This is a genomic window from Anoxybacillus sp. P3H1B, from assembly GCF_001560855.1.
GTDB lineage: Bacteria > Bacillota > Bacilli > Bacillales > Anoxybacillaceae > Anoxybacteroides > Anoxybacteroides rupiense.
The window spans coordinates 576,065-633,735 of sequence record NZ_LPUG01000009.1 but is presented as its reverse complement, the minus strand read 5'-3'; the positions used below and the strand labels follow the sequence as shown (position 1 = coordinate 633,735).

53 protein-coding genes, 1 pseudogene and 2 other annotated features (2 of these 56 running past the window's edge) are annotated in these 57,671 nt (G+C 43.1%); of the genes and pseudogenes, 48 read left to right on the top strand and 6 right to left on the bottom strand.

Features of this window, described 5'->3' with window-relative positions:
• On the top strand, nt 1-285 hold the 3' portion of the coding sequence (locus AT864_RS03405; RefSeq protein WP_066146433.1) for a CBS domain-containing protein. 1,032 nt of this gene lie to the left of the window's left edge; 285 of the gene's 1,317 nt are visible here — the last part of the coding sequence; its start codon lies beyond the left edge, outside the window; its stop codon occupies nt 283-285.
• 17 nt (nt 286-302) lie between these two features.
• Here the strand turns inward: AT864_RS03405 and AT864_RS03400 are convergent, their stop codons facing one another.
• Entirely contained in the window at nt 303-617 is a 315-nt protein-coding gene (locus AT864_RS03400) for a YtpI family protein (protein ID WP_066146430.1), read from the bottom strand.
• A gap of 89 nt (nt 618-706) precedes the next feature.
• On the opposite strand from AT864_RS03400, the gene AT864_RS03395 reads away from it, so the two are divergent.
• A complete protein-coding gene (locus tag AT864_RS03395; protein ID WP_066146426.1) occupies nt 707-1,654 on the top strand; it encodes a bifunctional oligoribonuclease/PAP phosphatase NrnA in 948 nt (315 codons plus the stop codon).
• Between the two features lie 469 nt (nt 1,655-2,123).
• Here the strand turns inward: AT864_RS03395 and ytrI are convergent, their stop codons facing one another.
• Nucleotides 2,124-2,630, bottom strand: a complete 507-nt coding sequence (gene ytrI, locus AT864_RS03390) for a sporulation membrane protein YtrI (protein ID WP_044745941.1) — start codon at nt 2,628-2,630, stop codon at nt 2,124-2,126.
• On the bottom strand, nt 2,627-2,968 hold the full coding sequence (locus tag AT864_RS03385) for a YtrH family sporulation protein (protein WP_044745942.1): 342 nt from the start codon (nt 2,966-2,968) through the stop codon (nt 2,627-2,629). Before AT864_RS03385 ends, ytrI begins: the two co-directional genes overlap by 4 nt.
• Nucleotides 2,969-3,076: 108 nt before the next feature.
• Between AT864_RS03385 and dnaE the strand changes: the two genes are divergently transcribed.
• The 8 genes and pseudogenes from dnaE (at nt 3,077) to AT864_RS03345 (ending at nt 12,927) form a co-directional block, all read left to right on the top strand.
• Nucleotides 3,077-6,418, top strand: coding sequence for a DNA polymerase III subunit alpha (gene dnaE / locus AT864_RS03380; protein WP_066146423.1), 3,342 nt, complete (start codon nt 3,077-3,079; stop codon nt 6,416-6,418).
• A 156-nt stretch (nt 6,419-6,574) separates the two neighbouring features.
• Nucleotides 6,575-6,982 (top strand): annotated as a pseudogene (locus tag AT864_RS18235) (malic enzyme-like NAD(P)-binding protein); the annotation flags it as partial.
• Between the two features lie 23 nt (nt 6,983-7,005).
• Nucleotides 7,006-7,641, top strand: coding sequence for a FadR/GntR family transcriptional regulator (locus tag AT864_RS03370; protein WP_066146418.1), 636 nt, complete (start codon nt 7,006-7,008; stop codon nt 7,639-7,641).
• On the top strand, nt 7,634-8,506 hold the full coding sequence (gene accD, locus AT864_RS03365; RefSeq protein WP_044745946.1) for an acetyl-CoA carboxylase, carboxyltransferase subunit beta: 873 nt from the start codon (nt 7,634-7,636) through the stop codon (nt 8,504-8,506). Before AT864_RS03370 ends, accD begins: the two co-directional genes overlap by 8 nt.
• On the top strand, nt 8,491-9,468 hold the full coding sequence (gene accA, locus AT864_RS03360; RefSeq protein WP_044745947.1) for an acetyl-CoA carboxylase carboxyl transferase subunit alpha: 978 nt from the start codon (nt 8,491-8,493) through the stop codon (nt 9,466-9,468). The genes accD and accA overlap by 16 nt, the downstream gene beginning before the upstream one ends.
• Nucleotides 9,469-9,700: 232 nt before the next feature.
• Nucleotides 9,701-10,660 carry a 6-phosphofructokinase gene (gene pfkA / locus AT864_RS03355; protein ID WP_044745982.1) on the top strand — a complete coding sequence of 320 codons (960 nt, stop codon included), beginning with the start codon at nt 9,701-9,703 and terminating at the stop codon, nt 10,658-10,660.
• Between the two features lie 49 nt (nt 10,661-10,709).
• Nucleotides 10,710-12,470, top strand: coding sequence for a pyruvate kinase (pyk, locus tag AT864_RS03350; RefSeq protein ID WP_066146415.1), 1,761 nt, complete (start codon nt 10,710-10,712; stop codon nt 12,468-12,470).
• Nucleotides 12,471-12,537: 67 nt separating this feature from the next.
• On the top strand, nt 12,538-12,927 hold the full coding sequence (locus AT864_RS03345; protein WP_044745949.1) for an FxsA family protein: 390 nt from the start codon (nt 12,538-12,540) through the stop codon (nt 12,925-12,927).
• 124 nt (nt 12,928-13,051) lie between these two features.
• Here the strand turns inward: AT864_RS03345 and ytvI are convergent, their stop codons facing one another.
• Nucleotides 13,052-14,170: a sporulation integral membrane protein YtvI gene (gene ytvI, locus AT864_RS03340; protein ID WP_066146410.1), complete on the bottom strand. Its 1,119-nt coding sequence runs from the start codon at nt 14,168-14,170 to the stop codon at nt 13,052-13,054.
• A gap of 280 nt (nt 14,171-14,450) precedes the next feature.
• On the opposite strand from ytvI, the gene AT864_RS03335 reads away from it, so the two are divergent.
• From AT864_RS03335 to AT864_RS03210, 26 genes are all read left to right on the top strand, one after another.
• Nucleotides 14,451-14,906, top strand: a complete 456-nt coding sequence (locus tag AT864_RS03335) for a DUF441 domain-containing protein (RefSeq protein WP_044745983.1) — start codon at nt 14,451-14,453, stop codon at nt 14,904-14,906.
• A gap of 297 nt (nt 14,907-15,203) precedes the next feature.
• Entirely contained in the window at nt 15,204-16,322 is a 1,119-nt protein-coding gene (gene citZ / locus AT864_RS03330) for a citrate synthase (protein WP_066146408.1), read from the top strand.
• Between the two features lie 75 nt (nt 16,323-16,397).
• Nucleotides 16,398-17,672 carry an NADP-dependent isocitrate dehydrogenase gene (gene icd / locus AT864_RS03325; RefSeq protein ID WP_044745952.1) on the top strand — a complete coding sequence of 425 codons (1,275 nt, stop codon included), beginning with the start codon at nt 16,398-16,400 and terminating at the stop codon, nt 17,670-17,672.
• A 20-nt stretch (nt 17,673-17,692) separates the two neighbouring features.
• On the top strand, nt 17,693-18,631 hold the full coding sequence (gene mdh, locus AT864_RS03320; RefSeq protein WP_044745953.1) for a malate dehydrogenase: 939 nt from the start codon (nt 17,693-17,695) through the stop codon (nt 18,629-18,631).
• A gap of 87 nt (nt 18,632-18,718) precedes the next feature.
• Nucleotides 18,719-19,189 carry a MaoC/PaaZ C-terminal domain-containing protein gene (locus AT864_RS03315; RefSeq protein ID WP_044745954.1) on the top strand — a complete coding sequence of 157 codons (471 nt, stop codon included), beginning with the start codon at nt 18,719-18,721 and terminating at the stop codon, nt 19,187-19,189.
• A gap of 248 nt (nt 19,190-19,437) precedes the next feature.
• Nucleotides 19,438-20,151, top strand: a complete 714-nt coding sequence (locus tag AT864_RS03310; protein ID WP_044745984.1) for a response regulator transcription factor — start codon at nt 19,438-19,440, stop codon at nt 20,149-20,151.
• Nucleotides 20,144-21,898: a two-component system histidine kinase PnpS gene (gene pnpS / locus AT864_RS03305; protein ID WP_044745955.1), complete on the top strand. Its 1,755-nt coding sequence runs from the start codon at nt 20,144-20,146 to the stop codon at nt 21,896-21,898. Before AT864_RS03310 ends, pnpS begins: the two co-directional genes overlap by 8 nt.
• Nucleotides 21,899-22,562: 664 nt before the next feature.
• Entirely contained in the window at nt 22,563-25,196 is a 2,634-nt protein-coding gene (gene polA / locus AT864_RS03300) for a DNA polymerase I (RefSeq protein ID WP_156450485.1), read from the top strand.
• Between the two features lie 15 nt (nt 25,197-25,211).
• On the top strand, nt 25,212-26,036 hold the full coding sequence (gene mutM / locus AT864_RS03295; protein ID WP_066146405.1) for a DNA-formamidopyrimidine glycosylase: 825 nt from the start codon (nt 25,212-25,214) through the stop codon (nt 26,034-26,036).
• An 18-nt stretch (nt 26,037-26,054) separates the two neighbouring features.
• On the top strand, nt 26,055-26,654 hold the full coding sequence (coaE, locus tag AT864_RS03290) for a dephospho-CoA kinase (protein WP_066146403.1): 600 nt from the start codon (nt 26,055-26,057) through the stop codon (nt 26,652-26,654).
• Between the two features lie 121 nt (nt 26,655-26,775).
• Nucleotides 26,776-27,804 (top strand): glyceraldehyde-3-phosphate dehydrogenase, encoded by a 1,029-nt coding sequence (locus tag AT864_RS03285; RefSeq protein ID WP_044745959.1) that lies wholly within the window; start codon nt 26,776-26,778, stop codon nt 27,802-27,804.
• Between the two features lie 522 nt (nt 27,805-28,326).
• Nucleotides 28,327-28,701 carry an adenosylmethionine decarboxylase gene (gene speD, locus AT864_RS03280; protein ID WP_044745960.1) on the top strand — a complete coding sequence of 125 codons (375 nt, stop codon included), beginning with the start codon at nt 28,327-28,329 and terminating at the stop codon, nt 28,699-28,701.
• Between the two features lie 113 nt (nt 28,702-28,814).
• Nucleotides 28,815-29,213, top strand: a complete 399-nt coding sequence (locus AT864_RS03275; protein ID WP_066146400.1) for a cytosolic protein — start codon at nt 28,815-28,817, stop codon at nt 29,211-29,213.
• A gap of 36 nt (nt 29,214-29,249) precedes the next feature.
• A complete protein-coding gene (nrdR, locus tag AT864_RS03270) occupies nt 29,250-29,711 on the top strand; it encodes a transcriptional regulator NrdR (RefSeq protein WP_044745962.1) in 462 nt (153 codons plus the stop codon).
• Nucleotides 29,712-29,770: 59 nt separating this feature from the next.
• The gene (locus AT864_RS03265; protein WP_044745963.1) at nt 29,771-31,159 is read left to right on the top strand and encodes a replication initiation and membrane attachment family protein; all 1,389 of its coding nucleotides are present in this window, start codon (nt 29,771-29,773) and stop codon (nt 31,157-31,159) included.
• Between the two features lie 31 nt (nt 31,160-31,190).
• On the top strand, nt 31,191-32,117 hold the full coding sequence (gene dnaI / locus AT864_RS03260; protein ID WP_369815483.1) for a primosomal protein DnaI: 927 nt from the start codon (nt 31,191-31,193) through the stop codon (nt 32,115-32,117).
• A 94-nt stretch (nt 32,118-32,211) separates the two neighbouring features.
• Nucleotides 32,212-33,090, top strand: coding sequence for a putative sporulation protein YtxC (ytxC, locus tag AT864_RS03255; RefSeq protein ID WP_066146394.1), 879 nt, complete (start codon nt 32,212-32,214; stop codon nt 33,088-33,090).
• Between the two features lie 517 nt (nt 33,091-33,607).
• Nucleotides 33,608-35,539, top strand: coding sequence for a threonine--tRNA ligase (thrS, locus tag AT864_RS03250; RefSeq protein ID WP_066146391.1), 1,932 nt, complete (start codon nt 33,608-33,610; stop codon nt 35,537-35,539).
• A 123-nt stretch (nt 35,540-35,662) separates the two neighbouring features.
• Nucleotides 35,663-35,794 (top strand) — a sequence feature (ribosomal protein L20 leader region).
• Nucleotides 35,795-35,934: 140 nt separating this feature from the next.
• A complete protein-coding gene (infC, locus tag AT864_RS03245) occupies nt 35,935-36,480 on the top strand; it encodes a translation initiation factor IF-3 (protein ID WP_080862150.1) in 546 nt (181 codons plus the stop codon).
• 22 nt (nt 36,481-36,502) lie between these two features.
• Nucleotides 36,503-36,703, top strand: a complete 201-nt coding sequence (gene rpmI / locus AT864_RS03240) for a 50S ribosomal protein L35 (protein WP_044745967.1) — start codon at nt 36,503-36,505, stop codon at nt 36,701-36,703.
• Nucleotides 36,704-36,741: 38 nt separating this feature from the next.
• Complete coding sequence (rplT, locus tag AT864_RS03235) at nt 36,742-37,101, top strand: 50S ribosomal protein L20 (protein WP_044745968.1); 360 nt, start codon at nt 36,742-36,744, stop codon at nt 37,099-37,101.
• Nucleotides 37,102-37,222: 121 nt separating this feature from the next.
• Nucleotides 37,223-37,642, top strand: coding sequence for a DUF1294 domain-containing protein (locus tag AT864_RS18620; RefSeq protein ID WP_369815477.1), 420 nt, complete (start codon nt 37,223-37,225; stop codon nt 37,640-37,642).
• A 14-nt stretch (nt 37,643-37,656) separates the two neighbouring features.
• Nucleotides 37,657-38,142, top strand: a complete 486-nt coding sequence (locus AT864_RS03225) for a dUTP diphosphatase (protein WP_044745970.1) — start codon at nt 37,657-37,659, stop codon at nt 38,140-38,142.
• 68 nt (nt 38,143-38,210) lie between these two features.
• On the top strand, nt 38,211-39,296 hold the full coding sequence (locus tag AT864_RS03220) for a M42 family metallopeptidase (RefSeq protein WP_044745971.1): 1,086 nt from the start codon (nt 38,211-38,213) through the stop codon (nt 39,294-39,296).
• Nucleotides 39,297-39,427: 131 nt separating this feature from the next.
• Nucleotides 39,428-40,204, top strand: a complete 777-nt coding sequence (locus tag AT864_RS03215; RefSeq protein WP_172798664.1) for a class I SAM-dependent methyltransferase — start codon at nt 39,428-39,430, stop codon at nt 40,202-40,204.
• A complete protein-coding gene (locus AT864_RS03210; protein ID WP_231734578.1) occupies nt 40,144-40,656 on the top strand; it encodes a hypothetical protein in 513 nt (170 codons plus the stop codon). The genes AT864_RS03215 and AT864_RS03210 overlap by 61 nt, the downstream gene beginning before the upstream one ends.
• A 239-nt stretch (nt 40,657-40,895) precedes the next feature.
• Here the strand turns inward: AT864_RS03210 and sspI are convergent, their stop codons facing one another.
• The gene (sspI, locus tag AT864_RS03205) at nt 40,896-41,105 is read right to left on the bottom strand and encodes a small acid-soluble spore protein SspI (RefSeq protein ID WP_044742995.1); all 210 of its coding nucleotides are present in this window, start codon (nt 41,103-41,105) and stop codon (nt 40,896-40,898) included.
• Between the two features lie 96 nt (nt 41,106-41,201).
• Here sspI and AT864_RS03200 point away from each other — a divergent pair, with 96 nt between their 5' ends.
• The 8 genes from AT864_RS03200 (at nt 41,202) to AT864_RS03160 (ending at nt 52,675) form a co-directional block, all read left to right on the top strand.
• Entirely contained in the window at nt 41,202-41,957 is a 756-nt protein-coding gene (locus AT864_RS03200; protein WP_066146382.1) for an RNA methyltransferase, read from the top strand.
• A 47-nt stretch (nt 41,958-42,004) separates the two neighbouring features.
• Nucleotides 42,005-42,325 (top strand): hypothetical protein, encoded by a 321-nt coding sequence (locus tag AT864_RS03195; RefSeq protein WP_044742993.1) that lies wholly within the window; start codon nt 42,005-42,007, stop codon nt 42,323-42,325.
• Between the two features lie 84 nt (nt 42,326-42,409).
• Nucleotides 42,410-42,644, top strand: a binding site (T-box leader).
• A gap of 43 nt (nt 42,645-42,687) precedes the next feature.
• Nucleotides 42,688-43,722, top strand: a complete 1,035-nt coding sequence (gene pheS / locus AT864_RS03190) for a phenylalanine--tRNA ligase subunit alpha (protein ID WP_044742992.1) — start codon at nt 42,688-42,690, stop codon at nt 43,720-43,722.
• A gap of 15 nt (nt 43,723-43,737) precedes the next feature.
• On the top strand, nt 43,738-46,152 hold the full coding sequence (gene pheT / locus AT864_RS03185; protein ID WP_066146380.1) for a phenylalanine--tRNA ligase subunit beta: 2,415 nt from the start codon (nt 43,738-43,740) through the stop codon (nt 46,150-46,152).
• Between the two features lie 561 nt (nt 46,153-46,713).
• Nucleotides 46,714-47,628, top strand: coding sequence for an ABC transporter ATP-binding protein (locus AT864_RS03175; protein WP_066146374.1), 915 nt, complete (start codon nt 46,714-46,716; stop codon nt 47,626-47,628).
• A complete protein-coding gene (locus AT864_RS03170; protein ID WP_066146372.1) occupies nt 47,621-48,568 on the top strand; it encodes an ABC transporter permease in 948 nt (315 codons plus the stop codon). Before AT864_RS03175 ends, AT864_RS03170 begins: the two co-directional genes overlap by 8 nt.
• Before the next feature lie 532 nt (nt 48,569-49,100).
• On the top strand, nt 49,101-49,553 hold the full coding sequence (locus AT864_RS03165) for a MarR family winged helix-turn-helix transcriptional regulator (RefSeq protein ID WP_066146369.1): 453 nt from the start codon (nt 49,101-49,103) through the stop codon (nt 49,551-49,553).
• Nucleotides 49,550-52,675, top strand: coding sequence for an MMPL family transporter (locus tag AT864_RS03160; RefSeq protein WP_066146366.1), 3,126 nt, complete (start codon nt 49,550-49,552; stop codon nt 52,673-52,675). Before AT864_RS03165 ends, AT864_RS03160 begins: the two co-directional genes overlap by 4 nt.
• Before the next feature lie 224 nt (nt 52,676-52,899).
• On the opposite strand, the gene rnhC is transcribed toward AT864_RS03160, so the two are convergent.
• On the bottom strand, nt 52,900-53,823 hold the full coding sequence (rnhC, locus tag AT864_RS03155; RefSeq protein WP_066146362.1) for a ribonuclease HIII: 924 nt from the start codon (nt 53,821-53,823) through the stop codon (nt 52,900-52,902).
• A gap of 489 nt (nt 53,824-54,312) precedes the next feature.
• Between rnhC and zapA the strand changes: the two genes are divergently transcribed.
• From zapA to AT864_RS03135, 4 genes are all read left to right on the top strand, one after another.
• Complete coding sequence (zapA, locus tag AT864_RS03150) at nt 54,313-54,579, top strand: cell division protein ZapA (RefSeq protein ID WP_044742986.1); 267 nt, start codon at nt 54,313-54,315, stop codon at nt 54,577-54,579.
• A gap of 4 nt (nt 54,580-54,583) precedes the next feature.
• Nucleotides 54,584-55,123: a CvpA family protein gene (locus AT864_RS03145; RefSeq protein WP_066146359.1), complete on the top strand. Its 540-nt coding sequence runs from the start codon at nt 54,584-54,586 to the stop codon at nt 55,121-55,123.
• Nucleotides 55,124-55,217: 94 nt separating this feature from the next.
• On the top strand, nt 55,218-56,954 hold the full coding sequence (gene polX / locus AT864_RS03140) for a DNA polymerase/3'-5' exonuclease PolX (protein ID WP_066146355.1): 1,737 nt from the start codon (nt 55,218-55,220) through the stop codon (nt 56,952-56,954).
• A 5-nt stretch (nt 56,955-56,959) separates the two neighbouring features.
• Nucleotides 56,960-57,671, top strand: the 5' end (the start) of a protein-coding gene (locus AT864_RS03135) for an endonuclease MutS2 (protein ID WP_156450484.1). Its footprint extends 1,643 nt past the window's final position; only the first 712 of its 2,355 coding nucleotides appear in the window; it begins with the start codon at nt 56,960-56,962; its stop codon lies off the right edge, out of view.

Sequence of the window (57,671 nt, the reverse complement as noted above, 5' to 3'; positions counted from 1 at the left end):
ACGCCGCAAATGACGAACTATTTAGGAACGTTGTCTTATGGAGTGTTTACAACGATTGTGACGGAAGCGGCGACGCGGGTATTGCGGCTATATAAACGCGGAGATTTAGTGATCGAAAATATTACGATTTATTTTATTAAACCAGTGCAAATTGACAGTATTATTGATATTAAAGCAAGGCTGCTAGAAATTGGACGGAAATTCGGAAAGGTTGATGTTGAAGTATATCATGACGGAGTGGTTGTAGGAAAAGCATTAATGATGTGCCAGTTAATGGACAGGTAGTTTTTATGGACGGGGGATCATGATCCCCCGTTTTTAGCTGTTCCCTGTGCCTCTTCTATCACCAGCGGCAAATAATGCTTATAGGACCGATATCCAGCCCATGCGCTTCCGCCACCCACCAATAAAAAAATGATTCCGACAATATAGGTGACGGTTGAAGAATGTAAAAAGAATTGGTTGATGCCGAAGAAAAAGACAAATAGGCCGAGAGCTATGCTTGATTTTGCAGAAAGCCATCGCCGTTCGAGCGGGCGCTGGCTACGAAAATATTTCATTTTATAATAGGCGTAGAAGGAAAGAGAAAAAATGATGAGAATGACTAGTGCAGGCATGAACGCACCCCTCCATCTTTTGTTTCTCTACCATTGTACATGTTTTTCCCTTATAATGAAAGAAAACTATCGTAAAAGAGGGAACGAATATGAACGAGAAGGCATTGGAAATTTTACAGGTGATTCAGCAATTTGAAACGATCATTATTCACCGCCACGTCCGTCCTGATCCAGATGCATACGGCTCCCAAGGAGGATTGGCGGAAATTCTGAAGGCCTCATTTCCACAAAAAAATGTTTATACAGTAGGAAGAGAAGAAGAATCGCTTAATTTTTTAAGACGGTTGGATCAAATCGATGATCATGTATATAAAAACGCGCTTGTGATTGTATGTGACACGGCGAACCAGGAGCGGATCTGTGATGGGCGCTATCGGTTAGGAAAAAAACTGATTAAAATTGATCATCATCCGAACGAAGATCCGTACGGAGATTTATTGTGGGTCGATACGAACGCCAGCTCGACAAGTGAAATGATTTATGAGTTTTACTTAGCAGGCAAAGAGAAAGGCTTGGTCATGACGAAAGAAGCAGCTCGTTTGATTTACGCTGGGATTGTCGGGGACACGGGACGTTTTCTTTTTTCAAGAACAAGCTCTAAAACATTCCAATATGCAAGCGAACTAGTTGAATACGGCTTTTCATTGACCGATCTATATGATGAGCTATATCGCACAAAAGTGAATATTGCTCATTTAAGCGGATATGTGCTACAAAATTTTCAGCTTTCTCCAAGCGGAGTCGCGTTTGTAAAAATGACAAAAGAACTGCTTGGAAAATATAACGCTTCTCCGTCCGAAGCGTCGCAGCTTGTAAGTCTTCTTGGCAACGTTGATGGAATACAGGCATGGGTCTTTTTTATTGAGGAGGACAAAGAAATTCGTGTTCGCCTCCGTTCAAAAGGAACGATTGTCAATGAAGTAGCAAAAAAATACGGGGGCGGCGGACATCCTTTCGCTGCAGGTGCGTCGATTTATTCTTGGGAGGATGCGGATCGGGTGATTGCTGATTTAGAATTGGCGTGCCAAGCCCATTAATAACTCAAACCGATCTAGAGAAGGTCCGTTTTTTATGTGGTCGGAGATTTTGTCCCCGGCTATAATCCAGCAGTTATCACTTGTTCGTTGTTCGGTGACTTCTTTCTGTTTGTTGAAAGATTTTTTGGTTTCCATTTATATTTATGTTGCTGTTTTGATAGATCGATGTTGCAAGTACTGCTATTAAGGAAAATGACCAAATACAACCAAACGTAATTTTTGTTTAAAAAATATGTCAAGCGTGTTGATGATCCAATAAAAATCAATCGACATTGCTTGATTCCTTACTTTTCTGCCGTAGTCGGCAAGCCACTCGCTTGCCGACTGGACATGCAGAAAAGCGTGTGTCTAGCTCAATCATTCCATATTTTTAGTAAAATAATGGATCATCAACACTAGTGAAAAGATATCATCTTTTTTGAAATCCCCTTCATCCTATTTTTATATGGTCATTCTCGATGATATCCTGCTAGCGGTGAACGGGCTTTAGCTTTAATTCAATTGATAATGTAGTGAATAAAAACAGCTCCGTTATTTCAAGTCGATACGTTTGCTCATTGATGGTATAGGTTTTGTTTTCAATCGTCTTTTTTAATAAATCCTTGCTTTGATAGACGGTTTCGATATCTTTGGCGACTAGGTGGGATACATCTTCTTTGACGCTTTCTTCAATATGAAATTTCATATAGGAATCGAGTTTATACTCATTTGCGTTGACAAGCTGGATGCGAATTTCTTGGACGGTCAACTTTTTTTTGTTCAGTTTGTTTAGTTTAATATAGTCTTCCTGCCAAATTTGAATATCGCTGTTTAAATCAGCAATTTTGTCTTGAAGTTCAGTGATCTGGCGCACCTGCTTTTCTTGCAATACACCAAATAAATGTAAAAATATGAACCAGCTTAGGACCGCACCGATCGCGGCGCCGGCAAAAAAACGCTGCCAAGTTTTGTCGCGATAGTATGGAGGAATTCTCATGAAGAAATATGCTCCTGTGTCAGCCATGTAATAATGGTAACACCTGTTTGTGCGCCACCGATCGCGGAAATAATGAGCAGAAACTGCTTGACAATGTCACGTGTTTCTCCTGAAAATAAGCCGCGCTCGACTGTATAAAACGTGTCAAATGTCCCGCCAATTGCGGCTACGACCGCCCAAATTTTTAAATCCATCGCAAAACGATACATGGACGTCAGCGGTGGCTGTCCCATCAGAAATGCCCCGATTCCGCCAATGCCTGCTCCTCCTAAAAGAACTCCAAGAGCAATAAAGTAGCTTTGAATAAACGCCGGTAAAAACGCAAGTTTCGTTCCCATCATCGCCTCATTCCTTTCTTTAAACATATATATGGACGAACAGATATAAGTATGTTTTGCGTTGCCAAAGTTTTGTCGACTATAATGAAGGAAAAGGAGGGAGGAGCATTGTCGTTTGTCCACCTTCATGTACGGAGCGGCTATAGCTTGTTAAAGAGTGCAGTAAAAATTCATGATTTAGTGAAAAAAGCGAGTGAACTGGGTTTTAGGTCGTTAGCTTTAACAGATGAAAACGTACTATACGGGGCGGTGACTTTCTATCAAGAATGCCAAAAATATCAGATTAAACCGATCATCGGTATGATTACACATATTAAAGTGGGAGAGAGGGAAGCGTATCCGCTGGTGCTTTTAGCAAAAAACAATATAGGTTATCGCCATTTAATGAAAATTAGCAGCATCATTCAAACAAGTGAACCTGATGGAATCCCAGAAGAACGGCTTCAGCGTTATAGCAATGAGCTGATCGCCATTTCTCCAGGAAGGGATGGTTATGTTGAGTCATTAGTGAGAAGAAATGAGTTCGAAAAAGCGATCAAGTGTATGGCCTCATATAAACAACTATTTGGAGATGATGCTTTTTATCTGGCGGTTCAACGGCATGGTGTGGAAGAAAAATGGCAGCATGAGCTTGTACAGCTGAGCAAGGCAACGAATACGCCGCTTGTTGCTACCAACGATGTGCGTTACATCGAGAAGGAAGATGCTTTCGTTCACGATTGCTTGCTTGCAATTCAGCAGGGGATGAAACTTCATGATGAAGGAAGGAGAACGCTTGGAAGTGACGAATACTATTTAAAATCAACCGATGAAATGGCGAGCCTGTTTGCTGATTTACCTGAAGCAGTAAGCAATACAGAAAAAATTGCTTCCCTGTGCCAAGTTGACATTGAATTAGGCAGATTGCGGCTTCCTAAATATCCTGTACCAGCAAACGAAAATGTTCATCAGCATTTGGAGCGTCTTTGTTTGAAAGGATTATATGAACGCATCCCGTCTCCATCATCGGAATATCTTGAGCGCCTTCGTTATGAGTTAAAAACGATTGAGGAGATGAATTTTAGCGATTATTTTTTAATTGTCGCTGATTTTATCAGCTTTGCGCGAGAACAAGGAATCACAATGGGACCGGGACGCGGTTCAGCTGCGGGATCGCTTGTGGCCTTTACTCTGTATATTACCCATGTCGACCCTGTTCAGTATGGTTTATTATTTGAGCGTTTTTTGAATCCTGAGCGCGTTTCTCTTCCTGATATTGATATCGATTTTCCAGATGAGCGGCGCGATGAAGTGATTCAGTATGTGGCACGCAAATACGGAACGCAACATGTTGCTCAAATTATTACATTTGGTACATTTGGAGCGCGAGCCGCTATTCGCGATGTCGCTAAGGCCATGGGAGTGCGTCCGGAAGAAATAGAGCAAATCGCAAAGCATATCCCTAACAAAATGGGGATCACACTGCAAGAAGCATATGACCAGGTCCCTTTGTTAAAAAAAGCTGTTCAGACATCGCCAGAGCTGCGAAAAGTCTTTGCTACAGCATTGCGATTGGAAGGGCTTCCAAGGCATTCATCCACTCATGCGGCCGGGGTGGTGATAAGCGAACAGCCGCTGTCGGACATCGTACCGTTGCAGCAAGGACATGTCGACATTTACTTAACTCAATATCCAATGGACGTATTAGAACAGCTTGGTTTGTTGAAAATGGATTTTCTTGGCCTGCGCACTTTAACCTTCATTAGCAATGTGTGCAAGCTGATTTATCAAAAAACAGGGAAATTTGTTGATGTACAAAATGTTCCGCTCCACGATGAACGAACGTTTGCCTTGCTAAGCAGAGGAGATACAACAGGAATTTTTCAATTGGAATCAGAAGGGATCAAAAACGTACTGAAGCAGCTAAGACCGTCGCAATTTGAGGATATTGTCGCCGTCAATGCTTTATATCGTCCGGGACCGATAGACTTTATTCCAATATATATCAAAAGAAAGCATGGGCATGAAGCCGCTGTCTTTCTTCATCCGGACCTTGCACCTATTTTACAGTCAACATACGGGGTCTTGATTTATCAAGAGCAGATTATGCAAATAGCAGCAAAAATGGCTGGCTTTTCATTAGGTCAAGCTGATTTATTGCGGCGAGCGATAGGGAAAAAGAACAAGGAGATTCTTGATCAAGAGCGATCCCGCTTTGTCAAAGGATGTATGGAGAAAGGATATGACAAAACGCTTGCTCATGAACTATACGATTTGATTGTCCGCTTTGCCAATTATGGATTTAACCGAAGCCATGCGGTTGCTTACAGTATGATTTCCTATCAATTGGCCTATTTAAAAGCGCATTATCCGCTATATTTTTATGCGGCTTTATTGACTGTTTCCATTGGAGACGAAGAAAAAGTGAGCTCATGCATACAAGAGATGAGACAACGGAAGATTGTGCTGCTTCCGCCTTCGATTAATCGAAGCTATTATTCATTTTCCATTGAAAACGGATCAATCCGTTATAGTCTTGCAGCGATTAAGCATGTTGGTGCTCAAGCGGTCAACGCGATTATTCAAGAAAGAAAAAAACGTCCGTTTTCCGATTTATTCGATTTTTGTCTTCGCCTATCCAAAAAAACGGTGAATCGGAAAATGATCGAATCTCTCATATTGGCAGGTTGTTTTGATGAATTTGGCATTGAGCGTGCAACATTGCTGGCAAGTGTCGAAGTAGCGATGGAGCATGCTGAACTGATGGGACCATATTATGAGTATGATGAAAGCGATCAATCAAACATAGCCGGACTATCTTTTAAACCAAAATATGTAGAAGCCTCTCCGTTTTCTTTTGACGAAAAGCTTCAATATGAAAAGGATTTGCTTGGTGTGTATGTCTCGCCTCATCCCGTTTTAGCGCATCTTGATCAATTTCAAGCGGCAGGAGCAGTGCCGGTCAGTTCGATCAAAAAAGAGCAAAACGGCTCCTATTTACGGATTGGCGCCTATATTCTTTTGGAGCGCAAGACGAGAACCAAAAAAGGCGAAGAAATGTCGTTTTTGACAGTAAGCGATGAAAGCGGCGAATTGTCCGCTATTGCTTTTCCTGAAGTGTATCATCGCTATCATTCTTCCTTAAAAAAAGGCGAGATTTTGTTGCTGGAAGGAAAAATAGAAGTCCGGCAAGCGGCGATTCATTTCATTATCAAAAAGGTGATTCCGCTCGATGAGCTGGACAAGCCAACGCTTTATTTAAAAATTTGCCCTGATCATATTCACAGCGGAAAAATGGCAAAGCTCAAAACGATTTTGGAGCATCATCACGGTTATGTACCTGTCGTTCTCTATTATGAAAAAGAGCGCAAAACGGTGAAGCTGTCTGACGAATACCAAGTGAACGCTTCTGCTGACTGCCTAGCAGAATTAAAAGCATTGTTAGGAGGCACATATGTTGTGCTAAAATAATGTTTTCTTTACTAATGCTTCATTTTATTATATTGTATAAACGTTAGGTGGTCAGACCAGTTATGGCCGTTTCATAATTATAAGGAATGAATGTATGTGTCTTTGCGTAAAGAGGCCTTATATATTCATAAAGCGCATGAAGGAAAGCGAGAAATGATAGCAGGAGCTTGGATAGCGGAAATGATTCGTTCGCTGAACGGCCGGCCAATGATTTTTGCAATGGCCAATCCGGTTCTGGAAATGATGCCGGAAGAAGCACTTCAAGCAGGAGCTGTTGTCGTTGGAACAGGATGATCAGATGATCCGAATCAAGTCGATCATGTTCTGGCGTTTCCAGGCATCTTCCGAGGTGCTTTAGAGGTTCGGCGCGATAAATGAATGAAAAAATGAAAATCGCTGCTGTGGAAGCAGCCGCTTCACTTGTTTCAGAAGATGAATGGCGTACCAGTTGATCCGCGGGTCGCATCGGTTGTTGCAGCTAAGCCAGCGGTGAAGACAGGAGCTGCCCGCATTCGTATGAGTTCTGAAGGAATGGAGAGTAAAACAAGACAAATGCAGCGATGATGTAGGCGAGTGATCATGAAAGGATGACGGAAAAAGTATACGTTGAAATTTTGCAAAGTATTTATCATATTATTGAAGAAGACGGGCTTGTCGCAGGAGATAAAATTCCTTCTGAGCGGGAATTGTCCGAAAGGCTGAAGGTGGGGCGTTCCTCTGTAAGGGAAGCGCTCCGCTCCCTTGAATTTCTTGGGCTTATTGAAACGAGACGCGGAGAAGGAACCTATTTAAAGAAATTTGGTGAGCATCAGTTCATTCAATTGCTAGGCATGTTTATTTTACAAGAAAAAAAAGCCAATGCTGACCTCGTGGAAACAAAGCAGCTGATCGAACAGCTTGGCTTGACGCTAGCATGTGAGCGCAGGACGAAAGAACAGCTGAATGAGCTTAAAGCGATGATTGATCAACATTCCATTGACTATGAAACATTTTTTCAGTGGGTATTTCAAGTAGGAAATAATTATTTGCTTGAACGGATTTGGCGAGTTCTAAGCGATTTTTTCCAGCTTCATCATGATACACGATTGTTTCCGCTTGCTTTTTACCAGCAAATGCACATCGTTTTAGAAAAGCAACAGCTTCCTGATGCTCTCAAATTGTTGACCGAGAATACGGCCACACCATTATACCGATTGCCAAAGGAGGGAACACCCTTTGCTTAAAGAGCTATTTACAAAAAAGAAAAAATATGCTTCTGTTCCTTCAGAGCAAGTAAAACAAGACGTTCCTGAAGGAATTATGACAAAATGTCCAAAATGCAAAAAAATTATGTATACAAAAGAGCTAATGAAAAATTTGCGTGTTTGCATGAGCTGCGGCTACCATCATCCTCTGCCAGCGCGCGAACGCATTGATAGCTTGCTTGATGAAGGAAGCTTTCAGGAATACGATTCAGAAATGATTTCCGAAAATCCGCTCCAGTTCCCTGATTATCTTGAAAAATTGGAGGCAGATCGCCGCAAATCGCAATTAAACGAAGCAGTTGTGACAGGAACGGGAACATTAAATGAACGCCCTCTTGTCATTGCTGTTATGGACTCAGCGTTTCGTATGGGAAGTATGGGATCCGTTGTCGGTGAAAAAATTGCGCGAGCGGTCGAAAAAGCAAGGGAGCTTCAGGTGCCATTTGTCATTTTTACCGCTTCCGGGGGAGCACGTATGCAAGAGGGAGTGCTGAGCCTGATGCAAATGGCGAAAACGAGCGCGGCATTAAAGCGGTTTAGCGATGACGGCGGGCTGATCATTTCGATTATGACCCATCCAACAACGGGAGGAGTATCGGCAAGCTTTGCTTCACTTGGCGATTATAATTTTGCTGAGCCTGGCGCATTAATTGGATTTGCCGGCCGCCGGGTCATTGAGCAAACCGTGCGTGAGGAGCTGCCGGAAGACTTTCAAACAGCGGAATTTTTACTTAAGCATGGACAGCTTGATGCGGTGATCCATCGGCACGAATTAAAGGAGACGTTAGCGAATGTGCTTGATATTCATCAGACAGGAGGCGATGGCGAATGGTGGGCGAATTAGAATTTGAAAAACCGCTGATTGAATTGCGCAAGAAAATTAGTGAATTAAAAGAGTTCACTCAAACAGCCGATGTAGATTTATCGGCGGAAATTGAAAAGCTCGAGGCGAGACTTGAAAAGCTAGAAAATGAAACATACGCAAATTTAACGCCATGGGATCGCGTACAAATTGCTCGTCATCCGAATCGGCCAACGACGCTTGATTATATTGAACGGCTGTTTACCAATTTTTTAGAATGCCATGGAGATCGCTTGTTTGGCGATGACGAAGCGATCGTTGGAGGAATTGCGAAATATCATGGCCTTCCTGTAACTGTAATTGGTCATCAGCGCGGCAAAGATACGAAGGAAAACATTCGCCGCAATTTTGGGATGCCTCATCCGGAAGGATATCGCAAAGCCTTACGTCTGATGAAACAAGCGGAAAAATTTAATCGTCCGATTATTTGTTTTATTGATACAAAAGGTGCCTATCCAGGAAAAGCCGCAGAAGAACGCGGACAGAGTGAGGCAATTGCAAGAAATTTATTTGAAATGGCAGGATTGACGGTGCCGGTGGTTTGCATTGTGATCGGTGAGGGGGGAAGCGGCGGCGCTTTGGCGCTTGGTGTCGGCAACCATATTCATATGTTGGAGAATTCAACGTACTCAGTCATTTCTCCAGAAGGAGCCGCCGCGATTTTATGGAAGGATGCGTCGCTTGCAAAACGGGCTGCTGAAACGATGAAGATTACTGCTGCTGACCTGCAAAAGCTTGGAGTCATCGATGAAATTATTCCTGAAGTTCGCGGTGGCGCTCATCGCAACTTAGATGAGCAAGCCCAATCGATTGATGCGGTGCTGAAGCAATCTTTGCAGGAGCTCCTTCCATTAGACGGCCTGGCTCTTGTCGAACAGCGCTATCGAAAATTTAGACAAATCGGTCAAATTGCTTTTTCAGAAGATTATTTAGAAGTAAAATAAAAATAGAAACGAAGCTGTCTCATCGATTGGGACAGCTTTTTGCCTATCAAAATTGAACGATATCCATCGAGCAGCCTCTCCCTTCGAAACCACGTGTAGGTGAGAGAGGTTCATTCAGGGCAAACTAAGAGTTTTCTATTGTTTTCAGCTACTCTTCATGGTATTTTATACAATGTATGAGGTCGGACATCTTAAGGGGTATGGAAAGATCGATGAACATGAGGTGAGCAAAATGAAGAGAATAGGTGTGTTAACAAGCGGCGGCGATTCACCAGGAATGAATGCGGCGATTCGTGCAGTTGTGCGTAAAGCCATTTATCACGGATTAGAGGTTTTTGGTATTTACCACGGGTACGCAGGACTCATTGAAGGAAAAATTAAGAAACTAGAAATCGGCGATGTAGGGGATATTATTCATCGCGGAGGAACGATGCTTTATACAGCACGCTGCCCGGAATTTAAAACACTTGAGGGACAACTAAAAGGAATTGAACAGTTGCAAAAGCATGGAATCGAAGGGCTGGTTGTTATTGGCGGAGACGGTTCCTATCAAGGGGCAAAAAAGCTTACCGAACACGGATACCCATGTGTAGGGGTGCCGGGAACAATCGATAATGATATACCTGGAACGGATTTTACAATCGGTTTTGATACAGCATTAAATACCGTGATTGATGCAATCGACAAAATTCGTGATACAGCTACCTCTCATGAACGCACATATGTGATTGAAGTCATGGGACGTCATGCTGGCGATATCGCTCTTTGGGCGGGGCTGGCAGGCGGTGCTGAATCGATTTTAATCCCAGAAGCAGACTATGATATGAATGATATCGTCGCCCGTTTAAAACGAGGACATGAACGCGGGAAAAAACATAGTATTATTATTGTCGCAGAAGGTGTCGGAAGCGGAGTCGAATTCGGCAGCAAAATTCAAGAGGCGACCGGGTTTGAAACGCGTGTAACGGTATTGGGACATGTACAGAGAGGCGGTTCTCCGACCGCATTCGATCGCGTATTAGCAAGCCGTTTAGGAGCGCGCGCAGTCGAGCTGCTGCTTGAAGGACAAGGGGGCCGCTGTGTCGGCATTCAAAATAATCAGCTAGTGGATCACGATATCATCGAAGCATTATCGCACAAGCATACGATTGAGCCAAAAATGTACCAATTGTCAAAAGAACTTTCCATCTAGAAAGCGTGGTATCGTTACCATAAAGATGGATGAAAGGGAGAATGCAAAAATGCGGAAAACGAAAATTGTTTGTACGATAGGTCCCGCAAGCGAAAGTGTTGAAACGCTTATTGAGCTTATTGAAGCAGGAATGAATGTGGCGCGTTTGAATTTTTCGCACGGAGATTATGTAGAGCACGGACAACGAATAAAAAATATTCGTGAAGCAGCTAAGCAGACAAGAAAAACAGTAGCGATTCTTCTTGATACAAAAGGCCCGGAAATCCGTACGCACAATATGAAAAATGGAGCGATTGAATTAAAAGAAAACTCGCAAATTATCATCTCGATGGATGAAGTGCTAGGAACAGAGGAAAAATTCTCTGTCACGTATGAAGGGCTCATGAACGATGTTGATTTGGGCGATAAGATTTTGCTTGATGACGGTTTAATTGCTCTTGAAGTAATCGCTGTTCATAAACAGGAACGAGAAATTGTCGCGAAAGTATTAAACAGCGGCATCCTGAAAAATAAAAAAGGGGTCAATGTTCCAGGAGTTCGCGTCAATTTGCCTGGCATTACCGATAAAGACCGCCAAGATATTTTGTTCGGCATCGAAGAAGGAATTGACTTTATTGCTGCTTCTTTTGTGCGCCGCGCTTCAGATGTGCTTGAGATTCGTGAATTGCTTGAGGCGCAAAATGCGCTGGATATAAAAATCATTGCCAAAATTGAAAATCAAGAGGGCGTCGATAATATTGATGAAATTCTTGAAGTGGCAGACGGATTGATGGTGGCTCGTGGCGATTTAGGAGTTGAGATTCCGGCAGAAGAGGTTCCGCTTGTACAAAAAGAGCTAATCAAGAAATGTAACGCTCTTGGCAAACCAGTCATTACTGCGACACAAATGTTGGACTCCATGCAGCGCAATCCGCGGCCAACGCGAGCGGAAGCAAGCGATGTCGCGAATGCCATTTTAGACGGAACAGACGCGATTATGCTGTCAGGAGAAACAGCGGCAGGGCATTATCCGGTCGAAGCTGTAAAAACGATGCATCGCATTGCCTTGCGCACAGAGCAAGCGTTGCAGTATCGTGATTTGTTAGTACAGCGAACAAAAGAGAGCGGTACGACGATTACGGATGCGATCGGCCAATCGGTTGCTCATACGGCTCTAAATCTGGATGTGGCAGCTATTGTCACGCCGACTGTTAGCGGGCAAACCGCACGGATGATTTCGAAGTATCGACCAAAAGCGCCGATTATGGCTGTTACATCAAGCGAAGCTGTGTCAAGAAAACTTGCGCTTGTTTGGGGAGTATATACACAAGTAGCACCGCACGTTAATTCGACCGATGAAATGCTTGATATTGCTGTGGAAGCTGCCGTAAAATCCGGCATCGCTAAACACGGTGATCTAGTGGTGATTACTGCGGGCGTGCCGATTGGAGAAACGGGTTCAACCAACTTAATGAAAGTGCATGTCATTGGTGACATCATTGCGAAAGGACAAGGCATCGGCCGCAAATCAGCTTTTGGAAAAGCGGTAATTGCTAAAACGGCAGAGGAAGCAAAGGAGAAAATGGTCGAGGGCGGCATCCTAGTCACATATAACACGGATGCTGATATGATTGAAGAGCTTGGAAAAGCGGCCGCCATTATTACTGAAGAAGGCGGTTTAACAAGCCATGCTGCTGTTGTTGGACTAAGTCTTGGCATTCCGGTCATTGTTGGAGTAGCAAATGCTACATCTATCTTAAAAGATGGTCAAGAAATCACAGTGGATCCGGGTTTCGGCGCCATCTATCAAGGACATGCAAGCGTGTTATAAGCTATAATAAAACAGAGAAGTCCAAATCTTCTCTGTTTTTATTTTTTCCAAGGAAGGATGGAGCCAAATGAAAATCTTGGTGGTGCTGTTTATTCTTATTCCAGCTCTTGAGATCTCTTTATTTGTCCTGTTCAGTCACCTAGTTGGAGTCTGGCTGACGATTGCTTGTATCGCGATGACCGGCATCGGTGGAGTGTGGTTAGCGAAGCGTCAAGGGTTGACTTTGCTTCAGGAAGCAAGATGGGAACTAATGCATGGGCGTCTTCCAAACGGGGCATTGTTGGATGGAATATGCGTATTAGCAGGCGGCTTTTTATTATTAGTACCAGGCTTTCTGACTGATGTCATTGGCTCCCTTCTGCTTTTTCCAGCTACAAGAAGGATGGCCAAACCCATCATCGCCCGCTGGCTAAAAACGTTGATTGAAACCAAAACATTTTTTTATGTAAGAAGATAAGAGAGCCCTTCTATGTACAAAAAGAAGGGCTCTTCAAACTGTTGATAAGCGCTTCTAATTGAGAGGAACGGATGCTTAAAATAGAGATAGACAAAGGCAACAAGGACTTTGTCTACCAGTGATCTTATGTGCTAGGTTTTCCTTTAATAAACTGCCAAATGTCACGGAATACATTGGCACTATGCAAAGCACGAATAATGACAAGGAGCACCGGGCCCGCAATAAGGCCCAGAAACCCGAGCAATTTAAAGCCAACAAATAAAGCAATTAATGTGGCAAGCGGATCAAGACCAATCGAGGATGATAAAACTTTAGGTTCCATAATTTGCCGTTGAACAAGTACAACGATATACAAAACGCCCAACCCGATGGCGAAGGGAACGTCTCCGCTGACAGCGGAGTATATAATCCATGGAACAAAGACAATTCCTGTTCCTAGATAAGGCAAAATATCAACGATACCGATAATAAGCGAAATGGTAATCGCGTAATCGACCCGTAAAATCAGGAGGCCAATTAGAACAATGACGGTTGTAATCGAAATGAGCGTCGCTTGTGCTTTAATAAAACCAAACAGCGCCTTTTTTAAATTCATAAATACGGTACGTCCGCTCGCTTGCGCTTTAGCCGGCAATAAACGCTGAGCAGCGCCGCTCCAGCGATACCAATCTTTACTAATAAAAAATGTAGCCAGCAATGAAAAGATAATGACAGTTGCTGCATTTGGCAGCCAGCCGATCAGCTGTGGAATGTTTTGCAGCACATTTTGCACAAATGCGCCGACAGTTGTTGCCACTTTTGTGCCTACCGCTTGAATGTTGTTCATAATGGTATCTTGTTGGCTTGCATCTAGGCTTTTGAATAAAGTGGCCCAATCTTTATATATTGGGATAATTTGGCTAGCAAAAAAGTCCTCAATATAGAAAACTAACGTTTGGAAATGGGTCGGCACTACCGCTGCTAAATATTGAGTGCCCGATACAATCTCGGCGATCAGCAACGTAACCAATCCTGCCAAGACAGCAAACAATAAAACTAATATGAAAATAACCGCTAAAGATCTCGGCATTTTTGCTTTTTTTTCTAAGTAGTTGACTAATGGGTTAATCATAAATGCAATAAAAAAAGCAATAATAAAGGGATATGTAACGGTTGCCGCATAATAAATAGCAGTGATGCCCAGTACAGCAGCCGCAACGACAAAAAGAAAGCGAAGAATGCTATATAAGTGGTTATGGGACAAAATTCCACCTCCGAAATTCTTCTATAAATATTATATAGATATCACTTCATATTCGTATGGACATGAAGCTCATGTTGTTTTTACACAGCCGAGTCACTGAACATCAAATCGCTTCACAGGCTCGTAGATGGAGCTGATAGCGGCGTTGCGTTGTTGCTATTCGTTCGCGTGGCGTAAAGGTAAGTCATGAGACTCTTCTGTATAGTACTATATTACAATTTATATACGCTAATGAAAAGCGAGAGGTTTCAATTTATTCATAGAAAGGAAGAGGATCTTGTTGAATCAATCTGTATTATTTTTACTCATTTTATTATTTATTGGCATGATAGCCAAAAATCATTCACTCATTATTGCAGTCGGTGTACTGCTGGGGATTAAGCTGATCGGATTGGAAGGAAAGTGGCTGCCGGTTATTCAGGCAAAAGGAATTAATTGGGGAGTGACAGTGATTACAATTGCTGTGCTTGCGCCAATTGCGACAGGGGAAATTGGATTTAAGCAGCTTGGTGCTTCGCTTCAGTCGCTATCTGCTTGGATCGCGCTTTTGTCTGGCGTATTTGTTGCTTTAATAGCTAAAGGAGGAGTGACGCTGTTGTCCACGGATCCGCATATGACCGCCGCTCTTGTGCTTGGCACGATTATTGCCGTCTCTCTTTTCCACGGCGTAGCTGTCGGTCCGCTGATTGGCGCAGGCATTGCGTATATGGTTATGAAGGTGATAGAATATTTATGAAAATCATTTTTTTATGATAATATTATAGAGAATAAGTCGTTTTGATTCACAAAAGTCAGATAATTGTTTATAATATAGACAACAGCCCTTTTCTTTTATATTTATTTTCATCATTTATACATGTTTGTAGATATTCATACTGTCACGTAGCAGATGAATAAGGGCAGTATGAATACAATATAAAATGTAAGCATTTTCTTTATGGACTTTTATTCAATGATTTTGAGCAAGCGCTCGCTCTCGGATGATGTACTGCAATGGGAGAAGGGGAATTTTTAGAGAAAAGGAGAGATGTATATGACAGTAACACGAGGTCTAGAAGGGGTTGTCGCAACGACGTCCAGCATCAGCTCAATTATTGATGACACATTAACATATGTGGGCTACGATATTGACGATTTGGCTGAAAATGCGACGTTTGAGGAGGTTGTTTATCTGCTTTGGCATCGTGAGCTTCCGACAAGGCAGCAACTAGAAGAATTACGGAAGCAACTGGCAGAAAACGCAACCATTCCATCTGAAATTATTGAGCATTTCAAATTGTATCCAATTGAGAAAGTACATCCAATGGCAGCGCTGCGTACAGCCATTTCTTTGTTAGGTTTATATGATGAAGAAGCTGACATCATGGATGCGGAAGCAAATTATCGCAAAGCGATTCGTTTGCAAGCAAAAATTCCGACAATTGTGACAGCTTTTTCTCGTATTCGTAAAGGGTTAGATCCTGTGGCCCCACGCCCTGATTTAGGCTTTGCTGCGAATTTTTTGTATATGTTGACAGGCAGCGAACCAAATGAAACCGCTGTCGAAGCATTTGATAAAGCGCTTGTATTGCATGCGGATCATGAATTAAATGCATCGACATTTACAGCGCGAGTCTGTGTAGCGACGCTGTCTGACATCTATTCTGGAATTACAGCTGCGATCGGCGCGTTAAAAGGGCCGCTTCATGGCGGTGCAAATGAAGCCGTTATGAAAATGCTTACAGAAATCGGCACCGTTGAGAATGTGGAACCATATGTTCAGAAAAAATTAGCAAACAAAGAAAAAATCATGGGCTTTGGCCATCGCGTTTACCGCAAAGGTGATCCGCGTGCTAAACATCTGAAGAAAATGTCAGAGAAGCTTACAAAGCTTGTTGGACAGCCGCATTGGTATGAAATGTCGGTAAAAATTGAGGAAATCATGAATTCAACAAAACCGTTGCCGCCGAACGTTGACTTTTATTCTGCATCGGTTTACCATTGTTTAGGAATTGATCATGATTTATTCACGCCGATTTTTGCTGTAAGCCGGATGTCAGGTTGGCTCGCACATATTTTAGAGCAGTATGAGAACAACCGTCTCATTCGTCCGCGTGCTGAGTATACTGGACCGGCGAAACAAGTTTATGTTCCGATTGAACAAAGAGGCTAACTTTAGGGAAACAGGGCGTGAAGATGGCTATACATGTTCTCGCCCTTCACATTAATACATTGGAGGTTGTTACAAGTGGTTCAAGGTGAAAAAATTACAGTCACAAACGGTGTGTTAAACGTACCAAACAATCCGATTATCCCTTTCATTGAAGGTGATGGGACAGGCCCTGATATTTGGGCGGCAGCCTCCCGCGTGCTAGAAGCTGCGGTTGAAAAAGCCTATAAAGGAGAAAAGAAAATTGCTTGGAAAGAAGTTCTTGCTGGCGAAAAAGCATATAAGCTAACGGGAGAATGGCTGCCTCAAGAAACGCTTGATGTGATTCGCGAATACATAATTGCCATTAAAGGCCCATTAACGACCCCTGTCGGCGGAGGGATTCGTTCATTGAATGTCGCGCTTCGTCAAGAGCTTGATTTGTTTGTTTGCTTGCGCCCAGTCCGTTACTTCAATGGCGTGCCTTCTCCAGTGAAACGTCCTGAAGATACGGATATGGTTATTTTCCGTGAAAATACAGAAGATATTTATGCCGGAATTGAGTATGCCAAAGGCACTGAAGAAGTGAAAAAAGTGATTCACTTTTTGCAAAATGAAATGGGCGTTCGTAAAATTCGCTTCCCGGAAACATCTGGTATCGGTATTAAGCCGATTTCCGAGGAGGGAACTAAACGTCTCGTTCGAGCAGCCATCAACTATGCTATCGAGCACGGCCGCAAGTCTGTTACGCTCGTACATAAAGGAAACATTATGAAATTTACGGAAGGCGCATTTAAAAACTGGGGCTATGAGCTTGCAGAGCAAGAATTTGGAGATAAAGTCTTTACATGGGCGGAATATGATCGCATCGTTGAAGCGGAAGGAAAAGAGGCTGCAAATAAAGCTCAGGCTGAAGCGGAAGCAGCAGGAAAAATTATCGTTAAAGATGCGATTGCTGATATTTTCTTGCAACAAATTTTAACGCGTCCACGTGAGTTTGATGTTGTCGCAACCATGAATTTGAACGGTGACTATATTTCAGATGCCTTGGCAGCTCAAGTAGGAGGTATTGGCATTGCTCCAGGTGCAAATATTAACTATGAAACAGGGCATGCCATCTTTGAAGCGACTCATGGCACGGCTCCAAAATATGCAGGATTAGACAAAGTAAATCCATCCTCTGTTATTTTGTCAGGCGTCATGATGTTTGAGCACCTTGGCTGGAATGAAGCGGCTAAGCTGATTATTGAATCCATGGAGAAAACAATTGCTTCGAAAGTCGTCACCTACGATTTCGCCCGTCTGATGGAAGGAGCAACAGAAGTGAAGTGCTCTGAGTTTGCTGATGCATTGATCCGTAATATGGGAGAATAATAGAGGGGAGACGGTAACAAATGGCGGTTAAACGTAAAAAAATATCTGTGATTGGTGCAGGGTTTACGGGGGCGACAACGGCATTTATTTTAGCGCAAAAAGAACTTGGGGATGTTGTCCTTGTGGATATTCCACAATTGGAAAATCCGACTAAAGGAAAAGCGCTTGATATGCTTGAATCCAGCCCTGTACTAGGCTTTGACGCCAACATTATCGGTACATCTGATTACGCCGATACAGCGGATTCCGATATCGTGGTCATCACAGCAGGTATTGCCCGTAAACCGGGAATGAGCCGGGACGATCTTGTTACAACCAATCAAAAAATCATGAAGGCTGTAACCCAGGAAATCGTTAAATATTCTCCGAATTGTTATATTATTGTGCTGACAAATCCTGTTGATGCGATGACATATACCGTGTACAAAGAGTCTGGCTTTCCGAAAAACCGTGTGATTGGCCAATCAGGTGTGCTTGATACAGCACGTTTCCGCACATTTGTTGCACAGGAATTAAACCTTTCTGTGAAAGATATTACTGGTTTTGTGTTAGGCGGCCATGGGGATGATATGGTTCCGCTTGTGCGTTATTCGTATGCTGGCGGTATTCCGCTTGAAACGCTCATTCCGAAAGAACGGTTAGATGCGATTGTGGAGCGCACGCGCAAAGGCGGCGGTGAAATCGTCAATCTGCTCGGAAACGGCAGTGCGTATTACGCTCCCGCTGCTTCTCTCGCTGAAATGGTTGAAGCGATTCTCAAAGACCAACGCCGTGTGCTTCCGGCTATTGCTTATCTTGAAGGAGAATACGGCTATGCAGGCATTTATTTGGGAGTACCAACTATTTTAGGCGGAAATGGAATCGAGAAAGTGATTGAGTTAGAGCTGACGGATGAAGAGAAACAGGCTCTTGCCAAGTCGGTTGAATCTGTAAAAAATGTGATGAAGGTATTGGAATAATGAAGCGTGCAAGCATTCGGGATTTTTTCTCGAATGTTTGCTTCTACGACAACTTGGAAGCGCTTTCTGAACAAAGGGGTGTAAATCATGCTTAAAAAACGAAAACTAGGGAGAAATATATCAGAAATCACGGTTGGAGAAAAGTTAGTGATTAATTCAAAAATCGAGGATAAAGATTTGTTGCTTTATCTTGGATTAACAGACGATTCGAATCCTTTATATATTCAGCATGACTATGCTTCACAAACACCGCTGAAGAAACCGATTGTCCCAACGGTTATGCTGACGGGAATGATCACATCTGCTATCTCCAAATATTTGCCTGGTCCTGGAAGTCATATCAAGAAGCATTATCTTGATTTTTTGAAACCTGTTTATCATTACGAGAATTTACAATTTTTATTTGAAGTGCAAGATGTCAATGCAGAAGATCATTCGATTATCATTGCTGTTGAGGCGCTTCGCGATGAAACAGAAAAGGTGTTGGAGGGCACGGTGACGGTTTGTCCTCCGTATGCGATCTCCATGTTAGACAGCCGTTTCTTGGAAAACTTTTGATTCCTTCCTGTTTTAGAAAAGAAGCGGTTTTTTGAAAAGAGAATGATATGCTTGTCGTTTGAGCGATTCGTTTCTTGAAATAGAGGAGCGAATCTTTTTTTGTGGTGAAAGGGTGCTTTAGCTTTTATAAAACTGGATTCATAAAAGGCGGTGTCGATAAATTCAATAGGCGTTATAAGCAGGATGGCTCATAAAAAGGATTTATAGTATGGTATAATAATGAAGAGATCTTTTTTATGGAGGAAAATATGGGCAAAAAAGTGTTGGTTGTTGATGATGAGCCATCCATTGTAACGCTTTTGCAGTATAATTTAGAACAAGCAGGATTTGAAGTGATTACTGCAAATGATGGAGAAGAAGGAATGAAAAAAGCAGTTCGCGAGCAACCCGATTTAATGATTCTTGATTTAATGCTTCCGAAAATGGATGGAATCGAGGTTTGCAAGCAGCTGCGCCAACAAAAAATCATGCTTCCCATTTTAATGCTGACGGCAAAGGACGATGAATTCGATAAAGTGTTAGGCTTGGAGCTTGGAGCCGATGATTACATGACAAAGCCTTTTAGTCCGCGCGAGGTATTGGCGCGCATCAAGGCGATTTTACGACGAATTCCATCGCAGCAAGGGCATGAAGAAGCGGAAGATCCTCATAAAATTCGTATTGCTGATTTAGAAATTCTTCCTGAACATTATGAAGCCTATTTTCAAGGGGAGCGTCTTGAGTTAACACCGAAAGAGTTTGAATTACTCGTTTATTTGGCCAAGCATAAAGGGAGGGTACTGACGCGCGATCAGCTGCTTAGCGCTGTATGGAACTATGATTTTGCTGGCGATACCCGCATCGTTGATGTACACATCAGCCATTTGCGTGAAAAAATTGAGCAAAATACAAAAAAACCGGTATATATTAAAACCATTCGCGGTTTAGGATATAAACTTGAGGAGCCGAAAATGGATGTCTAGTCCTCGTTCACGGCTTTTATTTGCTCTTGTTTCTTTGATTGTAACCGTTCTGATTTGTCTTGGTCTTTTGCTTGGTCAACTATTTAAAGATTTTTATTTAGAGACCATGAACAAGCGAATTGAAAAAGAAGCAGAAATGATCGCTCTTTTGCTTGAACGGCAAAATATCGATGTGGTTCGATCGCAAATGGCAGATATGAGCGAAACGTTAGCCTCTCGTATTACCGTGCTCGATAACCAAGAGCGGACGCTGCTAGATACGGGGCGCCTTGCTAATATTAGCGATCGCGCTCATGAACAAATTGTGCGCGATATTTTGCACAGCAAGAAAAGAAATCATCCTTCTATTATTGAAGAAAAACAAGATGTTTACTATTACATCGTGCCGTTTTCAAAAAACGGAAAAAATGGTGGCTATGTTATTTTAAGCTCTCCTGTCAACTCTCTAAAAAAAATTAACCAACAAATTTGGGGAGTATTAATTAGCAGTTTAGGAACCGCGTTAATTGTGATTATTTTTCTAGGTCTTAAAATCGCTGATCATTATATGAAGCCGATTGAGGCAGCGACAACGGTGGCGTTTGAATTGGCGCGCGGCAACTATAAGGCAAGAGTTTATGAAACGCGTAGTGATGAAACGGGGATGCTCAGCCAGTCCATTAATATTTTGGCGCGCAATTTGCAAGAAATGAACAAAATTCAAGAAATGCAAACGGACCGTTTGCATACGTTGATTGAAAATGTCGGCAGCGGTCTGATTCTGATTGACAGCCGCGGCTACATTAATCTTGTCAATCGATCCTATAAAGAAATTTTCCACATTCGTCCTGTTGATTATTTACATCGTCTGTATACGGAAGCTTTCTCTCATCAAGAAATTATTGAACTCGTCAACGAAATTTTTATGAAGGAAACCAAAGTGCGCAAACAGCTTGTTTTGACAATCGATATTGAGCGAAAGCATTTTGAGGTATACGGGGCGCCCATTATTGGAACAAATGATGAATGGAAAGGAATTGTCCTTGTTTTTCATGATATTACCGAGCTCAAAAAGCTGGAGCAAATGAGAAAAGATTTTGTCGCCAATGTGTCGCATGAGCTGAAAACGCCTATTACATCCATTAAAGGATTTGCGGAAACCCTGTTGGATGGGGCGATGAAAGATGAACGGGCGCTGGAGCATTTTTTATCCATCATTCTGAATGAAAGTGAACGGCTACAAAGCCTTGTTCAGGAATTGTTAGATTTATCCAAAATTGAACAACAAGGATTTCAGCTTCAGCTCGAGAAGGTGAATATGACACAACTTTTGGAAGAGTTAATGGTCATGTTTCGCGGCAAGGCACAGGAGAAGGAAATTGATTTGCGCTTACATGCTGCTAAACAAATTTATTTGACTGGCGACGGCGATCGTCTGAAGCAAATCTTTATTAATTTGATTACAAATGCTCTTACTTACACGCAAAAGTCTGGACGAGTAGAAGCGAGCATTGAGGAACAGAATGATGAAGTGCTTGTCCATATTTCAGATACAGGCATTGGGATTGAAGAGCAGGAAATTCCCCGCATTTTTGAGCGATTTTATCGTGTCGATAAAGCAAGAAGCCGCAACTCAGGAGGAACGGGGTTAGGATTGGCGATCGTTAAGCATTTAGTGGAAGCGCATCACGGATATATGACAGTAAAAAGTAAAGTCGGCCATGGTACAACATTCACAGTGCATTTTCCAAAGAACCATATAGGTTGAATGCGGATTTGACCAGGAAATAAGACAGTATGTCGCCTATACAATCTGGACCGAAGAGGATCAGTCGAACGATATAAAATTTATACCAGCCTTTTGGTCAGGCTAGGCAAGTCAGCGGCTTGCTTCCGATCGTCAGAAAAATGGAAATGCTGCTTTTGAATGGACGGACTATATGTTCAATGTTCAAGTGATATTCTATATGGGAGAACGGACAGGCGCATGGTTGTTTGGGAATGATGCATGCAATTTTACAAAAAGTTAATCGCTTCTTTACTGTGTGTTCATAAATATTTGCTACACTCATATTGAAAACCCCTTCATCCAAGGAGCCAACCCTTGAGAGGCGAGAACGAAAAAATGTTCTCGTCTTTTTTTCATTCTGCCGTTAATCATGATAAAATAAAAAAGAAGGAATGAATCAAACGCTCGTCTTTTTTAGGAGATTCAGCAGGAATTGGCTATATAGATGTAACAAAACAGATGAATATGGACATCGTGTTGTTTTTTGGCGGTCGAACACGCCGCTTCGCAGACTTATAAGCGGATCTGAAAGCCATGGGCTCACAAATGTGTGAAGAGAGCAAGCGGCAGGATTTTTCCGAGCGTCGTTGTGCTAGCGAACAAAATGTTTAATCTGGACGATCGTGGTGAGGAGGGACTCATTTTGCGAAAAAAACTTGTACTCATTGACGGCAATAGCATCGCGTATCGTGCGTTTTTCGCATTGCCGCTTTTACATAATGAAAAAGGCATCCATACGAATGCTGTCTATGGATTTACGATGATGCTGATGAAAATTTTGGAGGAAGAAAAGCCGACACACATGCTTGTCGCTTTTGATGCTGGAAAAACCACTTTTCGCCATGAAACTTTTCAAGATTATAAAGGTGGAAGGCAAAAAACTCCACCGGAGCTATCCGAGCAATTCCCGCTTTTGCGTGAGTTGCTAGATGCCTATCAAATTCGCTCGTACGAGCTTGATAACTACGAGGCAGACGACATTATCGGCACGCTTTGCACAAAAGCAGAGCAAGAAGGATTTGAAATTAAGGTGATTTCAGGCGACCGCGATTTAACACAACTTGCTTCTGAGCATGTAACCGTTGCGATTACTCGCAAAGGAATTACGGATGTGGAACCGTATACGCCAGAAACGATTCAAGAGAAATATGGGCTTACTCCACCGCAAATTGTGGATTTAAAAGGTCTTATGGGAGATGCATCGGACAATATTCCAGGAGTGCCGGGTGTTGGTGAAAAAACAGCGTTAAAATTGCTGAAGGAATTTGGCACTGTTGAGCGGCTTTTAGAATCCATTGAACAGGTCAGCGGGAACAAGCTGAAAGAAAATCTCAAAGAAAATCGCGAACTGGCGCTTCTTAGCAAGCAGTTAGCCGCCATCTTGCGCGATGCTCCGCTTGAAATCACATTAGAAGATACGAAATATACAGGCTACAATCTTGATAAGGTGATCGCTTTATTTAAAGAGCTTGGATTTAATTCCTTGCTAGGGAAGCTGGAACAGAATGAAGACCCGGATGTTCAGACAGAGTTAGCGAACATTGATTATGAAACGGTTGAGGAAGTGGACGAGACCATGCTGACGGACGAAGCGGCACTGATTGTGGAGGTGCTTGAAGCAAACTATCACAAAGCGCCGATTCTTGGTTTTGCATTGGCCAGTGAAAAGAAACCCCTGTTTATTCCGACCGATGTCGCCTTATCATCGCCCATTTTTAAGGCTTGGCTTGAGGATGAGAAAAAGAAGAAAAGCGTATTTGATGCTAAAAGAGCGCTTGTCGCTTTAAAATGGCAAGGCATTGAAATGAGAGGGATCGATTTTGATTTGCTCATTGCTTCGTACCTTTTAAATCCTTCACATTCAACCGACGATGTCGCTTCTGTAGCTAAAACTAAGCAATATACAGAAGTACAGCCGGATGAAGCGGTATATGGAAAAGGTGCGAAACAGGCAATCCCTGATAAAAAAAGCTTAGCTGACCATCTCGTTCGCAAAGCCGTAGCGATTCGAGCCTTAAAACGAGAATTCGTTGCTGATCTCAAAGCAAACGAGCAATATTTGTTATTTACTGAACTCGAATTGCCGTTGACGCTCATTTTAGCAGAAATGGAATTCACCGGGGTCAAAGTGGATGTCCAAAGGCTGCGTAATATGGGAGAAGAGCTTAACGAGCAGTTGAAGATGATCGAGCAAGACATTTACCAATCTGCGGGGCAAGAATTTAATATTAATTCGCCAAAACAACTGGGAGTAGTGTTATTTGAAAAATTGCAGCTGCCGGTTATCAAAAAAACAAAAACAGGCTATTCCACTTCTGCCGATGTATTAGAAAAGCTGGCTCCTTACCATGAAATTGTGGAGAAAATTCTTCATTACCGCCAGCTTGGAAAGCTGTATTCTACTTATGTAGAGGGATTACTAAAAGTAGTGCATCAGGATACAAATAAGGTGCATACCATCTTTAACCAAGCGCTGACCCAAACCGGACGTCTCAGCTCGACAGAACCGAACTTGCAAAATATTCCGATCCGTCTGGAAGAAGGACGAAAAATTCGTCAGGCGTTTATTCCATCAGAACCGGATTGGGTGATTTTTGCGGCTGATTATTCACAAATTGAGCTGCGCGTTCTTGCACATATCGCCAATGATCAAAATTTAATTGAAGCGTTTCGCAATGATCTTGATATTCATACAAAAACAGCCATGGATATTTTTCATGTAAGTGAAGAAAAAGTGACATCACAAATGCGCCGCCAAGCAAAGGCTGTTAATTTTGGCATTGTATACGGTATTAGCGATTACGGTTTATCGCAAAACTTGAATATTTCAAGAAAGGAAGCAGCGCAATTTATTGAACGGTATTTTGCAAGCTTTCCTGGAGTTAAGCAATACATGGAGGATATTGTTCGCTATGCCAAACAAACAGGTTATGTGACTACGCTGTTGCATCGCCGTCGCTATTTGCCGGATATTACGAGCCGGAATTTTAATCTGCGCAGTTTTGCCGAACGAACAGCGATGAATACGCCGATTCAAGGAAGTGCGGCCGATATTATAAAAAAAGCGATGATTGATTTAGCTGAGCGGTTGAAGCAGGAGGAGCTGCAAGCGCGAATTTTGCTGCAGGTGCACGATGAGCTAATTTTAGAAGCGCCGAAATCAGAGATTGAGCGGCTGAAGCAGCTTGTTCCGGAAGTGATGGAACAGGCCATTGAACTGCGTGTGCCGCTGAAAGTCGATTACCATTTTGGACTGACTTGGTATGATGCGAAATAGAGAGAGGGATCAGCAATGCCGGAACTTCCAGAGGTCGAAACAGTCAAGCGGACATTGATTCCATTGACTGTTGGTAAAACGATTCAAGATGTTAAAGTGTTTTGGCCCAATATCATTAAGCGACCTGCCGATATCGGTATGTTTGTCCAAACGTTACAAGGGCAGACGATTCATCAGATTGATCGTCGGGGAAAATTTTTAAAATTTTTATTGGATGAATATGTGCTTGTTTCTCATTTGCGTATGGAGGGTCGCTATTTGTTGCAAACAACAGGTGTGCCGCTTGAGCCGCACACACATGTTATTTTTGAGTTTACCGATGGAACAGAACTGAGATATCGCGATGTACGAAAGTTTGGGACGATGCATTTGTTCCAAACGGGAGAGGAAGAGCGGCATTCTCCGCTGCTCCAATTGGGGCCTGAGCCATTCTCCCCATCGTTTACACCGGATTTTTTGGCGGGAAAGCTGCAAAAAACAGCTCGAAAGATTAAAAGCGCCCTCTTAGATCAAACCATTGTCGTTGGACTCGGTAACATTTATGTCGATGAAGTACTGTTTCGCTCTAGCATTCATCCAGAACGAAAGGCTTCTTCATTAACGGACGAAGAGATGAAACGCCTTCATGGGGAGATTGTGGCGACGCTCCGTGAAGCCATTGAAAAAGGAGGAAGCACGGTTCGAACATATGTGAATACACAAGGAGAAAGCGGCACTTTCCAGCTGCAGCTGTTTGTTTATGGTCGCAAAGGGGAACCGTGCAGACGATGCGGCCATGCCATTCAGAAAACAACGATTGGCGGCCGCGGTACCCATTATTGCGAACAATGCCAGCATTGAATGGGGAGGGGGAGGAAAGTGGCATTAACGATCGGATTGACAGGAGGAATTGCGAGCGGAAAAAGTACGATATCGCACATGCTCAAGGAATTTGGCATTCCAGTGGTGGATGCCGATCTTATTGCCAGAGAAGTCGTCCGGGTTGGTGAAGAAGCCTATAAGCAAATTGTCAAGGAATTTGGAAGCGAAATTCTTCAAGAAAATGGAGAAATTAACCGTACGAAACTTGGAGCCATCGTATTCCACCATGAGGAAAAAAGAAAACGGTTGAATGCAATTGTTCATCCAGCTGTCAGGAAAAAAATGCTCGAACAAAAAGAAGCATTTCTTCGTAATGGTGCTAACGCTGTTGTTTTAGATATTCCGCTCTTAATAGAGAGTCAGCTCTTTCATCTTGTAGATAAAATGATCGTGGTCTATGTAGACGAAGCGATTCAACTGGAGCGGTTAATAAAGAGAAATGGCTTAGCTAAAGAAGACGCCGTAGCGCGCATTCGGGCGCAAATGCCGCTCAGCGACAAAAAAAGCTATGCTGATGCGGTCATTGATAATAATGGAACCATTGAAAGAACACGTGAACAACTGCTTTATATTTTAAAAATGTGGAACGTTCTGTAAAAACAGGACGCCTTTTTTTATTTTTTACATGATTTACTCTATACAAAAAACAAATATATGCTATACTAATTATACGAAAGAAGATAATTAGTATAACATATATTTAAGGGGAGAAAATTCAATGAAAGCAAAAGTAGCGATTAATGGGTTTGGAAGAATCGGAAGAATGGTATTCCGAAACGCTATCGATGCGGAAAACTTTGAAATCGTTGCGATTAATGCGAGCTATCCAGCTGAAACGTTAGCTCATTTAATAAAATATGATTCCAACCATGGAAAGTTTGCGGGAGAAGTAGTGGCGTTAGAGGATGGGCTTCTTGTGAATGGGAAAAAAGTACAATTATTAAATTCTCGTGACCCGAAAGAGCTTCCATGGAAAGAATTAGATATTGATATTGTGATTGAAGCGACCGGAAAGTTCAATTCCAAGGAAAAAGCAAGTCTGCATCTAGAGGCAGGTGCGAAACGTGTCATTTTAACTGCGCCTGGAAAAAATGAGGATATTACGATTGTAATGGGCGTCAATGAAGAGATGCTTGATATTGCCCAGCATTTTATCATTTCTAATGCTTCGTGCACAACAAACTGTTTAGCGCCAGTCGTTAAAGTGCTAGATGAAGCGTTTGGCATTGAAAATGGCTTAATGACAACCGTTCATGCTTATACGAATGACCAAAAAAATATTGACAATCCTCATAAAGATTTACGACGCGCCCGTTCTTGCGCGCAATCCATTATTCCAACAACAACAGGTGCGGCGAAAGCTCTTGCATTAGTATTGCCTCACTTAAAAGGAAAATTGCACGGAATGGCTCTTCGCGTTCCGACACCAAATGTATCATTAGTCGATCTGGTTGTAGACGTAAAAACAGACGTAACGGTTGAAGCTGTAAATGAAGCATTGATTAACGCAGCTCACGGTCCGCTAAAAGGGATTCTTGATTTTACAACAGAGCCGCTTGTTTCTATTGATTTTAACACCAATCCTCATTCGGCCATTATCGATGGCTTGTCAACGATGGTAATGGAAGGACGCAAGGTAAAAGTATTGGCATGGTATGACAATGAATGGGGCTATTCTTGCCGCGTTGTTGATTTAACGAATTTAGTGGCGAGTAAAATGATGGAAAATTTGCAAGTGAACGCATAAATGTAAAAAGCGCTGACTATGGTTCAGCGCTTTTTATTATATAGACATCTATGACAAAAAAATGTTGACGCCATTGTAAAGTTGAAAATCCTCCTTATTTCAATGGATGGAGAATTTTTAGGACAGAGATGTCACTTGGTCTGTTCAACCTTTGCATGGGGACGGGGTTCAATGATCGATGCGCTGTCATCCCTTTGGCGTAGCCGAGGAAAGTGACCCAAGCCCTCCTGCTGTGAGTTTTGCTAGATGCCGTTCATTCATCATCGTGTATAGAGTTCAAGGACAACAAGTGAATCGATTTTATCTGACACGATAAGCATAAAAAATGAAAAAGTGTATTGCAAAAAAAAAATAAACCAAGTATACTATGTTTCGTGAACTTCTTAAACGCACGGTAATGTGACTACTTAAAGGGTTAGGACCTCTTTGGACTAACTTTCCCCCGTGGTAGTTATACATGCCATTTGCAAAAGAATTTCATGCTTATTTTTTTGTAAAATTTGTTAAAGGGGGATGATTTAGATGGACACAATGGGTCGTCACGTTATCTCAGAGTTATGGGGATGCGATTTTGATAAGTTGAATGATATGGAATTTATTGAAAAAACATTTGTTGATGCAGCACTAAAATCAGGTGCGGAAATTCGTGAGGTAGCATTTCACAAATTTGCTCCCCAAGGAGTAAGTGGTGTTGTTATTATTTCTGAATCTCATTTAACGATTCATAGTTTTCCTGAACATGGATATGCAAGCATTGATGTTTATACGTGTGGGCATTTGGACCCAACGATTGCTGCGGATTATATCGCGGAAGCTTTAGGAGCACAAACAAGAGAAACGATTGAGCTTCCTCGTGGAATGGGTCCAATTGAAATAAAAAATGCCAAAGTTTTATAATGAATAAAATGAACGCAAAAGAGGTGTTGCATACACCTCTTTTTTTGTGTTGTACATACATGGGGCACTAATGGTATCATAATGATAAAGAATAAAGCAAGGAGCGGCGATCGATGAGTGTTTGGAGCAAGTTAAAATACGGATTGACCAACCATTGTGAGACAAGAGAAAATCACGAGGATGAGCAATTGCAAAGCCGCTATTACAAAACAACGGCCGCTAGTGCCATCAAAGCCGTTAAAGAATTAATCGCTTCTTCTCATGAGTACGAGATGCTTTCTATTTCTGAAGAACGAGGAGAGTTTAGCGTAGCGACTCGTCGAGGAAGAAAGGCGTTTATTGTCATTACGGTCATTTCTGTTCGCCCATTTGAAACGGCCATTGATTTTTCTGTTACAACAGACACAAAGCTTTTGCCGTTCGATTTTGGATGGAGCCGCCGCATTGTGATTGATTTATATCAAAAGATCGACCAACGTCTTCCTTATATAGGTTCTGGAATCAATGGGTGAATGAAAAGAAAAGGCTATTAAAATGGAGTGGTTCATATGAAATGTCCATCTTGCCACCATAATGGCACAAGGGTGCTTGATTCGCGACCGGTTGATGAAGGGCGCTCCATTCGGCGCAGAAGGGAATGCGAACAGTGCCATTATCGTTTTACCACATTTGAAAAAGTAGAGGAAATGCCGCTGATTGTCGTCAAAAAGGAAGGAACGCGGGAAGAATTTAGCCGAGAGAAAATATTGCGAGGGCTCATTAAAGCGTGCGAGAAGCGGCCGGTGGCTCTAGAACAGCTGGAGCATATTACCCAAGAGATTGAGAAAGAGCTACGCAATGGCGGAGTGGCTGAAGTGAAAAGTGAAACGATCGGCGAAATGGTGATGGAGCGACTGTCGAGTGTCGATGAAGTAGCGTATGTTCGCTTTGCTTCCGTTTATCGGCAATTTAAAGATTTAAACGTGTTTATTGAAGAACTTAAGGAACTAATTAAAAAAGAACAGCGGTAAAGGGCTTGCTCGATCTACGGAAAAGCCCTTTTTTTAGTCTAATGGGGAAGGGCGATAGCATGGAACATCATTGGAAGGAGCTTATTCCTGTTGATCGTTATATGGTGCGAAGCAATGGGATTTTACATGATTTTGATCGAAAAGTGATTACACTGTTATATCAGCCGTTAATCGGTTCACGCGCGTTCAGTCTATATATGACCTTGTGGGGGGAGCTTGAACAGCATCTGTCGGCGGAAGAAACAACCCATCATAGCTTGATGGCGATTATGCAATGCAGTCTAAAAGAAATTTATGACGAACGTCTAAAACTGGAAGGGATTGGATTGTTGAAAACATATGTCAACGACAAACAAGATCCGAAGCTATTTATTTACGAGCTGCAGCCCCCGCTTACGCCAGAGCAGTTTTTCACGGATAGTGTGTTCAATGTGTTTCTTTACAATCGTGTGGGGCGAAAGAAATTTCAGACCTTGAAGCAATTTTTCTCGGTGCCAGCAATTGATGAAAGTCAATTTACCGCCATTACACGATCATTTAATGATATTTTTTACTCCGTGCATCCGGAACAGATGGTTGCTGTCATGAATGAAGAAACAAAAAAAGACTTGCATCTACCTGATGGTTATGAATATATGAGACGGAGTGCAGACACGTATGTATTAGGAGAAGAAGTATTTGACTTTGATTTATTTTTTGCAGGGCTTTCAAGGCAGATTGTGCCCAAAAGAGCCATTACCGCAAAAGTGCGCGAGGCCATTAAAAAGCTGTCCTTTTTATATGGTATTGATCCATTAGAAATGCAAAAAATTGTACTTAGTGTGATTGATCCTGCTGCACATATTGATATTGAAGCATTAAGAAAAGCGGCACGCGATTGGTATCAGTTTGAACGAGGGGAAGAGCTGCCACAGCTAAGCACGCGCGTTCAGCCGCTTACATACCGCACAATGGAGAATACGGAACCAAAAACGAAGGAAGAGCTGCTGATCAAACAGCTCGAAACGATTTCACCGCGTCAGCTGCTGATCGATATTTCAGGGGGAGCAGAGCCTTCGCTAAGCGACTTGCAGCTTATTGAAGAGATTATGTTTCAGCAAAAGCTTCTTCCTGGTGTTGTCAATGTGTTAATTTATTATGTCATGCTTCGGACAGATATGAAGCTATCAAAGGCATATGTAGAGAAAATTGCGAGCCATTGGGCTCGGAAAAAAATTCGCACCGTTAAGGAAGCGATGGAGCTGGCGAAAAAAGAGACGAAAAAATATCAGAGCTGGGCGACCGGGAAAGAGAAAAAAACGGTACAAAAAACGGTTCGCAAGGAAATGTTGCCTGAGTGGCTCAATATGGATTATAGTCAAAAGGAGTCTGGAACAAGCGAAGAAGTCAACCTTGAACAGAAGCGTCGCGAACTGGAAGAACGTCTGAAAAAATACCGGAATCAGTAAATAAAAACAGGAGGTGAGAGTGGTGAAGCCAATGGACGAGCTCCTTCATCGTCTGCTCCACCGGAAAGATTTCCGGCAGCGATATGAGCAGCTAAAACATGAGATTTTGTCTCAACGAGAAGTACAGGCCTTTTTGCGGGAGCACAGGGATCAGGTAACAAACGTTATTTTGGAACGAGGTTTAATGAAATTATATGAGTTTATCCAACAAAGTAAAAATTGTGAGCGCTGTCCAAGCTTAGGCGAGTGCCGCAATCTTCTCAAGGGATACCACCCGCGTCTTGTGCTCCATGGAAATGCTATTGATATTCAATATGACCGTTGTCCAACGAAGATCAAGCATGATGAGCGGAAACGGCAGGAAGCGTTAATTCAAAGCTTATTTGTACCGCGCGAAATTTTACAGGCTTCGTTATCAGATGTCGATCTTGCCGATGACGGACGAATGAAGGCAATTGAGCGAGCGGAGCATTTTGTAGCAAATTATGAACCGGGAAAAAAGATCAAGGGGCTTTATTTATACGGTTCTTTTGGTGTTGGAAAAACTTATATTCTTGGAGCGATTGCCAACGCGCTGGCACAAAAAAAGGTGTCCTCTCTCATCGTCTACGTACCTGAATTTTTTCGTGAACTCAAGGGATCTTGGCAGGATCAAACGATGAACGAAAAATTGGATTATGTCAAAAAAGTTCCCGTCTTAATGCTGGACGATCTTGGCGCCGAATCCATGTCAAGCTGGGTGCGTGATGATTTGCTAGGTCCGATTTTGCAATACCGGATGCTGGAAAATCTTCCGACTTTTTTTACATCGAATTTTGATTTGCAGCAGTTAGCCCACCACTTAACGTATTCCCAAAGAGGCGAGGAAGAACAAATGAAAGCGGCGCGCCTGATGGAACGCATCCGTTATTTAGCAGATCCTGTGGAGATAAAAGGAAGAAATCGCCGTTTAGACTAAGCGAAGTGAACGGATCGCTTGTTTTTCTGATTCTAAATCAACGCGTCCTCCCATATATATAGAACAAGCATTCACTTACAAAGGGGGGACGACATTGATTGAGATTTACTTCGAACAGACAAGCGACGCAGAAAAATTTTTTGATCTTTTGCAAGAAAAAGTGAACGGGACAACCCGGCTCTATTTGCAATTGAAGTACGATGGAAATTCTTTAGTTACGATTGACATAGACCAATGTGTGGATGAAGCTATTTCATCGTGCGTGGCACCTGCGATTACGCAGTTTATTCTTCGTTTTATTGAAGATCGGCTGCTGCTGTCCATTATTTCTGGAACATTTTATTTTAAAAACGAGGAAGAGCAGTATCAAATTTTGCAATTAACTCATTCGTTCCTTGAGGGGGAACGATATGATTATCGAAGCGGGAAAAAAAGCGTCATGTCGCGCGATGCGCTCATTATGAATGCACTTTTACCATTTTTAAAAGATAATCTTTCTTTTTCACTCACCTCGTTTGTTACATTCAGGCTGAAACGATATATGGAACGATTGAATCATTATGTCGAACTGGCCATTGATGAATATAAGCTAGAGCAAGAATATCAAAATTTTGTGCAAATACTGCGCGATTACGTGGCAGAACGGGAAGCCAAGTGGCGGATTGTTCATCTTGTTCATCGCTCTCCGGACTTTCTTTTTTTTGATGAACAGTTTCGCCATGTGACAAAAAAGGAGTTAACCCAGCTGATTGACCGCAATTTGCCTGTCAGTCAGCCGATGTATATCGATTCTTCTGTATTAGCGCCGCTTGTTTCGATTGCTCCTGAATTGGTATATGTCTATACTTCATGTGAAGATGACGGAATGATTCAAACGCTACAAAATGTGTTTCAAGAACGGCTTCGTTTTTGTAAACCGACGGATTTTGCCGATGCCCAGACGGCCATGTCGATAAATGATCGATCGACTTGATTTTTCTCATCAGACATTCTATAATAACGTACATAATGAAACATGTGGAAAAGTCATGATGAGGACATGGGTGTGTTTTTACGGTTTCCAGAGAGGGAAGGCTTTGGCTGTAACCTTCCTAACACGGAAAATGCACTTACCGCCTCGGAACTTCAGCAGTGAACGATTGTAGGAGTTATTTTTGCTTTTCTGCCGCTTTCCTCGAACAAGGACGCCAACAGGCAAATTCATTTGCAGTTCATTGTTCGAAGGGAGCCGTGCGGTTCGCTCGCCTGGCTGGTCGAGCATGTCGGCCGCGACAGAAAAGCTGTAGGCAGTCCAAACTCGCTGCGATCAAGTAATTGCTGACGGAAAGCACCGTTATGCGATTCGAGCCATCGCTATTCACTTGGGTTTTTGTTGCCGATTGGGTGAGAGAGCGGTGGGAAGAAGGGTGGAACCACGAATTCAACTCGTCCCTTATTGGAGGGGCGAGTTTTTTATTTTTATATGAATATTCAAAAAGGAGTGAAAAGCGATGTCAGAGATTATCCGTATTACATTTCCTGACGGGGCAGTGAAGGAGTTTCCAAAAGGAACGACAACGGAAGAAATTGCTGCTTCCATCAGCCCTGGATTGAAGAAAAAAGCCATTGCTGGAAAATTAAACGATACATTGCTTGATTTACGTACACCGATTCATCAAGATGGAGCGATTGCGATCATCACACAGGACATGCCAGAAGCGCTCGAAATTTTACGTCACAGTACAGCCCATTTAATGGCTCAGGCAATCAAGCGCTTGTACAAAAATGTAAAGCTGGGCGTTGGTCCAGTCATTGAGAATGGCTTCTATTACGATATTGATATGGAAGAATCATTGACACCAGAGGATCTTCCAAAAATTGAAAAAGAAATGCAAAAAATCGTGAAAGAAAACTTGGAGATTGTCCGCAAAGAGGTGGATCGCGAGGAAGCGATTCGCCGTTATGAAGAAATTGGCGACAATTTAAAACTTGAGCTAATCAACGACATTCCTGAAGGAGAAGTTGTTTCCATTTATGAACAAGGCGAATTTTTCGATCTTTGTCGCGGCATCCACGTGCCATCGACAGGAAAAATTAAGGAATTTAAGCTCTTAAGCATTGCGGGGGCGTATTGGCGCGGGGACAGCAAAAATAAAATGCTCCAGCGCATTTACGGCACGGCTTTCTTTAAAAAAGAGGATTTGGAAGCACATCTTCGTTTGCTGCAAGAAGCGAAGGAGCGTGATCACCGCAAACTTGGGAAGGAGCTTGAGCTCTTTACAACGTCGCAAAAAGTGGGACAAGGCCTGCCGCTTTGGCTGCCGAAAGGTGCGACCATCCGCCGCACGATTGAACGATATATTGTGGATAAAGAGATAGAACTTGGCTATCAGCATGTGTATACACCAGTGCTTGGAAGCGTTGAGCTATATAAAACATCTGGACACTGGGATCATTATCAAGATGGCATGTTCCCGCCAATGGAGATGGATAACGAACAGCTCGTTCTTCGTCCGATGAACTGTCCGCATCATATGATGGTATACAAAAACAAAATCCATAGTTATCGCGAGCTGCCGATTCGCATTGCTGAGCTTGGAACGATGCATCGCTACGAAATGTCAGGGGCTTTGACAGGGCTGCAGCGCGTGCGCGGCATGACATTGAACGATGCCCATATTTTTGTTCGTCCAGATCAAATCAAAGACGAATTTAAACGAGTCGTCAACTTAATTCTTGAAGTATATAAAGATTTTGGCTTAAACGAATACTCATTCCGCTTGTCTTACCGCGACCCGCATGATAAAGAAAAATATTACGATGATGATGCGATGTGGGAAAAAGCGCAAAGCATGCTGCGTGAAGCGATGGACGAACTTGGGCTTGAATATTATGAAGCGGAGGGAGAAGCGGCGTTTTATGGTCCAAAGCTAGATGTGCAAGTGCGCACGGCGCTTGGAAAGGATGAAACGCTGTCGACCGTTCAGCTTGATTTCTTGCTGCCAGAGCGTTTTGATTTAACATATATCGGCGAGGATGGAAAACCGCACCGACCAGTTGTCATCCATCGTGGCGTCGTGTCCACCATGGAACGCTTTGTCGCTTTCTTAATTGAAGAATATAAAGGAGCGTTCCCTGCATGGCTTGCTCCAGTGCAAGTGGAAGTCATTCCAGTATCGCCAGCCGTTCATGCCGACTACGCGCATCAAGTGAGAGAAGCGCTACAATCGCAAGGATTTCGCGTGGAAGTTGACGAACGCGATGAAAAAATTGGCTATAAAATTCGCGAAGCACAAATGCAAAAAATTCCGTACATGCTTGTTGTTGGAGACAACGAGGTAAAAGAGCAGGCTGTCAATGTCCGCAAATATGGCGAACAAAAAAGCGAAACGATGCCTCTTGCCGCTTTTATCGATGCATTAAAGGCAGAAGTGCGCCGTTGAAAAAAAGTGTTGCTAAAATAGAAAGAGTTAGATATAATAATATGCGTTGTGTTGAAAAATGCTTATATTGACATGCTGCTTCCAATATGGTAATCTATATAAGTCAAATTGAATACTTGTTTGTGACAAAAGCAGAAGCACCCGGCTTCTCACCTGTCTGACGCGGATCGCTGTTAGCGGGTTGTTACGGTTCGTCTATGAAAAGTCCGATCGTAAAAGCATGGGTGTCGTATGCACTCATGCTTTTTTGTATGCAAGGCTGCGAGTCTTCCAAAGCCCCGTATTCTTCATGAGTATATGGTGGAGAGGAAAGACAACGGCCAAGCAAAAATGAAACGCAGAAACGAGTGTTTCGCTTCGGTTTCCTAGCAAAGGGTGCATTATGCAAACAAGTCATTCGTAAAAAACCTTGGAGGTGGCTAGTTATTAGCAAAGATTTTATCGTTAACGAAAGCATTCGTGCGCGCGAAGTTCGTTTAATTGATCCAAACGGAGAGCAATTAGGCATTAAATCAAAACAAGAGGCGTTGGAAATTGCAGCCAGATTGAACCTTGATTTGGTTATGGTCGCGCCAAACGCTAAACCACCGGTATGCCGAATTATGGATTACGGCAAATTCCGTTTTGAGCAACAAAAGAAAGAAAAGGAAGCGCGTAAAAAGCAAAAAGTCATTAATGTGAAAGAGGTTCGTTTGAGCCCGACAATTGAAGAGCATGATTTTAATACGAAGCTTCGCAATGCGCGCAAATTCCTTGAAAAAGGCGATAAAGTAAAGGCAACCATTCGCTTTAAAGGGCGGGCTATTACCCACAAAGAAATTGGCCAGCGCGTGTTGGACCGTTTTTCTGAGGCCTGCGCTGATATTAGCGTTGTTGAATCTGCTCCGAAAATGGACGGACGCAGCATGTTTTTAGTGCTCGCACCGAAAAACGACAAATAACCGAACGAGGAGGATACACCCTATGCCAAAAATGAAAACTCACAGAGGCTCTGCAAAGCGTTTTAAAAAGACGGGTACTGGTAAATTGAAGCGTTCTCATGCGTTTACTAGCCACTTGTTTGCTAATAAAACTCAAAAGCAAAAACGCAAGCTTCGCAAAGGAACGCTTGTATCTTCTGGAGATTTTAAACGTATTCGTCAAATGTTAGACAACTTAAAATAATTTTTGGAATGAAACATAATCGTAGGAGGGAATAACAGATGCCACGTGTTAAAGGCGGAACAGTAACGCGCAGACGTCGCAAAAAAGTTCTTAAACTTGCAAAAGGCTATTTCGGTTCTAAGCATCGTTTATATAAAGTCGCAAACCAACAAGTAATGAAATCATTAATGTATGCATATCGCGACCGTCGTCAACGGAAACGCGATTTCCGCAAGCTTTGGATTACGCGTATCAACGCGGCAGCTCGCATGAACGGACTTTCTTACAGCCGCTTAATGCATGGCTTAAAGCTTGCTGGTGTAGAAGTAAACCGCAAAATGCTTGCTGAGTTGGCTGTAAACGATGCAGCAGCATTCGCGCAACTGGCTGATATTGCAAAAGCTAACTTAAATAAATAAAGAGACAGATGGAAGTTGTAGACAAAGTCGGTGTTGACTTTGTCTACAACCATTTTAAGCATCATGTATTTCCACATCAGGCCGGATGTAAAACGCTTAACCAAACATGGAACGAAGCCGGATGAAGACGCGAAGCGAACAAAAGAAGCTCATGAGCGGGCGAACGCGGTCATTGGCCCAAGATGCAAGCGTTGAACAACAGTCTGTGATGACCATTCTCCAAACGAGAATGGTCATTTTTTCATCAGCATGGTCATCCGGTCATGACTCAAGAGAGGTGGAGAGGAGCATGGAATGGTATATGGCGATTGTGAATGCCGTTAGCTTTTTAATAATGGGGCTTGATAAACAGAAGGCAAGAAAAGGGAAATGGCGGATTGCTGAGCGGACGATCTGGTTGTTTGCTCTTGCCGGAGGCGCAATCGGAGCAGCCATTGGCATGTATGGCTTTCACCATAAAACGCGACACCGCCTCTTTCGTTATGGATTGCTGCTTTTGGCTATTTTCGATATGCTTATTTATGTTATTCTTTATCAATAGCGGGGGAGAAGAAAATGAACGTACAAATGCTTTATTCATTGCAGCGCCAGCTTGATGAACGAATTGAGACACAGCATGGGCTGCAACATGAAAATCTTGTCGACCGGAAAGTGCTAGCTTTGCTTGTTGAGCTTGGAGAGCTCGCCAATGAAACACGCTGTTTTAAGTTTTGGAGTGTGAAGCCGCCAGCGCCGCAAGACAAAATATTAGAAGAATATGTGGATGGCTTGCACTTTATTCTATCGCTTGGTTTGGAATGCGGATTTGATTTTACAGCTGATGATCGAGTATCAGAGACTCGTTCGTTAGTTGAACAGTTTTTATTCGTTTTTCAAGCTGCCCACCAGTTTTATGAGGCCAAATCTTTGGCAAGCTACCAGCATTTATTTGCTGAATATTTGCGTTTAGGCAACCAACTAGGTTTTTCCCTTGAGCAAATGGAACAAGCCTATAGGAAAAAAAATGAAATTAATCACGAACGGCAAAATCAGAATTATTAACAAATTTTGTACATTGGTACTTCTTTTCGCTATAATGGGGATGAAGTACATATGAAAGGAGTTTGAATATGGCAAAGCTAGATCCGACGTTAACCATGCTAAAGGAATTAACCGATGCCAAAGGTGTGCCCGGCAATGAACGAGAAGTGCGGGAAGTCATGAAAAAATACATAGCTCCTTATGCCGATGAGGTCACAACAGACGGGCTCGGCAGTCTTGTCGCGAAAAAAGCAGGAAAAGAAAACGGTCCGAAAATTATGGTGGCTGGCCACCTTGATGAAGTCGGTTTTATGGTGACGCAAATTGATGAAAAAGGATTTATCCGCTTTCAGACGCTTGGAGGCTGGTGGGGACAAGTGATGCTCGCCCAGCGTGTCACCATCATCACGAAAAAAGGAGAAATCACCGGTGTGATCGGTTCAAAGCCACCGCATATTTTACCGCCGGAGGCGCGCAAAAAACCGGTCGAAATCAAAGATATGTTTATCGATATCGGCGCATCTAGCCGCGATGAAGCGATGGAATGGGGGGTGCGCCCGGGTGATTCGATCGTTCCGTATTTTGAATTTACGGTCATGAATAATGAAAAAATGTTGCTTGCAAAAGCGTGGGACAACCGTATTGGCTGTGCCATTGCCATTGATGTATTAAAGCAGCTGAAAGATGTCGAGCATCCGAACGTCGTTTATGGTGTTGGTACTGTTCAAGAAGAAGTCGGATTGCGCGGCGCGAAAACGTCGGCAAATTTCATTCAACCGGATATTGCGTTTGCTGTCGATGTCGGCATTGCTGGAGATACACCAGGTGTTTCGGAGAAAGAAGCGATGGGCAAACTCGGTGCTGGCCCGCATATCGTGCTATATGATGCGACGCTCGTGTCGCATAGAGGGTTGCGCGAGTTTGTCATTGATGTAGCAGAAGAATTAAATATCCCATACCATTTTGACGCGATGCCGGGCGGAGGAACGGATGCGGGCGCTATCCACCTGACGGCAAGCGGTGTTCCGGCGCTGACGATTGCCATCCCGACACGTTACATCCACTCGCATGCTGCGATGCTTCACCGCGACGATTATGAAAACACGGTGAAACTACTTGTCGAAGTGATTAAGCGCCTTGATGAAGCAAAAGTGAAAGAGATTACGTTTGATTGAGGAATAAACGGACTGTCATACGATGTAAGAAGAATGCTCCATTTCATACGATGGAGCATTTTTTGTTAAAAATGCTTGGAAATAATGGAAAGACGAACTCAATCCAATATGGGCTGTGAGGGGGAAAGTCAATGGCGTCTTTGAATGCATGGGATCCAAGTTTATATGATAAAAAGTTTCGTTTTGTTTCTGATCTCGGAAAAGGAGTCATTGAATGGCTGAATCCACAAGCAGGGGAGAGAATCCTTGATTTAGGTTGTGGCACGGGCGATTTGAGCTATGAAATTTCTAAATCAGGAGCCATTGTTGTCGGAATGGACGCATCTTCTGAAATGATTGCGAAAGCTCGTGAAAAGTATGAAGATATTTGCTTCATTGTAGACAACGGGGAGTCATTTCGAACAAGTGAGCTGTATGATGCAGTGTTTTCCAATGCAGCATTACATTGGATGAAAAATGTGGAGAAGGTGGTTGAATCCATTTTCCTGTCATTAAAGCCCAACGGAAAGTTTGTGGCTGAATTTGGTGGAAAAGGAAATATATCAGCGATTGTTCAAGCGATTCAAATGGTGCTAGCGCAGTACGCCGGAATTTATGAGAAGAGGAACCCGTGGTATTTTCCGAGCATTGGAGAGTATAGTGCGTTGCTTGAAAGGTATGGATTTCGCGTGTTGCACGCAATCCATTTTGACCGTCCAACTCCACTGGCTGATGGCGAACAAGGCCTTATCCACTGGCTTGATAGTTTTGCCGGCGATTTTTTTCTAGGAATCGATGTAGAAGAAAAGCTATTTCTCTATGAAAAAATAAAAGAATCACTAAAGCCTTATCTATGGAAGAGAGGAGAATGGGTGGCGGATTACAAGCGCATACGCATTGTCGCGGTGAAAGAACAGAAAGCCTTATGACCTTTTTAATTTTAAGGGAGGTGCCGATGATAAAAAAAGCGTGGCTATTCATCATGGCCTTTGTTATATTCATTGTTGCTTGTTCTCATCCAAAAGATGCGGAGAATCAACTTTCTGATAAAATACCTGTCACTATCAAAATCGTAGATCAAGACGGCCAATATTCTAAATTCTTGGTCCATGTCGTTTCAGAAGGATATCAAAACAAAGACATTGCTCATATTCCTCAAGTTCAATTGATGATTGTAAATAGTAAATCCCTTAAGTTGCATTTATATTCCGGCGTTACTTATACGTTTGAGGTTTCTCCTACTCACTACCGCACGATTGACGAGTATTTAAAAAATAAAAAAGAGGGCGTAAAGGATAGCAAGAAAGAACGGTTACCAACGGGAAAAACAACATTTACGCCTCATGCAAAAAATGCGGCATTAACCATTGATCTGAAATAGATAAACTGGATTATCAGCATTTGTCCCAAAATAGGCAGAGGATGAACCCGCTCGTCTTTGACTATTACAAAAATGGGAATGTTGTTTTGGAATCGTTCATGCGTTCCCATCTTTTCGTTCACAGATGCAACAACCGACATAAACAAAGACATCGACTTAAAAATCAGTCATAAAGAAAACGCAGTCCCGCTGCATCATTTGATGGAAAGCGGCGGGACGGACATTTTCGAGAGTCTGTTTTATTGTTTTACTGCCTGCTCAAGCGTCACTAGCATATCGTTTTTTTGTTCCGGGGATGAGTGATTCCAAATCGCTTCAAACAAAACGCCAAGACCTGGCAAATATTTTTCCTCGCCGCGTTGGATCGCATCCATAATCGTATCTTCAAGCTGTTCTTTTGTATTGTTGGCTACATTGTGCATGACTGCATGCCGTAAATTTAGATCCAAATTCCTCACCTCGCTTTATGTATTACACATTTATTTTTGTCGTCGTTTTCGTTTATTATGTATAGTGACAGGCAAAAAAGAAAAGGAGAATGGAGATTGAAACGGATTGAATCGACAAAAAATCCGCAAGTAAAGCAATGGAAGAAGCTGCTGACAAGAAAAGAACGAGACAAGACAAGACTTTTTCTGATTGAAGGGTTCCATTTAGTGGAGGAAGCTTTAGCAAGCGGTGTTTCGCTTGTTCAATTGATCATTGAGGAAAGCAAGGCCATTCCTTCAGAATGGAATGTGGGCCATATTCCGATTACAGTTGTTACAGAAGGAGTAATGCGGGAGATCAGCGATACGGAAACCCCGCAAGGAATTGCGGCCGTATGCAGGCAATTAAGCGATGAATCGCTTGATTGGAGCAAAGCTAAGCTGCTTCTTGTGGATGCGGTGCAAGATCCGGGGAATGTGGGGACGATGATTCGCACAGCTGATGCGGCCGGCGTGGATGCTGTGATTCTTGGAGAGGGATGTGTAGATGTGTACAATCCGAAAGTCATTCGCGCTACACAAGGTTCGCTTTTTCATTTGCCGATCATCCGCGGTTCCCTTAGCAAATGGATGCAAACGTTAAAGGAAAAAAATATTCCAATTTACGGGACATCTTTAGAAAATGGCGATGATTATCGAAAAGTACACGCTAGCGGTGCGTTTGCTCTTCTTGTCGGCAATGAAGGAAGCGGCGTCAGCAAGGAATGGCTTGAGCAGACGACGAAAAATTTGTACATTCCTATTCATGGACAAGCTGAATCACTGAACGTGGCAGTGGCCACCGGGATTTTGCTTTACCATTTGCGGGGATAAACGTAAAAGATACACTACTGAATGAATCCTAAAAGAAACGATTCAATATGGAAAAGCATTGTTCCATGCGGTTATTGAACGGCTCGATGTACAAAATGCCCGAAATGGAACAAATGAAGAGGGGCATTGCTCATTTGCAAGGAGAGGTGAAGCGGTTCAAAGAAGACGCCTCTGCGCAAAAAGAAGATGTGGCTATGTTAAAAAAGAGAGAGTTCCAGTTTAACATCATCCACCGAGAAGTCTTCCATTTCTTAACGAGGGGGAGATGGGGAGGTTCGTCAGAGGAACAAGCACGGCAAGTAGAGCGGCTTTCGGCTCACACAATGGAGCAAGAAGCTGATATAGTGGAATGGCGAAGCATGAGATAGTAATCGTATATGTTTGTTCGCTCAGCAGATAGTGGTTGCAACAGATGGATGGATTGCCTATAATATAAAAATAATGAAATAAGAAAAATAACGATGAAAGAGAAGAGTAGCTTGTCCCTCGCCATCCAGGGAGAAAACGCCGGAGACTGGGAGCGTTTTTATGGTAGAAGCAAGTGAATTCACCTCTGGAGTTGACGCTTGGACCATTTTGCTATTGCAAAATGTAAAGGCGTTCCGGCCATGGCCGTTATCGCAATGAAGTGAACAGCGCTTTTTCGCTGTTAACAAGGGTGGTACCGCGATTTCACTCGTCCCTTATGCAGGGGGCGAGTTTTTTATTTTTGCATAGAGGAGGTTTTTTCATGAAAGAACGTTTACAGCAGCTTCAGCAAGAGGCGCTTGAAAAAATTACGCAGGCGAATGACTTAAAAGCGCTCAATGAGGTGCGCGTAGCGTATCTCGGCAAAAAAGGACCGATTACCGAAGTGCTGCGCGGAATGGGAGCATTGTCTCCTGAGGAACGCCCAGTGATGGGGGCGCTTGTCAATGAGGTGCGTGAAGCGATCCAAACAGCAATCGAAGAAAAACAAGCAGAGCTTGAGCAACAGGAGGTCGAGAAAAAATTAGCAGCTGAAGCGATTGATGTAACGCTTCCAGGGCGCCCAGTGCGCCGAGGAAATCATCATCCTTTGACGCGCGTAATTGAAGAAATTGAAGATTTGTTTATCGGCATGGGGTATACGATTGCCGAAGGGCCAGAAGTCGAAAAAGACTATTACAACTTCGAGGCTCTCAATCTTCCGAAAGGTCATCCGGCGCGCGATATGCAAGATTCGTTCTATATTACAGAGGAAATTTTGCTGCGCACGCATACATCTCCGGTACAGGCGCGCACGATGGAGAAGCATCAAGGACGCGGGCCTGTGAAAATCATTTGCCCGGGAAAAGTATACCGACGGGACAACGACGATGCGACGCATTCACATCAGTTTACTCAAATTGAAGGGCTCGTTGTCGATGAGAACATCCGCATGAGCGATTTAAAAGGAACGCTGCGCGAGTTTGCCCGCAAGATGTTTGGCGAAGATCGCGACATTCGTTTTCGTCCAAGCTTTTTCCCGTTTACGGAGCCGTCTGTGGAAGTGGATGTCTCTTGCTTTAATTGTGGCGGCCATGGCTGTAACGTATGTAAAGGTACAGGCTGGATTGAAATTTTAGGGGCTGGAATGGTACATCCAAATGTATTAGAAATGGCCGGTTTTGATTCAAAAAAATATACCGGCTTTGCGTTCGGGATGGGGCCTGAACGCATCGCGATGCTGAAATACGGCATTGACGACATCCGCCATTTCTATCAAAACGATGTTCGTTTCTTGCAACAATTCAACCGGGTGTAAAGGGAGGTTTGATGGATGTTTGTTTCATATAAATGGCTGCAGGAATATGTTGATTTAACAGGAGTAACAGCAAAAGAATTAGCAGACCGCATCACGAAAAGCGGAATCGAAGTGGAAAGTGTTGAAGTGTTAAACAAAGGGGCGAAAGGCGTCGTGATCGGCCATGTCGTGGAGCGTGACCAGCATCCAAACGCCGATAAATTAAGCAAATGCCTCGTCGATGTTGGTGAGGGAGAACCGGTGCAAATCATTTGCGGCGCTCCGAATGTCGCTAAAGGACAAAAGGTAGCAGTCGCAAAGGTTGGCGCGGTATTGCCAGGCAATTTCAAAATTAAACGTGCGAAATTGCGCGGTGAAGAATCAAACGGAATGATTTGCTCATTGCAGGAGCTTGGCATCGAGCCGAAACTTGTGCCAAAAGAGTACGCTGACGGTATTTTTGTGTTTCCTAGCGATGCTCCGGTGGGAGCCGATGCGCTTGAACTGCTCCATTTGGATGATGAAGTGTTGGAGCTTGGTTTGACGCCGAACCGCGCGGATTGTTTAAGCATGATCGGTGTCGCTTATGAAGTGGCCGCGATTTTAGGCCGAAGCGTGAAGCTGCCTGAGAGGGGGGTTCATGAAAATCATGAAGATGTTCACCATTACATTTCTGTGCGCGTCGATGCACAAGAGGATAATCCTCTTTATGCCGGACGAATTGTGAAAAACGTCAAAATTGGCCCATCACCGCTTTGGATGCAAGCGCGCTTGATGGCGGCCGGCATTCGTCCACACAATAACGTTGTTGATATTACAAACTACATTTTGCTTGAGTACGGCCAACCGCTTCATGCTTTTGATTATGACCGCCTTGGCTCCAAAGAGATTGTCGTCCGCCGCGCGAAAGCGGGTGAAACAATGGTAACGCTAGACGATGTCAAACGAACATTAACCGACGATCATCTTGTTATTACGAACGGAAGCGAGCCAGTTGCGTTAGCCGGAGTGATGGGCGGCGCGAATTCCGAAGTGCAAAATAATACGAAGACGGTATTTATTGAATCGGCCTATTTTACAAGTCCGATTATCCGCCAAGCGGTAAAAGACCATGGCTTGCGCAGCGAAGCGAGCACGCGCTTTGAGAAAGGGATCGATCCAGCGCGTACGAAGGAAGCGCTGGACCGTGCGGCAGCGTTAATGGCGGAGTACGCAGGCGGTGAAGTGGTCGGTGGCGTAGTGGAAGCAAATACATGGCAGCCGAAAGAAGTGACGGTCACAATTACGCTTGATCGCATTAATCAAGTGCTTGGCACAGCGATTACGAAAGAAGAAGTGGCCCATATTTTGACGAACTTGCAATTTGCTTTTACGGAAGATAACCAAACGTTTACGGTAACTGTGCCATCACGGCGCCGCGATATCGCCATTGAAGAAGATATCATTGAAGAAGTGGCACGTCTGTACGGCTATGACAACTTGCCGGCCACTCTCCCAGTTGCTGAAGCCACTCCGGGCAAGCTGACCGCATATCAGGCGAAACGCCGCAAAGTGCGCCGTTATTTAGAAGATGCTGGCTTATTCCAAGCGATTACGTACTCGCTCACCAATGAGGCGAAGGCGACTATGTTTGCGCTTGAGGCTGCCGCGCCGATTCGTTTGGCCCTACCGATGAGCGAAGAGCGAAGTGTTCTGCGGCAGAGCCTGGTGCCTCATCTGTTAGAAGCAGCCAGCTATAACCGCGCTCGCCAAGTCGAAAACGTATCGTTATACGAGATCGGCTCTGTCTATTTGACAAACAGCGAGAGCGAGTTGCCAAACGAAAAAGAACGTCTTGCTGGAGTGATGACAGGGGCGTGGCATGTGCACTTATGGCAAGGAGAGAAAAAAGCGGTTGATTTCTATGTAATCAAGGGGATTTTAGATGGATTGTTTGCGCTGTTAGGACTGGAAAACCATATCGAATATAAACAGACAAAGCGAGAGCACCTTCATCCAGGGCGCACAGCCGAGATTTTATTGAATGGAAAAACAGTGGGGTTTGTCGGTCAGCTTCACCCGATTGTGCAAAAAGATTTTGATTTGAAAGAAACATATGTGTTTGAGCTTGCCTTGTCTGATGTGTTACATGTGGAAGTAGAAGAGATTCGTTATACAGCCATTCCACGTTTCCCATCTATCATACGCGATATCGCGCTCGTTGTCGATGAGCAGACTGTCGCCGGCGAGGTACAAAAAGCGATTATCGCCGCTGGCGGACAGTTGCTAAAAGATGTAGCGATCTTCGACGTATACAAAGGCGACCGCTTGCCGGAAGGCAAAAAATCGATCGCGTTTTCACTTCGTTACTTCGATCCAGAGCGAACGCTTACTGATGAAGAAGTTACGGCTGTTCACGAACAAGTCATTAAAGCAGTGGAACAACAATTCGGCGCTACGTTGCGTGGATAAAAAGGAAATCCCCATCTTATGCCAAGGCGTAGGATGGGGGTTTTTATCATCATGAACTTTTCCGTACTAAAAATAACTTACCTCCCACTGTTGAAAAATAGAATCTGTTTTTGAATATATGTCCCAGCTTGATTATTCGATTTATATCGCTCTCCAATAGATCCAATACCGAAAGCTTATACCGATTTTTCAATCTGAGTCAATCGATCTTTATATTTTTTTGATTCCATGTGTCATTTTTTTGATATAATACCAGTTCAGAGAAATTAAACTTATAGGTCCCCCTCTCTTTATTTTATGGAATAATTTTGAAACCTATTGCAGCCTATGTTCGTTATTATGGAGGGAGGGGAATGGATGAACATGATCTCATATCTTATGAGGCTGTCTTGATCGAAGCATGGCTGTTCTATGATTTGAAAAAAGAGAATTCGTTGATAGGTCCATTCATAGGGAACCGTGTAGCGATTTTTTGCTTTTTCTTGGCGCTTGGAGGATGGCTTCATGCAGGACAGCAAGAAAGAAGGGATCAGAAAACGAGGCAAAGGAGAGAAAAAGCTTATGAACCCGCTTTTGCAGTTAAAGAATGTCCGAAAAGATATTGGAAGTAAAACGATTATTCATGATTTGTCACTCGAGGTATTTGCCGGTGAAGTATTTGGCTTTCTTGGGCCGAATGGAGCCGGAAAAACGACAACCATCCGGATGATTGTGGGATTAATGGATATTACGAGCGGCGAAGTGCTGATCAATGGCATCGATGTCGCTAAAAATTTTGAAAAAGCGATTCGGTATGTTGGCGCTATCGTTGAAAATCCAGAAATGTATAAATTTTTGACTGGGTACCAAAACTTGCTGCACTATGCCCGGATGACAAGTGGAGTGACGAAAGACAGAATTGATGAAGTGATCAAACTAGTAGGATTAGAGCATCGCATTCACGACAAGGTCAAAACATATTCACTCGGTATGCGGCAGCGTTTAGGACTCGCCCAAGCACTGCTTCATCGTCCCTCTCTGCTTATTTTAGACGAACCGACAAATGGACTTGATCCTGCGGGTATTCGTGAAATTCGCGATTATTTACGGAAGCTGGCCAGAGAAGAAGGATTGGGAATTGTTGTATCCAGCCACCTTTTATCTGAAATGGAGATGATGTGCGACCGTTTTGCGATCATCCAGCATGGAAAGCTAGTGACGATTGAAGCGGTACAGGAGCTGTCAAAACAAGCGCAAAAGGTATTATGGATCGTAGACCCGATTGAAAAAGCGGCACAGGTGGTTCAAGAACGCTTTCCTCACTATCATATTCAGCAAAATGGGCAAGGGATAGAAGTGGACATCGATTATCACGACATTCCAAAGCTCAATGCCGCTTTAGTAGCCGAACATGTCCAAGTATACGGAATTCAGGTGCTAGCAAAATCGCTGGAAGAAAGATTTCTTGAAATGACGGGAGGAAACGAAATTGTCTAACTTTTTTTCACTTATTCGCAATGAAAACATGAAAATTTATTATCGGTTTGGCACATGGTTTATGATTGGGTTGCTCGTGCTAGTTGCCGTTGCCGGTGCGATTATCGTCAAAACAAGCTATCGCGAACCGACGGACTGGAGAAAGGAGGTAACAGCAGAGACTGCTAGTTTTAAAGCAAGTTTAGAAGAAGGGAATATTTCAAAAACATATAAAGATTATTTAACACAGCAGCTGAAAATTAACGAATATCGTCTAAAACATGATATTAAACCGATCGCGTCCAATACATTTTGGGGATATCTTGAAAGCTCGGCTGGCATGATTTCTCTTGTTACGTTGTTTACAATCATTGTCGCCGCAGGAAGTGTGGCTAGCGAGTTTTCATGGGGAACGATTAAACTGCTGCTGATCCGGCCGACAAACCGCGCTAAAATTTTGCTTTCGAAATACATGGCTGCTTTGTTGTTTGCGATTGGGTTGCTCGTTCTTTTGTTTGCGGTTTCCGCGATAAGCGGCGCTGCCCTTTTTGGGATCGAGACGATCAAAGAGCCGTATTTAGCGTATCAAAACGGCGAGGTCGTAGAAAAGAGCATGATATGGTATGTATTGCAAATGTATGCGCTCAATTGCGCTGACTTAGTGATGATGACCACTTTCGCTTTTATGATTTCGACCGTTTTTCGCAATCAATCGCTTGCGATTGGCTTAGCCACTTTTTCCTTATTTATTGGTCCGCAGATCACATATTTCTTAGCGATGAAATTTGACTGGGCTAAATATTTGTTGTTTGCCAATACCAATTTGTCCCAATATCTTGATGGAATGCCGATGGTCGAAGGAATGACGATGTCGTTTTCGATTATGATGCTGCTTCTTTATTTTCTCGTGTTTAATGCACTTGCATGGTTGATTTTTCAAAAGCGTGACATCGCTGCTTAAAAGAGGAGGACACGAACGATACAAGTTTGAGAAAGGATGCCGAATTTTAAAGGCATCCTTTTATGCTGGAAAAGCAGCGATTGGCTTTAAAGCTCATTCGGTGATTGGATCTTTGCAAACGGCTTTTCTTTTCGAAAAAATCATTTGGATAGCAACATCATCCACTGAAAAGTCTTCCACTTCTTTAACCAAGTGTCGGTGGGAGACATACATTTATCGGGGGTTCCGAAGCACCTGCTTGACGAACTCCCCTACGTTTTGGACATGAGAGCATCGCTGTCGTCAAAATTTGAAAGTAAGAGCATATGATTAAGAATGGCCGCCCCCATATTCTGAAGGTTACACGCTATAAGCCTCGCATAAGAATGCTATTGCGACATAAAATATATGTGCGGTTTTTTGGCGTCTCCGATTTCATCTCATTCTTTCGCTTTTTATTATGGCATGATCAATATTTTTCTCATTGACTTTTTCGAGTGTAATAGTTATATTGTTTAACAGTTAAATAGTTTAACTATTGGGTGGTGATTTTTTGCAGTCGAAAAAAGTAAAAGAGCTGGTTGAACGGTATCTTTCCGTTTCATTTGATGTGATGAAAAGGGGGGCGATGCTTGTCAAGTGTGAGCTTGACGAAGACATAACAAACGATCAATATTATTTGCTGCGCTATATGTACAAGCGAGGCATTTGCACCTCGACAGAGCTTGCTTCCGCATTTATTGTCAATAAAAGTGCGATTACTGCGATGACCAATCGTCTTGTAGAAAAAGAAATGGTTCGCAGGATACGGGATGAAAAAGATCGCCGCGTTATTTACTTAACATTAACCGAAAAAGGGATGCGGTGGTTTCAAGAGACAGAAGAAAAAATTCATAAACTTGTCGGATCATTCATAACTAAATTTTCAGAGCAAGAAATTGAAATGTTTCTTCAACTGTATGAAAAACTGGCATCTGCTTTGCATGAAATGGAGGTAGAAGCGTGAGGGCGATTATTAAAGGGAAATGGTTGGTATTAGGCATATGGGTGCTTGCAGCTGTGCTGTTAGTCATGACAGCCCCGAATATGGCCGACCTTATTCGCGAAAAAGGACAAATTACGGTTCCGAAAGGATATTCCTCGACATTGGCTTCCGAGATCTTGGAGGAAGTCCAGAAGAAGCAGAAAACGGGCGATGAATTGAGCGTGGCGCTTGTGTTTCACCGCGATGGGAAGTTGACCGATCGGGATTGGAAAGAAGCGGAACAAGCGATTGAACAATTAGAAAAGAATAAAGATAAGCTTGGTATTACACAAATTGTATCGCCTTTTCAAGAAAAAGAGCTAAAAGATCAGCTTGTGTCCAAAGATGGAACCACCATCCTCACATCGCTTAAAATAGAGCGGAACGATCGCAGCGCCAAACAAATGAGTGATGCGTTGTACAAGGCGATTGATAATATTTCGTTAGAGCACTATTATACAAGCGGCTGGATGATCGATGAAGATGTTGTAGTCAGCTCGCAAGAAGGAGTAAAGAAAACAGAAGGAATTACAGTCGTCTTTATTTTAGCGGTTTTATTAATTGTATTCCGTTCACCAGTGGCACCGTTTATTCCGCTGCTCGCAGTCGGAATCACATATGTCGTATCGCAATCCATTGTGGCCTTTTTAGTTGATCAAGTGAATTTTCCGCTTTCGACGTTTACTCAAACCTTTTTAGTGGCGGTATTGTTCGGAATTGGAACAGACTACTGCATTTTGCTTTTAAGCCGTTTTAAAGAAGAATTGTCGCGGCAGGGAACCAAAACAGAGGCCATTGTGGCCACGTATCGCACCGCTGGAAAGACCGTGTTATTTAGCGGTTTTGCCGTTATGATTGGTTTTGCGGCGATCGGGTTGTCAACATTTAAGTTATATCAATCCGCCGCAGCTGTTGCCGTTGGGATTGCTGTGCTTCTCATAGCGCTGATGACACTTGTTCCATTTTTTATGGCGGTGCTTGGTCCAAAGCTATTTTGGCCATTAAAAGGCTCGCTTGAGCATAAACAAAGCAAGCTATGGGAAGTAGCAGGACGCTTTTCCTTTGCCAAACCGCTTGTATCGCTCGCGATTGTAGCGGTGATTACGCTTCCTGTCTTATTAACATATGATGGGAAATTGTCGTTCAACTCTATGGAGGAGATTGGTGATCATTATTCATCGGTTAAAGCATTTAATATTATTGCCGATAGCTTTGGTCCAGGAGAAGCGATGCCGACGCAAATTGTCATGAAAAATGATGAAAATATGAATTCTGATGAATATTTTTATTTAATTGAAAAAATGAGCAGAGAAATTGAGAGGGTCGATGGCGTCGACCACGTTCGCTCTGTCACTCGGCCAACAGGAGAGCCGATTGAGCAGCTATTTGTGACAGAACAAGCAAAGCAGCTGAAAGATGGAATTGGCCAAGGAGCAGACGGCATCGAACAAATTCGCTCCGGATTAAGTCAAGCAAGCCAACAGTTGTCTGCTTCTGCGCCGCAATTGAAACAGGCGACAGATGGGATTCAAGGGCTTGTATCAGGCACGAATCAATTGAAAACAGGAGTCAGCGATTTGCAGAAAGGATTACAGCAAATTGAGAAAGGCGTTCGCGATGGCTCAGTAGGGGCTGGAGAAATTAAAAACGGCCTTGCATCCGTGCAAGCAAATGCTAAAAAATTGCTGGCAGGAGCAGAACAGCTTCTGCAAGGCTATGAAAGCGCCGGTTCTGGATTATCGTCATTGCTTGGGCAATATGAACAAATACAGTCCGGCATGAGCGTGTTATCACAGCAATTGTCAGCGGTAAATGGTTCGTTGAATCATATTGAGCAAACACATCCGGAGTTACAGCAAGATGCTGAGTATCAACAAACAAAAGCAGGAGTGGCTCAGCTTGCCGAGCAGTCCAAGCAAATGGCTGGAGGATTGGCCCAACTGAATGGCGCATTGCAAAAGACAACCGCCGGTGTGCGCCAAGCCAATCGTTCGTTTCATGATCTGATTGCTGGACAAAAAGCGCTGATTGATGGCATGACCAAATTAATCGCTGGATTGGAACAGTTGCAGCAAGGAATGGATAAAGCTGCGGACGGCCAGCAGCAAATTGTTCAACAATTGCCGCAACTCGCTAATGGATTAAATCAAGTGAATAATGGACAGGAGCAGCTATTGACAGGTTTTTCACAGCTTGATGGGCAAATGAATGAGCTTATCGGGGGATTAGACCAAAGCGTGAACGGGCTCAAACAGGTCGAAAATGGCCTTGGCTCTGCACAAAGCTACCTCTCTGAGTTATCATCTTCGCCAGATGAAGAATTAGCGGGATGGTATATGCCAAAACAAGTGCTTGAAAGCCAAGAATTTGCTCAGGCTAAAGAAGCTTATATGTCGAAGGATGGAAAAGTTGTCACAGTAGATGTTGTATTTAAGAAAAATCCTTATTCGACAGAAACAATCAATCAAGTGAAAGAACTGAAGCAGGCCATTAAGCGAGCGGTTAAAGATACAAAATTAGAAAACGCCAAAGTAGGAATCGGCGGAGTTACAAGCGTTTATTCGGATTTAGACCAAGTTTCGCAAAAAGATTATTCGCGCACGGTCATGTTTATGTTTATCGGAATTGCGCTGATTTTGATCGCTTTATTGCGCTCGTTTATCATGCCTATGTATTTGATTTTATCGCTTGTATTGACATACTACACGTCGATGGCTGTCACAGAATTGATTTTCGTCAATCTGCTTGGTTATGCCGGAATTAACTGGGCAGTGCCGTTTTTCGCTTTTGTGATCTTAATGGCGCTTGGCATTGATTACAGCATTTTCTTAATGGATCGTTTCAACGAGTATAAGGATAAGCCAATACAGGAAGCGATGATTGAGGCAATGAAAAATATGGGAACGGTCATTATTTCTGCCGTTGTCATTTTAGGCGGAACATTTGCAGCTATGTACCCATCCGGCGTGCTTTCATTGCTGCAAATTGCGACCATTGTTTTAACAGGATTAATTCTATATGCTTTTGTCGTCCTGCCGCTATTTATCCCTGTGATGGTCAAAATGTTCGGAAAGGCGAACTGGTGGCCGTACATCAGACAATAAATAGGTTTTTCGTTAGCTTAAAAACCGGAGCAAGAGAGATGTTGTGCTCCGGTTTTTGTTTTTGAACAGTTGAAGATCTAGAGGAGACGGACAAAAGCTATATAAGAAGTAAGCAATGCCCAGATGGTCGCAAAAAAGCTATGCGTTCCCGCTTCGATATAATTGGAGGATGAGATTGAAAAACGGCTTCGCTTCTTTACCTATCGCCCTGTTTTCCTGGATGGTTACTTAAACTTCATAGCGATTTGCTTCGCTTTTTCCGTATTGGCGAAATGGAGTTTGGCACATGCTTCGAGAGAGGCCTCGCCGTGGGTTTGAATGAGGCTGGCGGCCGCTCTGTCAACATGCTCTCCTGCGCCTTTAGGGAGATTCATTCCCATTTGCTCGCTTAATTTGTCCATTTCGTGCAAAAATAGATAACGGGCAATGATCGAAGCGGCCGCTACCGCGATATGGACCGTTTCTGCTTTTGGAATGCAATAGACGTGATCGCGGATGACATGGCGTTCCCCTTCTAGATAGAGAAAATATCGATCACGTTCAATAAACTGATCAATGATAATGGCTTCAGGTGATGCGGGAGCCAGCTTTTGTACAAGCTTTTTGATCGCTTCATTATGAAGCAGCGCCTTTATTTTTGTTTGCGGCATTCCGTTTTGTTGCCACTGGTTATAAGTGTGGTTTGAAAGCACAGCTTGCTCATACTCGATTTTTTCCATCAATAAAGGAGCAAGACGGCAAATCGCCTCATCTGTCAATTGCTTCGAGTCTTTGACGCCCATTTTTGCAAGTGAAGAGATTTGCTCTTTAGCGACATAAGCGGCCACAACGACGATCGGGCCGAAATAATCGCCTGTCCCTACTTCATCTGAACCGACGGCAGACACAATGGACAATCGCGGAGAAGATGTGTTTTGCTCTTTCAATGTCGGCTGCTGTGAAGCAGGAATGCTCCATATTTGTGCTTCTTTCTCTGCTTCTTTCCCTTGGAATAGCACCTTTCCTGATCGGTAGGCAGTAATCGTGCAGCCATTTTTTTTTGCAACAAATAAAGCGCCGGCAGGAAGATGCCCTGTTATATACGAATTATAATACTGTTCCATGCGCTTTATCGTACTTTCTGTCGCTTGTATAACATAATTAGCCACTATATTCACCTTCTTATCAATGGATTGGGATGTTGAATCATCCTTGTTTTTTCATTCGATTCTTCGCGTTTCGGCTGTAATCACTCCATGTTTCTTACTATTTTGACCGATCATGAAGAAAAATCGATTTCATTTTATGATACTATCATAAAGAATGGAATGCTGTCTTTTATGGTTTCACTATGTACATAGCTGCATCTTGAAGAAAGAACTGCTCATCTATGAACGTCCCCCGCCTCCACTTTGTTTAGAGGTGGGTGACTTCTCGGTGGATGATGTTAAACAGCTAAAGAATGCCTTCGTCACGTATAGCGTGGCAAACATTCAAACGAATGTTCGTTGAAGCGATGTTATAAACCAAGAATGAATTCTTTCTAAATGGAGAGACTTGATACTTGGATAGATAAGTAAGAAAAACATGTTTACTTTAACTATAACAGCATTCATGATATGATAAACAATAGGATTTTGCAGAATGGGGGAAATCATTTGGCGGAGCAACACAAAACGCGAATTACAGTCGATATATACGGACAACAATACTCCATTGTTGGTACGGAAAGCTCTAGCCATATTCGGTTAGTAGCATCGATTGTAGATGATAAAATGCGGGAAATAAGCTCAAAAAATCCGACACTTGATGTCACAAAGCTAGCCGTGTTAACAGCAGTTAACGCTGTTCATGAATATATTAAATTGAAAGAGGAATATGACCGACTTTTACAACAAATGAAGAAACGAGAAAAGGATGAGTGATTCCATGGTGGATGTCGTATTGCTTTTCATCCTTTTAACAGGGTTTATGATCGGATTAAAGCGAGGATTTATTTTGCAGTTTATCCATATGGCAGGTTTTCTGATTGCTTTTATTATTGCCTATATGAATTATGAAAAATTGGTGCCGACGCTGCGATTGTGGATTCCATATCCTTCCTTTGGAGATCCAGAGACGGTAAAGATGCTATTTGAAAGCGCTCACCTTGATGAGGCATATTATCGAGCAATGGCGTTTGCCCTTTTATTTTTTGCGACAAAAATTGTGATGCAAATCATCGGCTCGATGCTTGATTTTGTTGCACAACTGCCTCTTTTAAGAAGCATCAACCGCTGGGCGGGCGGAGCTCTTGGATTTGTCGAGGTGTATTTGCTTGTCTTTTTATTGCTGTATATCGGAGCTCTTATTCCGATTGAAAGCTGGCAGGCTCAATTGCAGAATTCTTTGATGGCAGGTGCGATTGTCAAGCATACTCCTTTTTTATCGGATATGCTGAAGCATATGTGGATTCACTACATATCGTAGTAACTTCTCTATGAGAGTAGAGAAGTTTTTTGTGTTTTTCCAAGAAAACCTGTATCATTTTTGTAGTGAATGGTACGGACAGGTGGTGTTTCAAATGAAAAATAAAAAAGATGTTATTCATTTACTAGAAACGATTGCTTTATATATGGAAATCAAAGGAGAAAACCCATTTAAAGTTTCTGCCTTTCGCAAAGCCGCTAACGCTTTAGAGACGGATGAGCGCAGCCTAACGGAAATGGATGACTTTACGAAATTGGCTGGCATCGGAAAGGGAACAGCGGCTGTGATTACTGAATTTCTCGAGACGGGAACCTCTAAAACGCTTGAAGAATTGCAGAAGGAAATTCCCGATAGTCTTCTTTCTCTTTTAAAGATCCCAGGACTTGGAGGGAAAAAAATTGCAAAATTGTACCAAGAGCTGGGTGTAACGGATATGGCTACTCTCAAAGCTGCTTGTCTGGCACAGCGTGTTCAAAAGCTTCCTGGATTCGGAAAAAAAACAGAGGATAAAATTCTTGCCGCCATTGAAGAGGTGGGGTCGCGTCCCGAGCGCTTGCCTGTTGCCGCTGTCTTGCCTATTGCGGAAGAGATTGAGGCACAGCTTAGAGAAATGAAAGAAATCATTCGTTTTTCCCGTGCTGGCAGCCTGCGGCGCATGAAAGAAACGGTAAAGGATTTAGATTTTATAATTGCGACGAAACGTCCGGAGAAGGTGCGTGAACAACTGCTGCAACTTGCCCATATTTCGCAAATTATTGCCAAAGGAGATACGAAAGTTTCGTTGCAGCTTCGTTATGAATATGAAATTGCTGTTGATTTTCGCTTAGTGACCGAAGAACAGTTTGCGACAACTCTGCATCATTTTACAGGCTCTAAAGAACACAATGTTCGCATGAGGCAACTGGCGAAAGAACGAGGCGAAAAAATCAGTGAATACGGGGTTGAACAAGTAGAAACAGGGAGAGTCATGACATTTGCAAGCGAGCAAGAGCTTTTTGCTCATTTTCAGCTGCCGTTTATTCCTCCTGAGCTGAGGGAAGATGGAAGCGAGGTTGAAAAATATCAGAAAGATTATCCACTCATTGAGCTATCTGATATTCGCGGCGATTTGCATATGCACTCAACTTGGAGCGATGGCGCTTGCTCCATTGAAGAAATGGCAGAAGCGTGCCGAAAAAAAGGCTACCATTATATGGCCATTACCGATCACTCCCAATTTTTGAGGGTAGCCAACGGTTTAACGGTGGAACGTCTGAAGAGACAAAGGGAAGAAATTGAACGTTTAAATGCAAAATATCGCGATTTTACTATTTTAGCAGGCATTGAAATGGATATTTTGCCAGATGGAACGCTTGACTACGATGACGATGTATTGAAAGATTTAGATTTTGTGATTGCTGCCATTCATACGGGATTCTCTCAAGATCAAGAGACGATCATGAAGCGGCTAAAGACGGCTTTCGAAAATATTCATGTCGATTTAATTGCTCATCCAACGGGACGGCTGATTGAGCGGCGCAGCGGTTATGCGGTTGATATCGACAGGCTGATTGAGTTAGCCAAGGAAACGAATACAGCCCTTGAGCTGAACGCCAATCCCCATCGTCTCGATTTAACCTATGCCTACTTAAAAAAAGCGCAGGAAGCAGGAGTAAAAGTGGCTATTAATACAGATGCCCATCACCTGCAGATGCTTGATGATATGAAGGTGGGGGTTGCGGCTGCGCGCAAAGGTTGGATTCGCAAAGAAACGGTGATGAATACATGGCCGCTTGAAAAGCTGCAGGAATTTTTACGCCGCCATGAGTACAATCACGAACGGAAGAGGTGACACCAGTGCAGGCACGAATGTTGAAAGCACTAGAATTCGATAAAGTAAAAGCACAGCTGTTGGAGCATGTTTCTTCCTCATTAGGAAGAGAAAAAGTGGAAAGGCTTGTTCCTTCATCCGATTTTGCTCAAGTCGTTCAGTGGCAGGAAGAGACGGACGAAGCGGTTTTGGCATTGCGGCTGCGCGGACATGCTCCGCTTGGCGGAATTTTTGATATTCGTTCAAGCTTAAAGCGAGCGAAAATCGGCGGAACATTAAGCGCCCATGAACTGTTGGACATTGCTAGCACTATTTATGCGAGCAGACAAATGAAACAATTTATTGACGCGCTAAACGACGAAAAGGAAGGGATTTTGCATTTGCTGCAATATGCCCAGCAAATGGTGGCCCTCCCAGAGGTGGAGCAGGCGATTAAGCGCTGTATTGATGATCATGGAGAGGTACTAGATCATGCTAGCGACAGGCTGCGCTCGATTCGTCAACAGCTCCGCACGACAGAAGCAAGAGTAAGGGAAAGGCTCGAAAGCATGATTCGGTCATCTTCAGCGCAAAAAATGTTGTCAGATGCGATTATTACCATTCGCAACGACCGCTATGTGATTCCAGTTAAGCAAGAATATCGCCATGCATACGGCGGCATTGTCCATGACCAATCATCTTCGGGAGCGACCTTATTTATTGAACCGCAAGTGGTGGTTGATTTGAACAATCAGCTTC

What these genes read in the sequence shown, in the direction of transcription:
- AT864_RS03400 (WP_066146430.1), bottom strand. Translation starts at nt 617, where the DNA reads ATGCCTGCACTAGTCATTCTCATCATTTTTTCTCTTTCCTTCTACGCC.
- AT864_RS03395 (WP_066146426.1), top strand. Translation starts at nt 707, where the DNA reads ATGAACGAGAAGGCATTGGAAATTTTACAGGTGATTCAGCAATTTGAA.
- ytrI (WP_044745941.1), bottom strand. Translation starts at nt 2,630, where the DNA reads ATGAGAATTCCTCCATACTATCGCGACAAAACTTGGCAGCGTTTTTTT.
- AT864_RS03385 (WP_044745942.1), bottom strand. Translation starts at nt 2,968, where the DNA reads ATGGGAACGAAACTTGCGTTTTTACCGGCGTTTATTCAAAGCTACTTT.
- AT864_RS03370 (WP_066146418.1), top strand. Translation starts at nt 7,006, where the DNA reads ATGACGGAAAAAGTATACGTTGAAATTTTGCAAAGTATTTATCATATT.
- accA (WP_044745947.1), top strand. Translation starts at nt 8,491, where the DNA reads ATGGTGGGCGAATTAGAATTTGAAAAACCGCTGATTGAATTGCGCAAG.
- pfkA (WP_044745982.1), top strand. Translation starts at nt 9,701, where the DNA reads ATGAAGAGAATAGGTGTGTTAACAAGCGGCGGCGATTCACCAGGAATG.
- pyk (WP_066146415.1), top strand. Translation starts at nt 10,710, where the DNA reads ATGCGGAAAACGAAAATTGTTTGTACGATAGGTCCCGCAAGCGAAAGT.
- AT864_RS03345 (WP_044745949.1), top strand. Translation starts at nt 12,538, where the DNA reads ATGAAAATCTTGGTGGTGCTGTTTATTCTTATTCCAGCTCTTGAGATC.
- citZ (WP_066146408.1), top strand. Translation starts at nt 15,204, where the DNA reads ATGACAGTAACACGAGGTCTAGAAGGGGTTGTCGCAACGACGTCCAGC.
- mdh (WP_044745953.1), top strand. Translation starts at nt 17,693, where the DNA reads ATGGCGGTTAAACGTAAAAAAATATCTGTGATTGGTGCAGGGTTTACG.
- AT864_RS03315 (WP_044745954.1), top strand. Translation starts at nt 18,719, where the DNA reads ATGCTTAAAAAACGAAAACTAGGGAGAAATATATCAGAAATCACGGTT.
- AT864_RS03310 (WP_044745984.1), top strand. Translation starts at nt 19,438, where the DNA reads ATGGGCAAAAAAGTGTTGGTTGTTGATGATGAGCCATCCATTGTAACG.
- pnpS (WP_044745955.1), top strand. Translation starts at nt 20,144, where the DNA reads ATGTCTAGTCCTCGTTCACGGCTTTTATTTGCTCTTGTTTCTTTGATT.
- mutM (WP_066146405.1), top strand. Translation starts at nt 25,212, where the DNA reads ATGCCGGAACTTCCAGAGGTCGAAACAGTCAAGCGGACATTGATTCCA.
- AT864_RS03285 (WP_044745959.1), top strand. Translation starts at nt 26,776, where the DNA reads ATGAAAGCAAAAGTAGCGATTAATGGGTTTGGAAGAATCGGAAGAATG.
- speD (WP_044745960.1), top strand. Translation starts at nt 28,327, where the DNA reads ATGGACACAATGGGTCGTCACGTTATCTCAGAGTTATGGGGATGCGAT.
- AT864_RS03275 (WP_066146400.1), top strand. Translation starts at nt 28,815, where the DNA reads ATGAGTGTTTGGAGCAAGTTAAAATACGGATTGACCAACCATTGTGAG.
- nrdR (WP_044745962.1), top strand. Translation starts at nt 29,250, where the DNA reads ATGAAATGTCCATCTTGCCACCATAATGGCACAAGGGTGCTTGATTCG.
- AT864_RS03265 (WP_044745963.1), top strand. Translation starts at nt 29,771, where the DNA reads ATGGAACATCATTGGAAGGAGCTTATTCCTGTTGATCGTTATATGGTG.
- dnaI (WP_369815483.1), top strand. Translation starts at nt 31,191, where the DNA reads ATGGACGAGCTCCTTCATCGTCTGCTCCACCGGAAAGATTTCCGGCAG.
- thrS (WP_066146391.1), top strand. Translation starts at nt 33,608, where the DNA reads ATGTCAGAGATTATCCGTATTACATTTCCTGACGGGGCAGTGAAGGAG.
- rpmI (WP_044745967.1), top strand. Translation starts at nt 36,503, where the DNA reads ATGCCAAAAATGAAAACTCACAGAGGCTCTGCAAAGCGTTTTAAAAAG.
- rplT (WP_044745968.1), top strand. Translation starts at nt 36,742, where the DNA reads ATGCCACGTGTTAAAGGCGGAACAGTAACGCGCAGACGTCGCAAAAAA.
- AT864_RS18620 (WP_369815477.1), top strand. Translation starts at nt 37,223, where the DNA reads ATGAAGACGCGAAGCGAACAAAAGAAGCTCATGAGCGGGCGAACGCGG.
- AT864_RS03225 (WP_044745970.1), top strand. Translation starts at nt 37,657, where the DNA reads ATGAACGTACAAATGCTTTATTCATTGCAGCGCCAGCTTGATGAACGA.
- AT864_RS03220 (WP_044745971.1), top strand. Translation starts at nt 38,211, where the DNA reads ATGGCAAAGCTAGATCCGACGTTAACCATGCTAAAGGAATTAACCGAT.
- AT864_RS03215 (WP_172798664.1), top strand. Translation starts at nt 39,428, where the DNA reads ATGGCGTCTTTGAATGCATGGGATCCAAGTTTATATGATAAAAAGTTT.
- AT864_RS03210 (WP_231734578.1), top strand. Translation starts at nt 40,144, where the DNA reads ATGGGTGGCGGATTACAAGCGCATACGCATTGTCGCGGTGAAAGAACA.
- AT864_RS03195 (WP_044742993.1), top strand. Translation starts at nt 42,005, where the DNA reads ATGGAAAAGCATTGTTCCATGCGGTTATTGAACGGCTCGATGTACAAA.
- pheS (WP_044742992.1), top strand. Translation starts at nt 42,688, where the DNA reads ATGAAAGAACGTTTACAGCAGCTTCAGCAAGAGGCGCTTGAAAAAATT.
- pheT (WP_066146380.1), top strand. Translation starts at nt 43,738, where the DNA reads ATGTTTGTTTCATATAAATGGCTGCAGGAATATGTTGATTTAACAGGA.
- AT864_RS03175 (WP_066146374.1), top strand. Translation starts at nt 46,714, where the DNA reads ATGAACCCGCTTTTGCAGTTAAAGAATGTCCGAAAAGATATTGGAAGT.
- AT864_RS03145 (WP_066146359.1), top strand. Translation starts at nt 54,584, where the DNA reads ATGGTGGATGTCGTATTGCTTTTCATCCTTTTAACAGGGTTTATGATC.
- polX (WP_066146355.1), top strand. Translation starts at nt 55,218, where the DNA reads ATGAAAAATAAAAAAGATGTTATTCATTTACTAGAAACGATTGCTTTA.